Genomic DNA, 52,563 nt, shown 5'->3' with positions numbered 1-52,563 from the left:
CCTCAGGAAATTTGAACAATAACGCGTGGAAAACCCGAACACCAATCCCGATTGACAGCGGGAGTCATATCAGCCGTACAGCAGGTGTTCGACGAGCTGGACCCAGTGCACGACCGGGATCTGCGTGCCGCTTTGCAGATGCGCGATGCAGCCGACGTTGCCGGACACGATCATCTGCGGCTCGATCGCCTGCAGCTTCAGCAGCTTCTGCTTGCGCAGCCGGTACGACAGCGACGGCTGCGTCAGCGAATAGGTGCCGGCCGACCCGCAGCACAGATGACTGTCGCCCGGCAGCCGCACGTCGATGCCGAGCGTTTCGAGCAGGCGCTCGACCTTGCCGCGCGACTGCTGGCCGTGCTGCAGCGTGCACGGCGGGTGGTATGCGACGGTGTGGACCGCGCGGCGCCGCGCGAGCGTCGCGAGTTCGGCCTCGAACGCGAGCAGCACGTCGGAGATGTCGCGCGTCAGCGCGACGATGCGCTGCGCCTTCTCCGCATAGGCCGGATCGTCGCGCAGCAGATGCGCGTATTCGAGCACCGTCGCGCCGCAGCCCGACGCGTTCATCACGATCGCCTCCGCGCCCTGTTCGACGTGCGGCCACCACGCGTCGATGTTGCGGCGCGCGTCGTCGAGCGCTTCGTCGTGATAGTTCAGATGCAGACGGATCGCGCCGCAGCAGCCGGCGTCGGGCGCGACGACGGTCTCGATGCCGAGTGCGTCGAGCACGCGCGCGGTCGCGATGTTGATGTTCGGCAGCATCGACGGCTGCACGCAGCCGCCGAGCATCAGCATCTTGCGCGGATGCGTGCGGTGCGGCCATTCGAGCAGCCGCGTGCGCGGCGGCACCTTGTCGCGCAGCCGTTTCGGCAGCAGCGGCCGCACGTGCTGGCCGAGCCGCATCAACGGCGAGAACAGCGCTGCATTGGGCACGACGCTCGCGAGCACACGCCGCATCAGCCGCTGCTGCGCGGGACGCTGCACGCGCGCCTCGACGTGCTTGCGGCCGATCTCGACGAGCCGGCCGTACTGGACGCCCGACGGACACGTCGTCTCGCAGCTGCGGCACGTGAGGCAGCGGTCGAGGTGCTGCTGCGTGCTGCGCGTGACGCTCGCGCCTTCGACCATCTGCTTGATCAGGTAGATGCGCCCGCGCGGACCGTCGAGTTCGTCGCCGAGCAGCTGGTAGGTCGGGCACGTCGCGGTGCAGAACCCGCAATGCACGCACTTGCGCAGGATCGCGTCGGCTTCGTCGCCGTCGGGCGTGTTGCGGATGAAATCGGCGAGGTTCGTTTGCATCGAGCTCGAGGCCTGTTTACATGTGGAACGCGCACGCGTTGCTGCCACGAGAACGGCCGCACGTGACGCTCGTGACGCCGCGAATACTGACGTATTCGCAAGGAGCGCGACGCGGCGAGCGGCCGTTCTCCTGGCAACCCCAAATTAAAAAAACCATGTCACCGAAATGCCCGAAATCGCCCGCAAGGCGGCGTCGCTCGTCGCCCGTTCGGCGTGGCCAAACGGCGCTCCTCGCTTCTCGCGCTACGAGCGGTTTCGGGCATTCGCATGTGCGTTCCATATGTAGCAGGCCCTAAAGATCGGGGTAGAGCCGGCCGCGGTTGAAGATCCGCGCCGGATCGAATGCGCTCTTCAGCCCGCGGTGGATTTTCATCAGCGGCGCGGGAAGCGGCGTGAATACGCCCGCGCTGCGATCGTACGAATCGCCGGCGCGGAACAGCGTCGCGTGGCCGCCGGCCTGCTTCGCGCTCATTCGCACGGTTTGCGCGTCGGCGTCGGTGATCCACCAGCGCTGTGCGCCGCCCCATTCCATCAACTGCGTGCCGGCCAGATGCATCGGTTCGGTGATCGACGGCAGCGACAGGCGCCACAGCGCGTAGCCGGGCGGGATGCCGTTGAAGAACGGGTCGGTGTGCTCGCGCAGCCCGGCCCAGAAGCGTTCGGCTTCGACTGCGTCGACGACTTCGCCGCCGAGCAGCGTCTTCGCCGATTTCACCGCGGCTTCGGCGCCGGACAGGCGCAGCACGAGCGTGCCGTTGCGCCACGCGCTGCCGCTGATCGGCAGCGGATGGCCGCCCCATTCGTTGAGCTTGCGCACGGCGTCGGTCGCGCTCATCTCGAACTTCAGCGTGACTTCGGCGACCGGCACCGGCAGCACCTTGATCGACAGCTCCAGCATCAGCCCGAGCGTGCCGAGCGCGCCGGCCATCAGGCGCGACACGTCGTAGCCGGCGACGTTCTTCACGACCTGGCCGCCGAAGCGCAGCGTTTCGCCGCGGCCGTTCATCAGCGTGACGCCCAGTACGAAGTCGCGCGGTGCACCGCAGGTCGCGCGGCGCGGGCCGGCGAGGCCGGCCGCGATGCAGCCGCCGACCGTGGCCGAGCGGCCGAAGTGCGGCGGCTCGAACGGCAGCATCTGGCCGCACTCGGCCAGCGCGGCCTCCAGCTGCGCGAGCGGCGTGCCCGCCCGCACCGTGACGACGAGCTCGGCCGGATCGTACGATACGACGCCCTGAAACGCGCGCGTGTCGAGTATCTCGCCGTCGAGCGCCTGGCCGTACCAGTCCTTGGTGCCGCCGCCGCGAATCCGCAGCGGCCGGCCGTCGGCGCTGGCCGCGCGGATGCGCTCGGCCCAGCCGGCGACGATGTCGTCCTCTTCCATGTTCCGTTGCTGCCTCGTCTTGTTGTTCGACCGATTGTACCGGCGTGACGCCAATCCACATCGCGACTATCCCTAAGCCGCATGGCGGCCGGTCGGCGGCGTGCGTGCCGTGGCGCGCGGACGGCCGTGCCGCGCGACGCGCGAGCGCCGCCGGCCGAACGGTTCGCGCGTGCGGCGCGGCGCTAGAACCGCGGCAAATCGGGGTGCGGCAGCAGCCCGCCGCGCACGTGCTGACGGCCGTATTCGGCACAGCGCGCGCGAGTCGGAATCCCCTTGTCGGGGTTCAGCAGCCCCGGCGGATCGAACGCGCGCTTGACCGCGAAGAACGTGTCGCGCTCCTGCGGCGAGAACTGCACGCACATCGCGTTCAGCTTTTCGATGCCGACACCGTGCTCGCCCGTCACGCTGCCGCCGAATTCGACGCAGCATTCGAGGATTTCGGCGCCGAACTGCTCGGCGCGGTGCAGCTCGTCCGGGTCGTTCGCGTTGTAGAGGATCAGCGGATGCATGTTGCCGTCGCCGGCGTGGAACACGTTGATGCAGCGCAGCCCGTAGCGCGTCTCGAGCTGCTCGATGCGCGCGAGCAGCGGGCCGATCGCGCGGCGCGGCACGGTGCCGTCCATGCAGTAATAGTCCGGCGAAATGCGTCCGGCGGCCGGGAACGCGTTCTTGCGGCCTGACCAGAAGCGCAGCCGCTCGCTCTCGTTGCGCGACACCTGGATGCGCGTCGCGCCGTGCTCGCGCAGCACCGCGGTCATCCGCACGATCTCCTCGGCCACTTCTTCCGGCGTGCCGTCCGATTCGCACAGCAGGATCGCCTTCGCGTCGAGGTCGTAGCCCGCGTGCGTGAACGCTTCGACCGCCTGCGTGGCCGGCTTGTCCATCATTTCGAGCCCGGCCGGGATGATGCCCGACGCGATGATCGCCGCGACCGCCTCGCCGCCCTTCACGACGTCGTCGAAGCTCGCCATCACGAGCTGGGCCGTCTGCGGCTTCGGGATCAGCTTCACCGTGACTTCGGTGACGATCGCGAACATCCCTTCGCTGCCGATCAGCACCGCGAGCAGGTCGAGGCCCGGCGCGTCGAGCCCGAGCGAGCCGAACTCGACGATCTCGCCTTCGATCGTCACCGCGCGCACGCGCATCACGTTGTGCACGGTCAGCCCGTATTTCAGGCAGTGGACGCCGCCGGAATTCTCCGCGACGTTGCCGCCGATCGTGCACGCGATCTGCGACGACGGGTCGGGCGCGTAGTACAGACCGTACGGCGCGGCGGCTTCCGAGATCGCGAGATTGCGCACGCCCGGCTGCACGGTCGCCGTGCGCGCGTACGGGTCGACTTCGACGACGCGCGTGAAGCGCGCGAGCGACAGCACGACGCCGAGCGCGATCGGCAGCGCGCCGCCCGACAGGCTCGTGCCCGCGCCGCGCGGCACGATCGGCACTTCCATGCGGCGGCAGATCTGCACGATGCGCTGGACCTGCGATTCGGTTTCGGGCAGCGCGACCGCGAGCGGCAGGCGCCGATATGCGGACAGGCCGTCGCACTCGTACGGCGCCGTGTCTTCGTCGCGGTACAGCAGGCAGTGCGTCGGCAGCACGGCCATCAGCGCCTGCACGACCTCGCGCTGGCGCTGCGCGCGCGCCGCATCGGACAATTCGACTTCGACGGGAGCGTTCATGGGGTCTCCTGCGGGACGCGCGTGTCGCGCCGTCGTGTCAGCACGTGAAAATCTTGCCGGGATTCATCAGGTTGCGCGGATCCAGCGCGAGCTTGATCGCACGCATCGTGTCGATCGCGTTGTCGCCGTGCTCCTTCGGCAAGAAGCGCATCTTGTGCAGTCCGACGCCGTGTTCGCCGGTGCACGTGCCGCCGAGGCGCAGCGCGCGCTCGACGATCCGGTCGTTGATGCGCTCGGCCTCGTCGATCTCGTCGGGCTTGTCGGGGTCGATCAGGATCGCGACGTGGAAATTGCCGTCGCCGACGTGGCCGACGACCGGGCACGGCAGCGACGACGCGCGCAGGTCGGCCTCGGTCTCCTCGACGCACGCGGCGAGCTGCGAAATCGGCACGCAGACGTCGGTCGTCACCGCGCGGCAGCCGGGCTTGAGCTGCAGCATCGCGAAGTACGCGTTGTGGCGGGCCGCCCACAGCCGGCTGCGATCCTCGGGGCGCGTCGCCCATTCGAAGCCCTGGCCGCGGTTCTGGCCCGCGAGCGCCTGCACGAGCTCCGCCTGTTCCTTTACGCCCGCTTCGGTGCCGTGGAATTCGAAGAACAGCGTCGGCGCTTCGGCGAGCGTCAGGTTCGAGTGGCGGTTGATCGACCGCACGGCAAGCGAGTCGACGAATTCGACGCGCGCGATCGGCACGCCGATCTGGATCGTTTCGATCACGGTGCGCACCGCGTCGCTCATCGTCGGGAACGTGCAGATCGCGGCCGACACGGCTTCCGGCAGCGGGTGCAGGCGCAGCGTGATCTCGGTGATCACGCCGAGCGTGCCTTCGGAGCCGACGAACAGGCGCGTGAGATCGTAGCCGGCCGACGACTTGCGGGCGCGCGAGCCGGTCTTCACGACGCGGCCGTCGGCGAGCACGGCGGTCAGCCCGAGCACGTTCTCGCGCATCGTGCCGTAGCGCACCGCGTTGGTGCCCGACGCGCGGGTCGCGGTCATCCCGCCGATGCTCGCGTCGGCGCCCGGATCGATCGGGAAGAACAGGCCGGTGTCGCGCAGCGCGTCGTTGAGCGCCTTGCGCGTGATGCCGGGTTCGACCGTGACGGTGAGGTCTTCCGCGTTGATCGACAGCACGCGGTTCATTTCGGACAGGTCGAGCGACACGCCGCCGCGCACCGCGAGCAGGTGGCCTTCGAGCGACGATCCGGCGCCGTACGGAATCAGCGGCACGCTGTAGAGCGCGCACAGCGACACGACTTCGCGCACGTCGTCCGCGCTGCGGGCGAACACGACGGCGTCGGGCAGTTGCGGATCGAACGGCGATTCGTCCCGGCCGTGATGGGCGCGAACGGCGTCGGCGGTGGACACGCGCTCGCCGAACCTGGCGCGCAGCGCGTCGAGCATTGCGGGGGGAAGAGGGCGGCGCGTGGCGGCCGGTTGGGCGGGGTGATTCAATTGTGTCTCCTTTGTCGACCGCAGTTAGCGCTTCAGCGCTTACTGCGGTCCCATGCAAAGCGGTCGATCGCAGTTGGCGCTTTGGCGGTTGCTGCGGTCCCATGCAAAGCGGTCGATCGCAGTTGGTGCTTCAGCGGTTGCTGCGGTCCCATGCAAAGCGGTCGACCGCAGTTGGTGCTTTGGCGGTTGCTGCGATCCTGTGCAAAGCGGTCGCCCGCAGTTGGTGCTTTGGCGCTTCTGCGGCCCGCGCAACGTGATCCGCTGCAGCGGGCGCTTTTACGCCGACTGCGACCCGACGCAAAGCGTTCGTTTGCAGTTATCGCTTCTGCGCATGCGGCGCGACCTGCGCACGACTCTCGATTCCTCGGCTCGCACGTTCGCGCCCGCTTCGGCGCTGTGCGCCGCGGCGGGCCGCAATCGTCGGCGCGCGGCGTTCGTCGAGGTGGCCGCAACACGACCGCCGGAAGCGCGCGTACCGCCTGCGCGGCGTCGGCTCATTCTACGCTGGAACGCCCGCCGGGGCCCTTGCCGCCGGGTGCGATAATCGCGATCGGACATCACCGCGCCGCAGCGAGCGCGCACCAAAGGACATTCGCATGGGCAACCGCTTGAGCAAGATCGCCACTCGCACCGGCGACGACGGCACCACCGGCCTCGGCGACGGACGGCGCGTCGGCAAGGACGACGCGCGGATCGCCGCGATCGGCGACGTCGACGAGCTGAATTCCAACCTCGGCGTGCTGCTCGCCGAGACGCTGCCCGACGACGTCCGCACGGCGCTCGTCACGATCCAGCACGACCTGTTCGATCTCGGCGGCGAGCTGTGCATTCCCGGCCACACGGTGCTCGACGATACGCATCTCGCACGCCTCGACCGATGGCTGGCCGACTACAACGCGACGCTGCCGCCGCTGAAGGAATTCATCCTGCCTGCCGGGTCGCGCGCCGCGTCGCTCGCGCACGTCTGCCGGACGGTATGCCGCCGCGCGGAGCGCTCGATCGTTGCGCTGGGCCGGCACGACGCGCTCAACGACGCACCGCGGCGGTACGTGAACCGGCTGTCGGATCTGCTGTTCGTGCTCGCTCGCGTGCTCAACCGCGCCGGCGGCGGCGCGGACGTTCTCTGGGAGCGTGGCCGCGTGCGGTAAGCGGCGCGCGTGTCGCTTTTCCGCGCTGCGACAATTTGTCCGAGAGGCCGCTCGCGCAAAGATGTATCTTATGAGCATGTTTAACGGAGAACGAACATGACCGAGATGACTGCTGACCAGATGGCCCGTGTAAAGGCTACCGCGCCCGTGCTTGCCGAGCACGGCGCGACGATCACGAAGCACTTCTATCAGCGCATGTTCGCGCGCCATCCGGAACTGAAGAATCTGTTCAACCAGACGCATCAGAAGACCGGCAGCCAGCCCGAAACGCTCGCGAAGGCCGTCTACGCGTATGCGGCGAACATCGACAATCTCGGCGCGCTCGGCGGTGCGGTGTCGCGGATCTCGCACAAGCACGCGAGCCTGAACATCCGCCCGGAGCACTATCCGATCGTCGGCGAGAACCTGCTCGCGTCGATCGTCGAGGTGCTCGGCGACGCGGTCGACGCGCAGACGCTCGAAGCGTGGCGGGTCGCATACGGCCAGCTCGCGCAGATTCTGATCGGCGCGGAAGCGAACCTGTACGCCGGCGCGGCATGGAGCGGCTTCCGTCCGTTCAAGGTCGCCCGCAAGGTGCGCGAAAGCGACGAGATCACGTCGTTCTATCTGACGCCTGCCGACGGCGGCGCCGCGCCGATGTTCGAACCCGGCCAGTACATCTCGGTGAAGCGTTTCGTCGGCGAACTGGGCGTCGATCAGCCGCGCCAGTACAGCTTGTCCGATGCGCCGAACGGCAAGTGGCTGCGTATCTCGGTCAAGCGCGAGGCCGGCAGGCCGGAGCACATCCCGGCCGGCAAGGTGTCGACGCTGATGCACGACGGCGTCGAAGAGGGCGCGATCGTCGAGGTGACCGCGCCGATGGGCGTCTTCACGCTGAAGCGCCATGCCGATACGCCGGTCGTGCTGATCTCGGGCGGCGTCGGCATCACGCCGATGATGTCGATGGCGTCGACGCTGGTCGCCGAACGCAGCGGGCGCGATGTGCGGTTCATCCACGCGTGCCGTTCGGGCGCGGTGCACGCATTCCGCGACTGGCTGAACGACACGGTGCGCGAGCATGCGAACGTGAAGCGCACGGTGCTGTATGAACTCGTCGGCGCGAACGATCGCGTCGGCGTCGATCATGACCTGGAAGGCCGCCTGACGCCCGAGCGCGTGCAGCAATACGCGCTGGTGCCGGACGCCGATTACTACATCTGCGGCCCGATCGCGTTCATGAACGCGCAACGCGATGCGCTCGTCGCGCTCGGCGTCGCGCCGGAGCGCGTGAATACCGAGATCTTCGGTTCGGGCGCACTCGACTGACGCGCGGCCGCACGGTCTTGTTCGGCCGATCAAGCAAAAAGCCCGGCGCAAGCCGGGCTTTTTGCTGCGTGCGATCGTGCGCGGCGGCGTTCGATCGCTGTCGCTGCCGCCGGCGCGGATTCAGTTCCCGCTGCCGCGCGCGACGCGCCGTGCCTTCACCGATTCCGCGAGGCCTTCGAGCACCTTCACGCTGTCGTCCCAGTTGATGCACGCGTCGGTGATGCTCTGTCCGTACGTCAGCGCGCAGCCTTCCTTCAGGTCCTGGCGGCCCTCGACGAGGTGCGACTCGATCATCACGCCGACGATGCGCTCGTCGCCGGCCGCGATCTGCGCGCCGATGTCCGCGCACACCGGAATCTGGTTCTCGTGCTTTTTCGAGCTGTTCGCGTGGCTCGCATCGATCATCAGACGCGCGGCGAGGCCGGCCTTGCCGATGTCCGCGCACGCGGCATTCACGCTGTCGGCGTCGTAGTTCGGCGTCTTGCCGCCGCGCAGGATCACGTGGCAGTCCTCGTTGCCGGCCGTCGATACGATCGCCGAATGACCGCCCTTCGTCACCGACAGGAAATGGTGCGGCTGCGACGCGGCCTTGATCGCATCGACCGCGATCTTCACGTTGCCGTCGGTGCCGTTCTTGAACCCGACCGGGCACGACAGCCCGGACGCGAGCTCGCGATGCACCTGCGACTCGGTCGTGCGCGCGCCGATCGCGCCCCACGAGATCAGGTCCGCGATGTACTGCGGGCTGATCATGTCGAGGTACTCGGTCGCGGCCGGCAGCCCCATCTCGTTGATCTGCAGCAGCAGTTCGCGCGCGGTACGCAGCCCTTCGTTGATCTTGAAGCTGTTGTCGAGATGAGGGTCGTTGATCAGGCCCTTCCAGCCGACCGTCGTGCGCGGCTTCTCGAAGTACACGCGCATCACGATTTCCAGCTCGCCGTTGAAGCGCTCGCGCTCCTTCACGAGCCGGCCCGCGTATTCGAGCGCCGCCTTCGTGTCATGGATCGAGCACGGCCCGATCACGACGATCAGCCGGTCGTCCATTCCGTGCAGGATCCGGTGCATCGCCTGCCGCGCGTTGTAGATCAGTTCCGACGCCGCTTCCGAGCACGCGAATTCGCGGATCAGGTGGGCGGGCGGCGTCAGCTCCTTCAGCTCGCGGATGCGGACATCGTCGGTATTGTGCGGGGGCATGCTTTTTCTCCTGGTTGTTCCGTGCGCCGTTCGGTCGATGCGTGCGGCAGATTCATCAATTCAAGCGATTCAGTGCTTCGGTCGTGTGCCGCGGAGCGGCTGCGGCGACGACCGGCAGGCGAAGGGCGAAAAAAAACCGCCGGGTTCGCCGGCGGTTTTTTCGGGAATTTCGGTTGCGCTTTGCGCGCCATCAACCCTCTCGATCCGCCAGCGGTCTGAGATACCAAAAAAAGTAAAAGTAAAACTTGGCGGACATGACGGAGATTCGGTTCGTCGAAAAAGTCGATTCGGAGTTTATACCGCGTCGCCGCACGGCTGACAACCGGGGGCGCTCGAAAATGCGGACAATCCGCGCGCTTTTGCCAAAATGCGCGGATTGTCTGCGCGGCGATGCGGTTATGCCGTACCGCCGACCGTCATCTTGTCGATGCGCAGCGTCGGCTGGCCGACGCCGACCGGCACGCTCTGGCCTTCCTTGCCGCACACGCCGACGCCGGTGTCGAGCGACATGTCGTTGCCGATCATGCTCACGTACTTCAGCGATTCCGGGCCGCTGCCGATCAGCGTCGCGCCCTTCACCGGGTAGGTGACCTTGCCGTTCTCGATCATGTACGCCTCGGACGCTGAGAACACGAACTTGCCGTTCGTGATGTCGACCTGGCCGCCGCCGAAGTTCACCGCGTAAAGGCCGTTCTTCACCGACGCGATGATTTCCTGCGGGTCCTTGTCGCCGTTCAGCATGTACGTGTTCGTCATGCGCGGCATCGGCAGCGCCGCGTACGACTCGCGGCGCGCGTTGCCGGTGACCGGCATCTTCATCAGCCGCGCGTTCAGCGTGTCCTGGATGTAGCCCTTCAGGATGCCGTCCTCGATCAGCGTCGTGCACTGCGTCGGGTTGCCTTCGTCGTCGATGTTCAGCGAACCGCGGCGGTTCGGCAGCGTGCCGTCGTCGACGACGGTCACGCCCTTCGCCGCGACCTGCTCGCCGATCCGGCCGGCGAATGCCGACGAGCCCTTGCGGTTGAAATCGCCCTCGAGGCCGTGGCCGATCGCCTCGTGCAGCAGCACGCCCGGCCAGCCCGGCCCAAGCACGACGGTCATCGCGCCGGCCGGCGCGGGACGGGCGTCGAGGTTCACGAGCGCCGCATGCACCGCATCGTCGACGTAGCGCGACAGCACGTCGTCGGTGAAGTAGCCGTAGTCGAAGCGGCCGCCGCCGCCGCCGGAGCCGATCTCGCGACGGCCGTTCTGCTCGGCGATCACGGTGACCGACACGCGCACGAGCGGGCGGATGTCGGCGGCGAGCGCGCCGTCGCTGCGCGCGACCAGCACGACGTCGTATTCGCCGGCGAGCCCCGCCATCACCTGCGTGATGCGCGGGTCGCGGCTGCGCGCCATCTGCTCGATGCGCTCGAGCAGCTTGACCTTGGCGGTCGCGTCGAGCGACGCGAGCGGATCGGACGGCAGATACAGATCGCGGCCCGCGATCCCCTTCAGCGACGTCGCCGCCTTCACCTTCTGCCGGCCGCCGCCGGCCGCCGCGATCGCCTTCGTCGCCGCGGCCGCCTGCGCGATCGCCTCCGGCGACAGGTCGTCCGAGTAGGCGAACGCGGTGCGGTCGCCCGCGACCGCGCGCACGCCGACGCCCTGGTCGATGCTGAAGCTGCCCGACTTCACGATGCCTTCCTCGAGGCTCCACGCTTCGCTGCGGGTCGCCTGGAAGTACAGGTCCGCGTAATCGACGCGATGCGTGAAGATGTCGGCGATCGTGCGCGTGAGCAGGCTTTCGTCGAGGCCGTACGGCGTGAGCAGGATGTCCTTCGCCAGCGCGAGGTTGCGGATGCCGGGTTCGATGATGTTCATGCGGTTATCGGGGTTCTCAAAAAGTTGTCGGGGCTTGTTCGCAGATGGGTCGGCCGCGCGTCGGTTCAAGCGGCGCGGCCGGTTCAGGTCAGCACACGGTGCCGCCACGCGGGCAGGCTCTGGCGCACGTCGGCGATGCGCTGCGAATCGATCGCGCCGAGCACGACGCTCGCGCCGACGTCGCGCACGGCGACGATCTCGCCCCACGGATCGATCAGCATGCTGTGGCCCCACGTGCGCCGGCCGTTCTCGTGCTTGCCGCCCTGTGCGGCCGCCAGCACGTAGCACTGGTTCTCGACGGCCCGCGCGCGCAGCAGCGTTTCCCAGTGCGCGCGGCCCGTCGTATGCGTAAACGCCGACGGCACGACGATCAGCGCGCAATCGCCCATCCTGCGATACAGCTCCGGAAAGCGCAGATCGTAACAGACCGACAGGCCGACCCGGCCGAACGGCGCGTCGAACGCGACGACCGTGTCGCCGGCGCGGATCGTGCGCGCCTCGTCGAACGATTCGTCGCCTTTCTCGAAGTTGAACAGGTGAATCTTGTCGTAGCGGGCCGCCTCGTTGCCGGACGGGTCGAACACGAGCGTCGTGTTCAGTACGCGGTCGGGCTCGGGCGCCTTCAGCGGCAGCGTGCCGCCGATCACCCACACGCCGTGGCGGCGCGCGGCATCCGCGAGGAAGCGCTGGATCGGTCCGTCCTGATAGGGCTCGGCCAGCGCGAGCTTGTCGGTGTCGCGGTGGCCCATGAAGCAGAAGTATTCGGGCAGCAGCACGAGCTGCGCGCCTTCGCCGGCCGCTTCCGCGATCAGGCGGCGCGCGTCGGCCAGGTTGCGCGCGACGTCCGGCGTGCTCACCATCTGCAGCGCGGCGACCCGAAACGGCGTGGCGGAAAGGGGGTGGTCGGTCATCGCAGGATCGGTTGCTTCATAAGTGGGGTGCGGCCCGGCGGCGCGGATCAATGGCTTGCCGCGTCGGCCGGACCGTGGTTCATCTTACCCTGATCGCCCCGCACCCGCTCGATGTGCGGATGCGCCCACGAGCCGGTGATTGCGTAGTCCAGCGCGAACGTGCGCTGGAGCGTCTGCGACAGCGCGAAGTCGGCCGCGAGCACGCCGATCCCGAGCAGCGGATTGACGACGGCCGCCGCGATCGCCGCCGCGCCCGCGCCGACCTTCGGCGCGACGTGCGCGTGCAGATCCTGCGTCTCGGCGCCCAGATCGATCGCGCCGCGCACCGTGACGTTCGCCGGCGCGGTCGTCATCTGGAAGTCGTCGGTGCGCACGATTCCGTTGGAAATCCGGCCGGTGCCGGTGATCTTGTCGAACGGCAGCCCCTTGCCGACCACGTCGCGGAAATTCAGCGTCAGGAAGCGCGCGAGGCTTTGCAGGCTCAGCACGCCGAGCAGTTTTGCGGCACCCGGATCGACCTTCAGGATCTGGCCGTGCTCCAGATCGAGCGCGACTTGCCCGCCGAGCGACGGGAAGTGCAGCGCGGTCGGCCCGCCGCGCCAGCCGACCTTGCCGGTCACCGTGCCGTGCCCGTTCGCGAGCGTGCGCGGCAGGCCGACGCGATCGAGCAGCGCGCCCGCATCGTCGATGTCGAGCTTGAAGTCGAACACGCTGCGGCGCGGCGCGTCGTTTTCGTCGACGCCGCGGGCAAGCGCGCGGCGCGACGTGCGCCAGTTGCCGGTCGCCGTCAGCTTCGCGGCCGGGTTCGACAGCTCGAGCTTGTCGAGCTGCCAGACGGGCGTGCCGTCTTCGTCGATGTTGCGTGCATTCACGGTGAGGCGGCCGATGTCGTGATTGCGCGCGACGACCTGATCGACGATCACGTCGACCGACGGCATCGGGCGGTCGGTCGGCGTCGGCAGGTTCATCGCGCGACCGACGAGATCGTGCTGCGCGCTTTGCGGAATCACCAGTTTCGCGAGCCGTGCGTTCAGCACGCTGGCGCCGTTGTGGCCGCCGCCCGGCGCCCACGACAGGTAGCCGGATACCTGGTTCGACGCGATGTTGGCCTGCCACAGATCGTCGACGTGCGACGCGCCGACGATCACGTTTTCCCAGTTGCGCGTCAGCAGCTTCAGCGTGCCGAAATGGAGCGCGAAACGCTTCGGTGCAAAGCTTGCGACGTCGACGCGCGGCGTATCGGTCTGCGGCGCGCGCGGCGTGTCGGTCTGTAGCGTGCGGGCGAGCGCGAGCCACGCGTCGGCGTCGAGTTCGTCGACGTCGACCGCCGCGCTCACGCCTTCCTGCGGCATGTCGGGCATCCGGTGAATGCCCAGCGCGCCGCGCACCGCGCGCAACGGTTCGCCGCGCGTCGCGTCGAGCAGGTACGACGCGGACACCGGCCCGAGCGTCAGATCCGCGTGCTCGAGACGCTTGCCGCCCGCCTGCGGCGCCGGCTGCAGCGTGAAGCTGAACGGCATCGGCGTGCCGGCCGGTTTCGCGAACGGCGCCGGGAAGTTCAGCGCGACGTCCGTCAGGTCGGCGTGCGCGGTGACGTCCGGCAGCCGGCCCGGCGCGCCGCGCACCGCGACTTTGTACGGCGCGTCGCCGACCACGTGTTCGAGCAGCGCCGCAGCGGCGCCGCGCAGGTTCAGGCCGCGCGCGGCGTCGAGCGCGAGCCGGCCGTCGACGTCGACCGCGTACGGGCCGTGCGACCGGAAGCTGCCGTTCGCATGCACCGGCCCGCCGAGAAAGCGCGCGGACAGGTCGTGCAGCGACGCGCCCGACTCGGTGAACCGGACGCTGCCGCGCAGCGCGGACAACGGCGGCACGCCGTCGGCCGACAGCGTGTTGCCGCCGAACGCGAGCGCGCCTTCGATCGCGGTGTGCTTGTGCGCGATGCGCTGCGGAATCGTCAGCTTCAGCGACAGCGATGCGGGGCCGGCGGCGTCGATTCGCTGCGCGACGTGGTCGCTCATCGTGCCGAGCGCGCTGTTGTCCGCGTAGTCGAGCAGATCCGCGAGCGGGCCGTTCGCGCGACCTTCGATCACGAGCGGCGAATCGATCGGGTGGCCGAGATCGTCGATCCGGCCGACGACGTTCGTCAGCGCAACGCGCTTGTAGTGCGCGCGCGCGATGTCGAAGCGCAGCTTGTTCTGCGCGAGCTCGAACACGCCGTCGATGCCGTCGAACGCCGGCCATACGCTCGGCGTGCCGTTCGCGAGCTTGCGCGGCGGATACGGCGTCGGCTCGAAACGGCCGCCGGTAAACGGCGCGACGATATGGAACACGCCGGCGTCCGGCTCGTGTTCGAACGGGAACTTGTCGAGCGGGCCGCGCGCGACGATCGACGCGCCCTTCGTCACGTTGCCGCCCTGCAGCGCATGGTCGAGATACTGCCGCAGGCGTTCGGGCATCCCGGTCGGCAGGTAGCGCGGAATGCGCGCGACCGATGCGCGCGCGAAGTCGGCGCGCAGGTCGAGCGAGCCGCGCCCGTGGCCGGGGTTCGTATAGGTGCCCGATACCGCGATCTCGGCGTCGGCGTTCGCGACCAGCAGATCGGGCACCGTCACGTCGATGCGCGCGTGCTTGTCGCCGGGCGCGGGCGTGATCGTCCATTTCGCATTGCCGCGCAGCCGGTCGAACGTCAGCCGCGGCTCGTCGAATTCGCCCGGTACGGTGACGGCCGCGTCGACCGTGTCGAACTGCGCGGTGCCGCCGGTCTCGGTCGCGTCGACTCGCCCCCACAGATTCTCGATGCCGGGCCAGCCTGCGCGCGGGTGGCCGCGCGGCGACAGCCCCGGCGGCGGCTCCTGCGCGGCGAAGCTGATGCCCTGCAGGTCGCCGAGGAACCGGTAGCGCACGATCGGCGCGGTGCCCGTGCGTCGCTCCTCGTCGGCGAGATCGGCGCGTGCCGGCTTCGCGCGTTCGACCTCGATGTGATAGTTCGACACCATCCCGCGCGGGTCGATCTTGAGCAGCTCGTTGCGCAGGCGCGCCGGCAGCGGCAGACCGCGGATGAATTCGCTGAGGATCCCGAGATCGACGCGGTCGCCGACGACGCTCAGCAACTGCCCCTGATCGGCGGTCGGCACGCGGTAGCGGGCGGTCAGCGTCGACAGCGCGAGCGAGCGCGCGACCGGCGTGCCGTCCGGCAGCGGCGGCTGGCCGAGTTCCGCGTTGAAGCGCGTCAGATGCAGCGTGTAGTCGCGACCGGCATTCAGCGCCATGTCCCAGCCGAAGCCGACGGTCGGCACGTCGAGCTGCGGCTGCGTCGGCCGCACGCGCAGCGCGACGTCCGCGCCCTGCAGGTCGCCGCCCGCCGAGCGCAGATGGCCGTCATGAAAGGTCGCCCAGATCGCGTTGTCGATCCGGCCCGCGTGGATCGTGAGCGGCATGTCGATGTAGCGCGACAGCGTCTGCAGGTCGACCGGGCCGGTCGACAGATACGCGTCGCCGGTCCAGTTCGACGGCTTGCCGATCGGCGCGAGCGGGCGGTGCGTGAAGCGTGCGCGGAAGTCGAGCGGGCCGAGCAGCAGCGTGCCGTTCGCGGGCGCCTGCAGTGCGGCCTTGTGCGTACGGCCGTCGTTGAGCACGGCGAGCCGGATGCCGGACAGCGCGAGTTCGGGCGCGTCGTGCTGCGCATCGCGCCAGCGCAGCGTGCCGCTGCGCAGCACGATCGCTTCCTGCTTGAGCAGCCACGTGCTGAACGTGTCGTTGCCGCCGCGGGTGGTCGGCACGCCGACGCCCGCGATGCTGAGCGAGCCGTCCGCCGCGCGCGCGACGACGAGGTCGGGCCGATCGACGATCAGGCTCGACAGCGCGGGCGACAGCCGCAGCAGCGAGATCCACGACAGCGCGGCCGTCGCGTGCGGCACCGACAGCGCGATTTGGCCGTCGCGGCCGCGAATCGTCAGGTTCTCGACTTCGACGCCCGGCTGCATGCCGGACCAGTGCGGAGACAGCTTGCCGATCGAGAGCTGCGCGTGCAGCTTGTCGGACACGGTCCGCTCGATGCGCGGCCGGAATTCGTCGATGCGCGGCAGCAACACGTAGCGCAGCCCGAGGAACGCGCCGGATGCGACGAAGTACGCGCCGATTCCGACCGCCAGCGTCACCTTGAACACGCGACGCAGGACCGGATGATCGTGCTTCGGAGGTCCCGCTTCGGGCGCAGCTACGGCGGATTCCTGACGGTCGGACATGCGGCGGACGGGCGGCGATATGGTAGTTTTGCAGACTGACGTTGAAATGTATCACACGGGTCCGTGCCGACGGCCGTTGCGGCAGACGGCACGGGCTTCCCGGCGCGGAGCGCCGCGGTGCGTCCGGCACATCCGGTGCACTGCGGCGCCCCGCGAAGTTCACGGCGCCGGCCGGCAGCGGGGCGCGCATGCGTGCCGGTGTCGGCCGCGCCTTATCGCCAGGCCCGCTTCTCGATGACCGACGCTTCCGCCCTGCTCAGCACGTCCTATTCCCGCTACATCGCTCGCGCGGCTGCCGCGCGCCCGGCGCTCGCCGAACGGATCGCCGCGTGGGCCGCCGCGCCGCTGTCGCGTGCGCAGCTCGACGCGCGCCTGACCGAACTGCTCGCGATGCCGGACGCCGCGGCCGCGCCGTCCGACGAGCAACTGAAGCGTGCGCTGCGGCAGTTGCGCGTCGAGGTGTTCGGCGCGGTCGCCGAGCGCGATCTGCGCGGGCTCGCAAGCGTCGCCGAGGTGACGGGCGCGATGACCGATCTCGCCGAGGTCGCCGTGCAGCGTTCGCTCGCGCTGCTGTCGGCCGAGCTCGAAGCGATGTACGGCGAGCCGCGCGGCGCCGACGGCCAGCGCGTCGTGCTCGGTGTGGTCGGCATGGGCAAGCTCGGCGGCCGCGAGCTGAACGTGTCGTCGGACATCGATCTGATCTTCGTGTACGAGGACGACGGCGAGACGACCGGCGGCACGCGCTCGCCGCTGTCCACGCAGGAATACTTCACGCGGCTCGGCCGGCGGCTGATCGGCGTGCTGTCCGAAGTGACGGCCGACGGCTACGTGTTTCGCGTCGACATGCGGCTGCGCCCGAACGGCGATTCGGGGCCGCTCGTATGCAGCCTCGGGATGCTCGAGGAATATTTCTATGTGCAGGGGCGCGAGTGGGAGCGCTATGCATGGATCAAGGGGCGGCTCGTGTCCGAAGGCGACAGCGACGCGGCGCGGCGGCTCGCCGCGCAGCTCGAATCGATCGTCAAGCCGTTCGTCTATCGCCGCTATCTGGACTTCGGCGTGATCGGCGCGATCCGTTCGCTGCACCAGCAGATCCGGCAGGAGGCCGCGCGCCGCGCGTCGATGCGGCCCGACAAGGCCGACGACATCAAGCTCGGCCGCGGCGGGATTCGCGAGATCGAATTCAGCGCGCAGGTGTTCCAGCTGATCCGCGGCGGCCAGGATGCGGGGTTCCGCGTGCGGCCGACGCTCGCGGTGCTGCGTCATGCGCACGCGCGCGGGCTGATCGGCGACGACGTGCGCGCGCGTCTGACCGACGCTTACCAGTTCCTGCGCACGCTCGAGCATCGGCTCCAGTACCGCGACGATGCGCAGACGCACGCGATGCCGGTCGAGCCCGCCGAGCGCGCGGCGCTTGCCGCGTCGCTCGGCTTTGCCGACTATGCGGCGCTGATGACGGTGCTCGACGGCCACCGGACCTTCGTCGAGGCGCAGTTCGACCAGATCTTCGCCGACAAGGCGAACGGCGGCCCGTGCGCGACGAGCGACGATACGGCGGCCGCGTGGATCTGGAGCGGCGCGCTCGCCGACGACGGCGAGGACGACGCGCTCGCCGCGCGTCTCGATGCGCTCGGCTTCGCCGATCCGGCGGCCGTGCTCGCGCGGCTGCGCGCGGTCTGGCAGTCGACGCGCTACACGGGATTGCCGGAAAAGAGCCGGCAGCGCTTCGACAGCGTCGCGCAGCGCGCGCTCGAGGCCGCGCCGCGCATCGATGCCGCGCGCCGCGACGACACGATCGTACGGCTGTTCGATCTGCTCGAGACGGTCAGCCGGCGCGGCGTCTATCTCGCGCTGCTCACCGAATATCCGGCCGCGCTCGACCGCGTGCTGTCGGTGCTCGGCGCGACGCGCTGGGGCGGCGGCTATCTGATCCGCCATCCGCAGCTGCTCGACGAACTGCTCGACGACGAGGCGATCGCGAGCCCGTTCGACTGGCCCGCGTTCAAGGACGCGCTGCGCGCGCGCCTCGCGGCCGCCGACGGGCCGGAGCAGCAGATGGACCTGCTGCGGCACGCGCAGCACGCCGAGGTGTTCCGCATCCTGCTGATCGACCTTGCGGGACAGCTGTCGGTCGAGCACGTGAGCGACCGGCTGTCCGAACTCGCCGACGCGGTGCTCGACGTGACGATCGAGGTCGTGTGGTCGCAGCTGGGGAAGCGCCATCGCGACGTGCCGAAATTCGCGGTGATCGCGTACGGCAAGCTCGGCGGCAAGGAGCTCGGCTACGCGTCGGACCTGGATCTGATCTTCCTGTACGACGATCCGGACGAGCGCTCGGCGGACGTCTACACGACGTTCACGCGGCGGCTCATCACGTGGCTGACGACCGCGACCGGCGCGGGCACGCTGTTCGACATCGACCTGCGGCTGCGGCCGAATGGCGAGGCCGGCCTGCTCGTCACCGATCTCGATGCGTTCCGCCGCTATCAGCTGCGCGAGGGCGACGCGGCAAATACCGCGTGGGTGTGGGAGCACCAGGCGCTGACGCGTGCGCGCTACAGCGCGGGCGATCCGCAGATCGGCGCCGAATTCGAGGCGATCCGGCGACAGGTGCTGACGACGCCGCGCGATGCCGCGGTGCTTGCGAAGGAGATCGTCGACATGCGCGGCAAGGTGTTTGCCGGCCATCCGAATCATACGGAGCTGTTCGACCTGAAGCACGACCGCGGCGGAATGGTCGACATCGAGTTCATCGTCCAGTACTGGGTGCTGCTGCACGCGTCGAGCGATCCCGAACTGATCCGCAATACCGGCAACATCGCGCTGCTGCGCGAAGTCGCGCGCTTCGGGCTGATGGGCGCGGACGAAGCCGAGCGCGTCGGCGCCGCGTACCGCACGTACCGCAAGTTGCAGCACAAGCTGCGGCTCGACGGGATGGAGAAGGCGCGCGTCGATCCGGCCGTGGTCGCCGACGAGCGCGCAGCCGTCATCGCGCTGTGGACGCGGGTGTTCGGCGCGGTCGAAACGGACGCCTGAGCGACGAGCGAGCGGGGGCGCCGGATATCGGCCGGACCGGCGCGGTCCGCAGCGGCGGGCGGCGCTCGCATCGCGCCGCGGCTGACGTGGCGCGCGGCGTTACGCCGCCAGCATCTCCTTCGCGTGCTTGCGCGTCGTCGCGGTGATCTCGAGCCCGCCGAGCATCCGCGCGACTTCCTCGATCCGGCTTGCCTTGTCCAGCGAAACGACGGTGGATACCGTGCCGCCCTGATCGTCGGTGCCCTTGGCGACCTGGAAATGATGATCGCCGCGCGCGGCGACCTGCGGCAGGTGCGTCACGCACAGCACCTGGCGGTCGCGCCCGAGCTGGTGCAGCAGGCGGCCGACCACCTCGGCGACGCCGCCGCCGATCCCCGTGTCGACTTCGTCGAAAATCAGCGTCGGCGTCGGGCTCGCCGCGCTCGCGATCACCGCGAGCGCGAGGCTGATTCGCGCCAGTTCGCCGCCCGACGCGACCTTCGCGAGCGGCCGCAGCGGCACGCCGGCGTGGCCGGCGACGCGGAACTCGACCTGCTCGAGCCCGTGCGGGCCGCCGTCGGGCAGCGGCACGAGCGCAACCTCGAAGCTTCCGCCCGCCATCGACAGTTCCTGCATGCCGGCGGTGACCGCCGTACCCAGCGCCTTGGCCGCCTGCGCGCGGGCCTTCGACAGCCGCTTCGCGTCGGCCAGATACGCTTCCCATGCCTTCGCTTGCGCGGCCTCGAGCGCGCCGAGATCCGCGGCGGCATCGAGAGCGGCGAGCTGCGCGCGGCGTGCCGCGTGCTCCTCGTGCAGCGTGTCGGGCGGCAGCCGGAACTTGCGGGCGGTGGAATGCAGCGCGTCCAGACGCATTTCGACCTGGGCGAGCCGGTCGGGGTCGAGATCGAGGCGCTGCGCGTAGTGCGACAGCGAGTAGACGGCTTCCTGCAACTGGATCTCGGCCGGTTCGAGCGACGCGAGCGCATCGCCGAGCGCGGCGTCGTAGTCGGCGAGGCTGCGCAGCTTCGATACGATCGCGCCGAGCTGCGTGAGCATCGCGTCGTCGGCCTCGGACAATGCATTGAGCGCGCCCTGCACGCCGTCGATCAGATTCGCCGAATGCGACAGGCGCTTGTGCTCGGCGCTCACTTCTTCCCACTCGCCCGGCTGCGGCGCGAGCTTGTCGAGTTCGGCGAGCTGCCATGCGAGCTTTTCGCGTTCGAGCTGCAGTTCCCGCTCGTGCGCCTTCGCGGCGTCGATCGCCTGCGTCGCATCGCGCCACACGCGCCATGCGCGCGCGACGTTTGCCGCGTCCGCGACGAGCCCCGCGTGCGTATCGAACAGCTCGCGTTGCGCGTCGGGCCGCATCAGCAGCTGGTGCGCGTGCTGGCCGTGGATGTCGACGAGCATTTCGCCGAGCTCGCGCAGCTGCGCGAGCGTCGCGCTGGTGCCGTTGATGAACGCGCGCGAGCGGCCGTTCGCGTCGATCACGCGGCGCAGCATCACGGTGTCTTCGGCGTCGAACGCGTGCTCGTCGAGCCAGCGCGCGACGCGGTCGTACGGCGTGAACTCGGCCGTGATGTCGGCGCGGCTGCAGCCGGTGCGCACGACGCTCGCGTCCGCGCGCTCGCCGAGCGCCAGCGCGAGTGCGTCGATCAGGATCGATTTGCCGGCGCCGGTTTCGCCGGAAAAGACGGTAAAGCCGCTGTCGAATTCGAGATCGAGTGCGGCGACGATGACGAAGTCGCGGATCGAGAGGTGGCGGAGCATGGTGTCGGGCGGCGGTGCGTCAGGACGCCTTGTCGTCTTCGGTCGATGCGTGTTCGTTCCAGTGCAGCTTGTTGCGCAGCGTCGCGTAATAGCTGTAGCCGACCGGATGCAGGAACGGCACCGTATGCTTCGAGCGGCGCACTTCGATCGTGTCGTTCAGCTCAAGCGCGGTGAACGACTGCATGTCGAAGTTCACGTTCACGTCGCGGCCGCCGACGATCTGGATCGCGATCTTCGAATCGTCGGGCAGCACGATCGGGCGGTTCGACAGCGCGTGCGGCGCGATCGGCACGAGCACGATGCCCTGCAGCTGCGGATGCAGAATCGGGCCGGACGACGACAGCGCGTATGCGGTCGAGCCGGTCGGCGTCGCGACGATCAGGCCGTCCGACCGCTGGTTGTACATATAGCGGCCGTCGACCGACGCGCGCAGCTCGACCATGCCGGAGAAGCCGCTGCGGTTGACGACGACGTCGTTGAACGCGAGCGCATGGTAAATCGGCTCGCCGTCGCGCACGATCCGGGCCTCGAGCAGCGAGCGCTCCTCGCGCTCGAACTTGCCCGACAGGATCACCGGGACGAGCGCCTGCATGTCGGCTGCCGCGATGTCGGTGATGAAGCCGAGCCGCCCGTGGTTGATCCCGATCAGCGGCGTCTTGTACGGCGCGAGCTGGCGGCCGATGCCGAGCATCGTGCCGTCGCCGCCGAGCACGACCGCCACGTCGGCGCGCGCGCCGATTTCGGCTGGCGTCAGCGCGGGATAGCCGGCGATGCCGATTTCGCGAGCGGTATCGGCTTCGAAGACGACCTCGAAGCCCAGCTTCGCGATGCAGCCGGCCAGCGTGGCGAGCGGCTCGGCGATGCCGGGCGTGTTGCTGCGGCCGACGAGCGCGACGGTGTTGAACTGATTACCGGTTTTCATGCCGGCATTACACCATAGCTCGTTGACGAAAAGAACCGGCGGTACGCCGGCGGGGCCGGATCGGCAGCCCCGCGCGTTCGCGCCCGCGGCCTCTCGCCGTGTTCGCGCGGTTGCGCTAGAATTTTCCACCATGCTAGATCCTCGCGCACGAACCCTCCTCAAAACCCTGATCGAACGGTATATCGCCGACGGTCAGCCGGTCGGATCGCGCACGTTGTCCCGTTACTCCGGGCTGGAGTTGAGCCCGGCGACGATCCGCAACGTGATGTCCGACCTGGAGGAGCTCGGCCTCGTGTCGAGCCCGCACACGTCGGCCGGGCGCGTGCCGACGCCGCGCGGCTACCGGCTGTTCGTCGACACGATGCTGACGGTCGAGACGCCGATCGACGCGAAGGCGGTCGAGCGGCAGGTGCAGAACACGCTGCAGCCGGGCGAGCCGCCGCAGCGCGTGGTCGCGGCCGCCGCGAGCGTGCTGTCGAACCTGTCGCAGTTCGCGGGCGTCGTGCTGACGCCGCGCCGCAGCCACGTGTTCAAGCAGATCGAGTTCATGCGCCTGTCCGAGAAGCGCATTCTGCTGATCATCGTCACGCCCGAAGGCGACGTGCAGAACCGGATGCTGGCGACACCGCGCGACTACTCGCCGTCGCAGCTCACCGAGGCGTCCAACTACATCAACGCGCATTTCGCCGGCCTGTCGTTCGACGAGGTGCGCCGCCGGCTGCGCGACGAGATCGACCAGCTGCGCGGCGACATGACCGCGCTGATGCATGCGGCCGTGACGGCCAGCACCGAAGTGCCGGACACCGAGGACACGGTGCTCATTTCGGGCGAGCGCAACCTGCTCGAAGTGGCGGATCTTTCTTCCGACATGGCGCGGCTGCGCAAGCTGTTCGACGTTTTCGACCAAAAGACGGGCCTCCTGCAACTGCTCGACGTGTCGAGCCACGCGCAAGGCGTGCAGATCTTCATCGGCGGCGAATCGACGCTCGTGCCGATCGAGGAAATGAGCGTCGTCACCGCGCCTTACGAGGTGAACGGGAAGATCGTCGGCACGCTCGGCGTGATCGGCCCGACCCGCATGGCGTACAACCGCGTGATCCCGATCGTCGACATCACCGCGCGCCTGCTGTCGCTCACGCTGAGCCAGCAGTAGCGGCGCGGGCACGGTTCCGCCATCGTGCCGCGTCGCGATGCGCGCGGCCACTCGGCCGAACGGCCGGCCGACCCGGTCGGGACGGCCCGCTATAATTGAGAGCCGTCCGGTTCCGTGCCCCCGAGCACGTTCTTGCCCATGCGTTTCGATCTCGAGCCGCCTTCGAGCGTCGCGGCCGCCCACCGTATCGGCGTGCTGCTGATCAACCTCGGCACGCCCGACGCGCCGACGCCTCGCGCGGTGCGGCGCTATCTGGCCGAATTCCTGTCGGATCCGCGCGTCGTCGAAATCCCGCAGGCCGTCTGGCAGGTGCTGCTGCGCACCGTGATCCTGCCGCTGCGCGGCCGCGCGTCGGCGAAGAAGTACGCAGCCGTCTGGATGCCCGAGGGCTCGCCGCTGCGCGTGTATACGGAGCGTCAGACCGACGGCGTGCGGCACCTGCTCGCGTCGAACGGCTATCACGTGCTCGTCGATTACGCGATGCGCTACGGAAGCCCGAACATCGCGCAGGCGCTTGCGCAGTTCAAACGGGCCGGTGTCGAGCGCGTGCTGCTGATGCCGATGTATCCGCAATACTCGGCATCGACCACCGCCACCGCGTTCGACGCGGCGTTCGCCGCGCTCGCGCGGATGCGCAATCAGCCCGAAGTGCGTACGGTGCGGCAGTACGCCGATCATCCGGCATATATCCACGCGCTTGCCGAACAGGTGCGTCACTACTGGGCGCAGCACGGCCGTCCCGATTTCGCCGCCGGCGACAAGCTGGTGCTGAGCTTTCACGGCGTGCCGAAGCGCACGCTCGATCTCGGCGACCCGTACCACGACCAGTGCCAGCAGACCGGCGCGCTGCTGATGGCCGCGCTCGGGTTGTCGACGATCGAATGTCGCGTCACGTTCCAGTCGCGCTTCGGCAAGGCCGAGTGGCTGCAGCCGTATACCGCGCCGACGCTGCGCGAGCTCGGCGAGGCGGGCGTTCGGCGCGCCGACGTGTTCTGCCCCGGCTTCACGGCAGACTGCCTGGAGACGATCGAGGAAATCGGGATGGAAGTGCGCGACGAATTCATCGCGGGCGGCGGCAAGGTGTTTCACCGCATTCCGTGCGTGAACGGGGCGCCGGCATGGATCGCGGCGCTCGGCGAGATCGTCGCCGAGAATCTGCAGGGCTGGCCCGTCAAGGCGACGCAGCCCGAAACGGTGAGCTGACGCAATGAATGACAGGATTTCCACGGAACCGGGCGCGAAGCTGCGCATCGACAAGTGGCTATGGGCGGCCCGCTTCTTCAAGACGCGTTCGCTCGCAGCCGATGCGGTCGACAAGGGGCGTGTGAAGATCGGCGGCGCGGCGGTCAAGCCGGCAAAGGAGGTGCGCGTCGGCGACGACGTCGAGATTGCGATCGACGGGATCGTCTGGCACATTGCCGTGCTCGGCGTGTGCGACGTGCGCGGCCCCGCGAGCGTCGCGCAGATGCTTTACGAAGAGACGGCGTCCGGCCGCGCCGCGCGGCTCGCCGAACTCGAGCGGCGCCGCACGTACCGCGAGCCGGCGGCCGAATTCCACGGCCGGCCGACGAAGCGCGATAGGCGCATCATCGACAAATTTTCTGGTGGGAGCTGAATATCTGCTCGAACGTCGCGCGTGCGCTTCCGTATTCGGTCGTGCGGTCGGTGACGGCCCCCGACAGGCAGATGGTAGTCGTGCCGGCGATCAGTACCAGCGCGACCACCGATATGGCAAAGGTCAGTTTCACGGTACTCCCCTCGACAGGACGGGTGAAAACGGCGCCAGGCGGATGTCAGGCGGCGGGCAGCTAGGGTAAACACGCTTTTCCGACGCTTGAGCTGGAGTGTAGTGCAGCCCCCTGTGCCCGGCTAGTACTTGCCCGGTAAGCGTTGTTACAGGCCGTTTCGGCCTGTCCGGCAGGAATGCGCGCAATTCGCGCGCAACCGGTGCGGTTGTTTCGCGGCATTGGCGAATGCCGGCGAATACCCCTCTTGAAACCGTAGTTTTCGCCCTTATTTGCACCGACAATGTGCGGCGCCGTCGGTATTCGATCCGGCGGCGGCCGGTTTGGCTTCAACCTCTAATCGACTTTCAGCGACATGGAAAACACGCAAGAGAACCCGGCTACCCCCTCGGCCGAAGACATCGGCAGCGACAAGCAAGCGGAGCAGGGCGCCGCTCCCGCCGCCGAAGCAGCCGACGCGGCGCTCGCGGAGGCTCAAGCCAAGGTCGCCGAGCTGCAGGAGAGCTATCTGCGGGCGAAGGCCGAGACCGAGAACGTCCGCCGCCGCGCGCAAGAGGACGTCGCAAAGGCGCACAAGTTCGCGATCGAGAGTTTCGCCGAACATCTGCTGCCGGTGCTCGACAGCCTGGAAGCGGCCGTCGGCGACACGTCCGGCGACATCGCGAAGGTCCGCGAAGGCGTCGAGCTGACGCTGCGTCAGCTGACGAGCGCGCTCGAGAAGGGCCGCGTCGTCGCGATCAATCCGGTCGGCGAGAAGTTCGACCCGCACCAGCACCAGGCGATTTCGATGGTGCCGGCCGAGCAGGAGCCGAACACCGTCGTCACGGTGCTGCAAAAGGGCTACATGATCGCCGACCGCGTGCTGCGTCCGGCGCTCGTCACGGTCGCGCAACCCAAGTAAGGCGGCCGCGATGATTCCCGCCGGCGTCGATCCCGCCGCATTCGACGCGTTCGACATGCAGGCGCTGAGCGCCGACACGTTCGACGCGGGCGTCGAAAGCGCCGGCGACGCGCTCGCCGTGGTGTTCTTCTGGGGCGTCGACTGCTTCAACTGCGAGATCGCGAAGAAGGCGATGCTCGCGCAGCCCGACGCGATCCGCGCGTTGGGCCTGAAGTGGTTCCATTGCAACGTGTACGAGCATCACGAGCTGGGGCGCCGCTTCGGTCTGCACGGCGTGCCGACGTGGTTCTTCTTTCACCGCGGCAAGCGCCTCGGGCGCGCGACCGGCTGGCACGGGCTCGCGCAGTTCGAGGCGGCGGTCGCGGCTGCGCGCGCGAAGATCGCGGCGGCCGGCGCGCCGCCGGCGAGCGCCGATCCGCGCGTGGGCGGCGATTGAAAAAAATTAATATCCGCATCGCTTGTCCGGTCTTGAAAACGCACGGGCCGGACGCATGTCGGGAGCAGAGTTGAATTCTGGCGCGCGAAACCGCCCAAAAAAGCCCGGTTTCGCGCAGCAAACAGGTATTTCTGGAGATTAGGAAAAAATGGGAAAGATCATCGGTATTGACCTCGGCACCACGAACTCGTGCGTGGCCGTGATGGAAGGCAACCAGGTCAAGGTCATCGAGAACTCGGAAGGTGCGCGCACCACGCCGTCGATCATTGCGTACATGGACGACAACGAGGTGCTGGTCGGCGCGCCGGCCAAGCGTCAGTCCGTGACCAACCCGAAGAACACGCTGTTCGCGGTGAAGCGCCTGATCGGCCGCCGCTTCGAAGAGAAGGAAGTGCAGAAGGACATCGGCCTGATGCCGTACACGATCATCAAGGCCGACAACGGCGACGCATGGGTCGAGGCGCACGGGCAGAAGCTCGCGCCGCCGCAGGTGTCGGCCGAAGTGCTGCGCAAGATGAAGAAGACGGCCGAAGACTACCTCGGCGAACCGGTCACGGAAGCCGTGATCACGGTGCCGGCGTACTTCAACGACAGCCAGCGTCAGGCGACCAAGGACGCCGGCCGCATCGCGGGCCTCGAAGTCAAGCGGATCATCAACGAGCCGACCGCGGCCGCGCTCGCGTTCGGCCTCGACAAGGCCGAGAAGGGCGACCGCAAGATCGCCGTGTATGACCTCGGCGGCGGCACGTTCGACGTGTCGATCATCGAGATCGCGGACGTCGACGGCGAAAAGCAGTTCGAAGTGCTGTCGACCAACGGCGACACGTTCCTCGGCGGCGAGGACTTCGACCAGCGCATCATCGACTACATCATCGGCGAGTTCAAGAAGGAGCAGGGCGTCGATCTGTCGAAGGACGTGCTCGCGCTGCAGCGCCTGAAGGAAGCGGCCGAAAAGGCGAAGATCGAGCTGTCGTCGAGCCAGCAGACCGAAATCAACCTGCCGTACATCACGGCCGACGCGTCGGGTCCGAAGCACCTGAACCTGAAGATCACGCGCGCGAAGCTCGAAGCGCTGGTCGAGGATCTCGTCGAGCGCACGATCGAGCCGTGCCGGATCGCGATCAAGGACGCAGGCGTCAAGGTGTCGGACATCGACGACGTGATCCTGGTCGGGGGCCAGACGCGCATGCCGAAGGTGCAGGAGAAGGTGAAGGAGTTCTTCGGCAAGGAGCCGCGTCGTGACGTGAACCCGGACGAAGCCGTCGCGGTCGGTGCGGCGATCCAGGGCCAGGTGCTGTCGGGTGACCGCAAGGACGTGCTGCTGCTCGACGTGACCCCGCTGTCGCTCGGCATCGAGACGCTCGGCGGCGTGATGACGAAGATGATCAGCAAGAACACGACGATCCCGACGAAGCACTCGCAGGTGTATTCGACGGCGGACGACAACCAGTCGGCCGTGACGATCAAGGTGTATCAGGGTGAACGCGAAATGGCGGCCGGCAACAAGCTGCTCGGCGAGTTCAACCTCGAAGGCATCCCGCCCGCACCGCGCGGCGTGCCGCAGATCGAAGTGACCTTCGACATCGACGCGAACGGCATCCTGCACGTCGGCGCGAAGGACAAGGCGACCGGCAAGGAAAACAAGATCACGATCAAGGCGAACTCGGGTCTGTCCGAAGCCGAGATCGACCAGATGATCAAGGACGCGGAAGCGAACGCAGCGGAAGACCACAAGCTGCGCGAGCTGGCCGATTCGCGCAACCAGGGCGACGCGCTCGTCCACAGCACGAAGAAGGCGCTCTCCGAGTACGGCGACAAGCTGGACGCGGGCGAGAAGGAAAAGATCGAAGCGGCGCTGAAGTCGCTCGAGGACGTGCTGAAAGACACGTCGGCCGACAAGGCGGCGATCGACGCGAAGGTCGAGGAACTCGGCAAGGTCTCGCAGAAGCTCGGCGAGAAGATGTATGCCGACATGCAGGCTCAGGCAGGTGCGGCCGGCGCGGCGGGCGCAGCGGAAGGCGCGGCGCACGCGGGCAATGCGCAGCAGGCTGCGGACGACGTCGTCGACGCCGAGTTCAAGGAAGTGAAGAAGGACTGAAGCCGGGTTGCAATGGCACCGTACGCCGCGCGCGATTCGCGCGCGGCGCGGCTGACAAGCGGTCTGTCTTTCCGTTCCGGATGGCCGGATCGACTCCACGCCTGGCGGGCTTCGCGGCCCTCCGGGCACATTTGTTTTTTGGCGGGTGCTGCGCGAGCCGTCCGGCGGACGGCTCGCGCAGCACCAGACGAGTCGAGAGACTTTACTGCAGGCGAAAGGAGCCGCCGCGTGCGCGATGCGCGGCGGCACAGTGAATCGATATGGCGAAACGGGATTACTACGAGGTTCTGGGCGTCGCAAAGAACGCGAGCGACGACGAAATCAAGAAGGCATATCGCAAGCTTGCGATGAAGTATCACCCTGACCGCAATCCGGACAACAAGGATGCGGAAGAGCATTTCAAGGAGGCGAAGGAAGCCTATGAAATGCTGTCGGACAGCCAGAAGCGGGCCGCGTACGACCAGTACGGCCACGCGGGCGTCGATCCGAACATGGGCGGTGCAGGCGCACAGGGCTTCGGCGGCTTCGCGGACGCGTTCGGCGACATCTTCGGCGACATCTTCGGTCAGGCCGCGGGCGGCCGCGGCGGCCGAGGCGGCCCGCAGGTGTACCGCGGCGCGGACCTGCGCTACAGCATGGAGATCACACTCGAGCAGGCCGCGCACGGCTACGACACGCAGATCCGCGTGCCGAGCTGGGTGTCGTGCGAGGTTTGCCACGGCTCCGGCGCGAAGCCCGGCACGAAACCGGAAACCTGCCCGACCTGTCACGGTCAGGGCACGGTGCGCATGTCGCAAGGGTTCTTCAGCATCCAGCAGACGTGCCCGAAGTGTCACGGCACCGGCACCTACATCCCCGAGCCGTGCGCGCACTGCCACGGGTCCGGCAAGGTGAAGGAAACCAAGACGCTCGAAGTGAAGATTCCGGCCGGCATCGACGACGGGATGCGGATCCGTTCGGCCGGCAACGGCGAGCCGGGCATCAACGGCGGGCCGCCGGGCGACCTGTACGTCGAGATCCACATCAAGCCGCACGCGGTGTTCGAGCGCGACGGCGACGATCTGCACTGCCAGATGCCGATTCCGTTCACGACCGCCGCGCTCGGCGGCGAGATCGAGGTGCCGACGCTGGCCGGCCGCGCGTCGTTCCCGGTGCCGGAAGGCACGCAGTCGGGCAAGACGTTCCGGCTGCGCGGCAAGGGCATCAAGGGGCTGCGCTCGAGCATCGCGGGCGATCTGTACGTGCACGTGCAGGTCGAGACGCCGGTGAAGCTCACCGAGCAGCAGCGCGACCTGCTCAAGCAGTTCGAGAAATCGCTGGCCGAAGGCGGTGCGCGTCACAGCCCGCAGAGCAAGAGCTGGTTCGACCGCGTGAAGAGCTTCTTCGAGTAACGGCATGACTGACGGCAACGAGAGCGCGTCGTTCGCGCTCTTGGACGATTGCGACTCGACCGCGTCCGCGCGGTCGAGTCGTTTGTATTCGGGTTTCGTGCGCGAACGCGTGTGTACGGACCCGGCGCGACTCGACGACGTCGACGCGGCGCTCGCGCAGGACTTGCGCGACGGGCTGCATGCGGTGGTCGTCGGCGATTACGAATTCGGACGCAACCTGCAACGAGCGCAGCCGGGCGACGCCCCGCTGCGCTTTTTGCTGTATGCGCGCTGCGAGCGGATGTCGCGCGACGAGGTCGATGCGTGGCTCGCACAGCGCGACGGCGGCGGCGCACCGTCGATCGCCGGCGTCGCGCATGTTCGCAAGAGCGTCACGCGGCCCGCGTTCGATGCGGCGATCGCGGCCGTGCACGATGCGCTGCGCGCCGGCGACTCGTACCAGGTCAATTACACGTACCGGCTGGATTTCGACGTGTTCGGCACGCCGCTCGCGCTGTATCGGCGGCTGCGGGCGCGGCAGCCGGTTCGTTACGGTGCGCTGATCGCGCTGCCGGACGGTGCGTGGGTCGTGTCGTGCTCGCCCGAGCTGTTCGTCGAGAAGCGCGGCCACGTGCTGCGCGCGCGGCCGATGAAAGGTACCGCGCCGCGCTCGGCCGATCCGGCTGAAGATGCGGCGGCCGCCGCGTTTCTCGCGAACGATCCGAAGAACCGTGCGGAAAACGTGATGATCGTCGACCTGCTGCGCAACGACGTGTCGCGGGTCGCGCGCACGGGCACGGTGAAGGTGCCCGCGCTGTTCTCGATCGAGCCGTACGCGTCCGTATGGCAGATGACGTCGACGGTCGAGGCCGGCTGGCGCGACGGCACGACGTTCGCGCAGATGCTGCGCGCGCTGTTTCCGTGCGGCTCGATCACGGGTGCGCCGAAACACAAGACGATGCAGTTGATCGATACGATCGAGTCGACGCCGCGCGGGCTTTATACGGGCGCGATCGGGTGGCTCGACGCGTGCGCGCACGGCGACGCGGCCGGCTGCGGCGACTTCTGCCTGTCGGTCGCGATTCGCACGCTTATGCTGCACGCGCCTGATCACATCGACGCCTGCGGCGTCGTGACGGCCGATATCGACGAAACGTCGGCGATGGCGGCGCGCGGCCGGCGCCGCGGCACGATGGGCGTCGGCGCGGGAATCGTGCTCGACAGCGTTGCCGCCGACGAATATGCGGAGTGCGAGTTGAAAGCCCGATTCCTGACGGACGCCGACCCCGGCTTTCAGTTGTTCGAAACCACGTGCGCGACGCGTGACGGCGGCATCCGCCATCTCGATCGCCATCTTGCGCGGTTGCAGCGCAGCGCCGACACGTTCGGTTTTCGCTTCGACGTCGACGCGCTGCGCGGTGCGATCGACGCGCGGTGTGCGGCGCTCGACGGCGACGGCTCGTACCGGATGAAGCTGTCGCTCGCGAAGGACGGCACGCTCGACGTAGCGGCCGCACCGTTGAAGCCGCTGCCTGCAGGGCCGGTTCGCGTGCTGCTTGCTTGCGATCACGGTTTCGCGCCGACCCGCGCGAGCGATGCGCTGCTGTTGCACAAGACGACGCGCCGCGCCGAATACGACCGCGCGTGGCAGGCAGCCGAAGCGCTCGGCTGTTTCGACATGCTGTTCGTCAACGAGCGCGGTGAGGTGACCGAAGGCGGGCGCTCGAACCTGTTCGTGAAGCTCGATGGACAGTGGGTGACGCCGCCGCTCGCGTGCGGCGTATTGCCGGGCGTGATGCGCGGCGTGCTGCTCGACGATCGGGCCTTCGGTGCGGCGCAGCGGGTGCTGACACTCGACGACTTGCTGAACGCCGACGAGTTGATGATCTGCAATGCGCTGCGCGGGGCGGTGCCGGCACGACTGATCCGCGACTCTGCCGCGTCTCGATCGTAGCCGCCGTTACGTTGCCGGCGTGCATCGCCAGCCTCGTATGACGGCGGGCCTGCGGCTGTAGCGCGCGATGCACGTCTGCGCGTGTTTTCCGAGCGGGCGTGCAATCATGACGCTCGTGTTGCCGTAGTCGCACGAGATCCAATAGTCGTCGTCGCTCTCTGCCAGCGACCATATTTCGACGTCGTGCTTTCCTTCGGATCGCGAGCCGTTCGGCATCAGCGTCGCCATTCGATCGGGTGATCCGGACCAGAACCTCACGCCGGCGAGCGGATATGTGCGCTTCGTGTCGTAATTTTTCCAGCCGTCCGGCGAAGGACCGTCGAGTCGCTGGATAACGGCGAGCCGTGCCGGGCATTGCTGCGCGTCGGGCGCCGCCGCGCATGTGCCGCACGCGAGCGAAGCGGTCGCCGTCAGCGCCGCGGCTATCAGGCGGAGCGTCGTCATCATTTCACCACCGAGAATGCATCGGCGTTATTGCTCGGGTCGATGTAACGACCGTGCCGATCCTTGCCTTTGTATGGAATGCGCCGTGTCTGAATGGTCGCCAGTTTGCGCCATTGTTCGACGACATAGACGCCGCTCGCATCTTGGCCGAGATAGAAAGCGGCATGGTTGTCGTGTGCGCGATTGGCGTAGCGGCCGTTCTCGAACGTGGCGATGACCGTGCCGCTGCGAATGGTGGCGTCGCCCTTGACGGTCTTTTCCGGCCGCCACGTGGCGGTGACGCCTACGCGCGTATACGCCTGGACCAGCGCGACACATTCGCCGTTTCCCGCCAATTTCAGATCGACCAGCTCCGCCGCCTTCTCATATACATGCGCCACTTTCACCTCCTTCGAACGATGAAGGTGAAAGGGTGTCGCCGATGACTGCGCGCAGATATAGGACGTGTATGGAATTGAGCGCCGTCCTATCGCCTTCCGGTTTTGTCGACAGCGCGTCGATCGCCGTCTTCGCGTGCCGATGCCGATCCCTGTTCGTCCCGCGGCGAATCAGAACGAATGTTCGGCGCCCGGGAACGTGCCGTCCTTCACCGCGCGCACGTACGCTTCGACGGCCGCCTGGATGCTCGGCTGGCCCTGCATGAAATCCTTCACGAAACGCGGCCGCTTGCCGGGGAAGATTCCGAGCATGTCGTGCAGCACGAGCACCTGCCCCGAGCAATCGGCGCCCGCGCCGATGCCGATCGTCGGAATCTTGAGCATGTGCGTGACTTCGGATGCGACGAGCGTCGGCACCGCCTCGAGCACGACGAGCTGCGCACCGGCGTCCTCGACCGCGCGCGCATCGCGCAGCAGCTGCGCGGCGCCGGCTTCGGTCTTGCCCTGGACCTTGAAGCCGCCGAACGCATGCACCGACTGCGGCGTGAGGCCGACGTGCGCGCACACGGGCACCGAGCGCTCGACGAGGAAGCGGATCGTATCGGCCAGCCATTCGCCGCCTTCGAGCTTCACCATCTGCGCGCCGGTGCGCATCAGCCTGACCGCGTTCGCGAACGCGTCGACCGGCGTGCCGTACGTGCCGAACGGCAGATCGGCGACGACCAGCGCGCGCGGCTGCGCACGCGCGACGCATGCGGTGTGGTACGCGATGTCGTCGAGCGACACGGGCAGCGTCGTCGTGTGGCCCTGCAGCACGTTGCCGAGCGAATCGCCGATCAGCAGCACGTCGGTGCCCGCGCGGTCGAGCAGCGCGGAAAAGCTCGCGTCGTAGCAGGTGAGCATCGCGATCTTCTCGCCGGCGTCGCGCATCGCCTGCAGCTTCGGCACCGTCACGGCAGGCCGGCTCGATTCCTGGAGATAGGTCATGGGAAATCCGGTTCGAGGGTGAAGTACGACGGACGACGACGCGTCAGCGCGTCGTCTCGCCCTTGACGAAGAATTCCTTGCGGCCGCGCATCGTTTCGATGCGCTCGACCAGCAGCGCGAGGTCTTCGGGGGAATCCAGCGGGTTCAGGTGTTCCGCGGCGACCGTCAGCACCGGCGTGCGGTCGTAGTGATAGAAGAATTCGTTGTAGGCGTCGACGAGCGAGCGCAGGTACGCGTCGCTGATCTGCAGCTCCATCGGCAGCCCGCGCTTTTGAATGCGCGAGAACAGCACTTCGGGGCTCGCCTGCAGATAGACGACGAGATCGGGCGCGGGCGCGTGCGGCACGTCCAGATGCGCGGCGACCGCGCGATAAAGCTGCCACTCGTCGTCCGGCAGGTTCAGCCGCGCGAAGATGTCGTTCTTCTGCGGCATGAAGTCGGCGACGACGGGGCGGCCCGTGTCGAGTGCGGCGGCGAGCTCCGCGGCCTGCTGCGCACGCTGCAGCGCGAACGACAGCTGCGTCGGCAGCGCATAGCGCGCAGTGTCGCGATAGAAGCGCTCGAGAAACGGATTGTCCTGCGGGCGCTCGAGCAGCGCATGCATCGACCAGCGCTCGCCGAGCAGCCGCGCGAGCGTCGTCTTGCCGACGCCGATCGGCCCTTCGATCACGAGATAGCGATGCGGCGCACGCAGGTCGGGCGCGGTGACGGTCAGCGGAGTGGAATTCATCGGCAGCGGTTCTTGTCGGCGTCGCCGCCGGCAGCGAGCGCCTTCATCAGGCACTGGCAGGTCTGCACCTTTTCGATGCGCTGGTGCGCGACCGCGGCGAGAAACGCGTCGGCGCGGCCGCACGCGGGAATGTCGAGCAGCGGTTCGATCTCGACGAGCGGCACGAGCGCGAACGCGCGCTTGGTCAGACGCGGATGCGGGACGATCAGGTCGGGCTCGTCGATCGAATCGGCGCCGAACAGCAGGATGTCGATGTCGAGCGTGCGCGGCGCGTTGCGGTACGGGCGCTCGCGTCCGAAGTGATGTTCGATCTTCTGGCAGAGCGCGAGCAGTTCGCGGGCGGCGAGCGCCGTGTCGACCTTGACGACGCAGTTGTAGTAGTCGTCGCCGCCCGCATCGACCGGGGCCGTGCGGTACAGGCTCGACTTGCCGAGAATCGAGATGGTGCGCTGCTGCGCGAGACACACCACCGCGTCCTTCAGCGTCTGGCGCGCGTCGCCGAGATTTGCGCCCAGCCCGAGATATGCAACCGTCATGGCATCACTTCCTACGTCGTTCGCCGGCGCGCGTCACTCGTCGGAATGGCTCGCCGAACGGCTCGCCGAATGGCTCGCCGAGTCGGGCGCCGGCTCGGCGGCGCCTTCACCCGCCTTGCGGTTTCGCGCACCGCCGCGGCGGCGCCGCTTGCGGGGCGATTTTTCCTTCGAGCCGCCCTGCGTCAGCAATGCTTCGCGAGCGGCGGCGTCGCCTTCGATGAAATCCGTCCACCACTGTCCGACGGCCGGATCGAGCTCGCCGGATTCGCAGCGTAACAGGAGGAAATCATACCCCGCTCTAAATCTTTGGTGTTCCAGCAGCCGCATCGCGCTGCGGCCCGAGCGCTTCTCGAGGCGCAGCTGCAGGCCCCAGATCTCGCGCATGTCGGCCGAGTAGCGCTTGTGGATCGCGAGCTTCTCGGTTTGCATGTCGAGCACGTCGTCCATTGCGCGGTGCAGCGCCGGCACCGGGAATTCGCCTTCGGCCGTGTACTGCTCGAAGCGCTGACGCATGTCGTGCCACAGCAGCGTCGCGAACAGGAAACCCGGCGACACCGGCTTGCCGGCGCGCACGCGCGCATCGGTATTGTTCAGTGCGAGCGTAATGAACTTCTCGCCCTGTGGCTGTTCGAGCACGACGTCGAGCAGCGGCAGCAGCCCGTGGTGCAGACCTTCCTTGCGCAGCCGTTGCAGGCACGCGAGCGCGTGGCCCGACAGCAGCAGCTTCAGCATCTCGTCGAACAGGCGCGCGGCCGGCACGTTGTTGATCAGGTCCGCGAGCGCGTGGATCGGCTCGCGCGTATGCGGCTCGATCTCGAAGCCGAGCTTCGCCGCGAAGCGCACCACGCGCAGCATCCGCACCGGATCCTCGCGGAAGCGCGTGGCGGGATCGCCGATCATCCGCAGCAGGCGCGCGCGCACGTCGGCCATCCCGTCGTGATAGTCGAGCACCGTCTGCGTCGACGGATCGTAGTACATCGCGTTGATCGTGAAGTCGCGGCGCGCGGCGTCTTCGTGCTGTTCGCCCCACACGTTGTCGCGCAGCACGCGGCCGCTCGCGTCGACCGCGTGCGTGCGCCGGTCGAGCTCGTCGCGCTTCAGGCGCCGCGGCGGCTCCGCGTCGGCCGCCGCGGGCGGCGCGTCGACCAGCGCGCGGAACGTCGATACTTCGATCAGCTCCTGGCCGAACTGGACGTGGACGATCTGGAAGCGGCGGCCGATCAGCCGCGCGCGGCGGAACAGCCGCTGCACTTCGGTCGGCGTCGCATCGGTCGCGACGTCGAAGTCCTTCGGCGCGATGCCGAGCAGCAGGTCGCGCACCGCGCCGCCGACGATGAACGCACGAAAGCCGGCCTGTTGCAGCGTGTCGGTCACGCGCACGGCGTTTTTCGAGATCAGCGACGGGTCGATGCGGTGCACGCTCGCCGGCACGACGGTCGGCTCGTGGTTGCTGCGCGGCTTTTTCGCGGCGCCGCCGCGATTGCCCTTCGCGGCGCGCGCGGGAGCCGCGTCGTCGGCGATCGCGGCGGGAGGCGTTTGTTCGGCGTCGTCCTGGCCGAGCAGCTTGCGGATGAGTTTCTTGATCACGACGTTCAGAAAAGGTCGAGGATGCGCCAGCCGCGATCGCGTGCATGCGCGCGCAGCGTGTCGTCGGGGTTGGTCGCGATCGGGTCGGTGACTTTCTCGAGCAACGGGATGTCGTTGTGCGAATCGCTGTAGAAATAGCTGTGCTCGAAATCGTCCCAGCGCTTGCCGAGCGATGCGAGCCATGCTTCGGTACGCACGATCTTGCCTTCGCGATAGCTCGGCGTGCCGGTCGGCCGACCGGTGAACGGCGAGTCGGGATGTCCGTCGGTCGTCTCGACCTCGCACGCGATCAGCGTGTCGACGCCGAACGCGGTCGCGATCGGCCGCGTGATGAATTCGTTCGTGGCGGTCACGACGCAGCACAGGTCGCCCGCGTCGATGTGCGTGCGCACGAGCTCGAGCGCGGCCGGCGTCATCGCCGGGCGGATCACTTCATGCATGTACTGCTCGTGCCATTCGGCCAGCTGCCCGCGCGAGTATTTCGCGAGCGGCGTCAGCATCGCGCACAGGTACGCGTGGATGTCGAGCTTGCCGGCCTTGTAGTCGGCGAAGAACTGGTCGTTCTGACGCGAGAAGCTTTCCGCGTCGACGATGCCGAGCTTCACCATGAAGCGGCCCCATTCGTGGTCGCTATCGGTCGGGATCAGCGTGTGATCGAGGTCAAAGAGTGCCAGATTAGTCATGGGAGCGCATTTTACTCGAAGCGGTTCGGGCCCGTGCCCGGCGGCGCGAGGTCGTCGCCCGGACGCGCGAGCATCCGGCGCAGCAGCGGCAGCGTGACCGCGCGCTTCTGTTCGAGCGAGAAGCGGTCGAGCGCGTCGAGCAGCGCCATCAGGCTCGGCATGTCGCGGCGGAAATGGGTCAGCAGATACGCGGCGATGTCGTCGGTGAGCGCGATGCCGCGCTCTTTCGCCGCGAGCTTCAGCACGTCGATCTTGCCCGCGTCGGACGGCGGCGACAGATGGAACACGAGCCCCCAGCCGAGCCGCGTGCGCAGGTCTTCGCGCACGTCGAGCGCGAGCGGCGCGGCGGGGCCGGCGGCGACGAACGCGCTCGACGGATGCGCACGGACCTCGTTGAACAGGTTGAACAGCGCGACCTGCTGCGCGTCGCTCATCCGGTCGCAGTCATCGATCGCGTAGATGCCGATGCGCGGATCGAACGTAAACGCGCCGAGCGGGCTCTGCGGCGTGAGATAGCGCGCGTAGCCGTACGATGCGTCGCTCACGAGCGCCTGCAGCAGGTGGCTGCGGCCGCTGCCCGGCTCGCCCCAGATGTAGAACGACCGGTCCGGCACGGGCCCGGCCGCGAGCGCGAGGTCGAGCTTCTGCAGCCGCGTGACGAGTTCGCCGTTCTCGCCCGTGATGAAGTTCTCGAACGTGGCGGGGGGCGGCGTGCCGAGATCGAGCGTCAGTTGCCGGGACACAGTCACAATGCGGGTCGGTTGATGGAACGCGTGCCGCGCGCCGGGCACGCGCGCGGGAATGCGGGCTCGATGGCAGCACGTGCGACCGCACGCACGGCGGCGCGCGCGTGTCGGCGCGGCTCGCTCGGCGATGAAAACGGGGACGTGTTGACCAAGATGCAATCCCTGACGATTCGGTGCTGGAATTCCGGCCAACCGGCCGGCTTCGGGTAAAATCGCATTTTACCGACCTTCTCGCATTCCCCCATGAATCCTCCGAAATCCGCTCCCGACGCTCAGGGTCTGTCCTATCGCGACGCGGGCGTCGACATCGACGCCGGCGACGCACTGATCGACAAGATCAAGCCTTTTGCGAAGAAAACCTTGCGCGACGGCGTGCTCGGCGGCATCGGCGGGTTCGGCGCGCTGTTCGAAGTGCCGAAGAAGTATCGCGAGCCGGTGCTCGTGTCCGGCACCGACGGCGTGGGCACCAAGCTCAAGCTCGCGTTTCACCTGAACAAGCACGACACGGTCGGCCAGGATCTCGTCGCGATGAGCGTGAACGACATCCTCGTGCAAGGCGCCGAGCCGCTGTTCTTCCTCGACTACTTCGCGTGCGGCAAGCTCGACGTCGACACGGCGGCCACCGTCGTCAAGGGCATCGCGCACGGCTGCGAGCTGTCCGGCTGCGCGCTGATCGGCGGCGAAACGGCCGAGATGCCGGGCATGTACCCGGACGGCGAGTACGATCTCGCGGGCTTCGCGGTCGGCGCGGTCGAGAAGAGCAAGATCATCGACGGCAGCACGATCGCCGCGGGCGACGTCGTGCTCGGCCTCGCATCGAGCGGCATTCATTCGAACGGCTTCTCGCTCGTGCGCAAGATCATCGAGCGTGCGAATCCCGATCTGTCGGCCGATTTCCACGGCCGCTCGCTCGCCGATACGCTGATGGCGCCGACGCGCATCTACGTGAAGCCGCTGCTCGCGCTGATGCAGAAGATCACGGTGAAGGGGATGGCGCACATCACCGGCGGCGGCCTCGTCGAGAACATCCCGCGCGTGCTGCGCGAAGGGCTGACCGCCGAGCTCGACCGGAGCGCGTGGCCGCTGCCGCCGCTGTTCAAGTGGCTGCAGGAGCACGGCGGCGTCGCCGATGCGGAAATGCACCGCGTGTTCAACTGCGGGATCGGGATGGCCGTGATCGTCGCGGCCGCCGATGCCGACGCAGCGGTCGCCGATCTGACGGCCGCCGGCGAGCAGGTGTGGAAGATCGGCACCGTGCGCGCGAGCCGCGAAGGCGAGGCGCAGACGGTCGTGGTCTGACGCGCCGTCGCACGAAGATGCAGTACGGAAGCCGCCCGGAGTCGATCCGGGCGGTTTTTTTTTCGGCCGCCGCCGGCCCGCGACGGTTCGGCGCCGACGCAGGAGGGACGACGATGAGCGAAGACGAACGTGCGATCCGCGAGCTGGTGGAAATCTGGTTCGTGTCGAGCCGGCGCGGCGATCTGGCGACCGTGCTCGACCTGATAGCCGACGACGCGATCTTCATGGTGGCCGGCCAGCCGCCGTTCGACAAGGCCGCGTTCGCCGCGGCGTCGCGCGGCGCGAATGCGGCGGCGCCGAACGCACCGAAGATCGATGGCCGTTATCGGATCGACGAACTGCGCGTGCTGGGCGACTGGGCGTATCTGCGCAATTTCATCGAGATCGACGCGACGCTGCCCGACGGAGCCGCCGTTCGGCGCGCCGGCCATACGCTGACGATTCTGCGCAAGGCCGACGGCCGCTGGCAGCTCGTGCGCGACGCGAATCTCGTGATGCTCGTGCAGTGAACGCGCGTGCGAGCGAGGCGGTGGTGCCGTCGCCGGTTCGTCACGCGGGCGACTGCGGTGCGCGTGCGCGGCTCGACGCGCGCTCGAGTTCGCGCGATTGATCGGGCGCCGACATGCACCGACGAACCGCGTGCGCGTCAGATCGGCGTGCGCGCGTCGAGGATGCGTTCGAGCGCATCGACCGCTTGCGCGGTCGAATCCGGCGCGATGCAGTCGACGACGATCCGCTCCGGCATCGCACGCAGCCACGTGATTTGCCGCTTGCATAGCTGGCGCGTCGCGAAGATGCCCTTGTCGCGCATCGTCCGATAGTCGGTGTCGCCGTCGAGGAATTCCCACACTTGCCGGTAGCCGACGCAGCGCATCGAAGGCAGGCCCGGATGGAGATCGTCGCGGCGGCGCAGCCGCTCGACTTCGTCGATGAAGCCGGCGTCGAGCATCGCGTCGAAGCGCTGCGCGATGCGCGCATGCAGCACCGCACGATCCGACGGCTCGAGCGCGACCGGCACGAAACGATATGCGGCGGCCGCATCGTCGGCGCGCGGCGGCGCGGCGAGCAGCGCCGACATCGGCTGCCCGCTCAGCATGAACACTTCGAGCGCGCGCTGGATCCGCTGCGAATCGTTCGGCGCTAGCCTGGCGGCCGTTTGCGGATCCACCTGCGCGAGCCGTGCGTGGAGCGCCGGCCAGCCGTCTCGCGCGGCATCGGCGTCCAGCGCCGCGCGCACGGCCGGATCGGCGGTCGGCAGATCGTTGAGCCCTTGCGTCAGCGCCTTGTAGTACAGCATCGTGCCGCCCGCGAGCAGCGGCGTGCGGCCGCGCGCGGCGATCTCGCCGATCGTGCGCAGCGCATCGGCGCGGAACTCGGCCGCCGAATACGCGTCGGCCGGGTCGAGGATGTCGATCAGGTGATGCGGCACGCTCGCGCGCTCGTCGCGCGTCGGCTTCGCGGTGCCGATGTCCATGTCGCGATAGACGAGCGCCGAATCGACGCTGACGATCTCGATCGGGCGGCGGGCGGCGAGGGCGAGCGCCGCCGCGGTCTTGCCCGACGCGGTCGGGCCGAGCAGACAGGCGATCGTGATCGGACGGGACTGCGGCGAAGCGCTCATTGGCCGCGCATGAACAGGCGATCGAGGTCGTTCAGCGTCAGCTGGTACCACGTCGGGCGGCCGTGATTGCATTGATCCGCGCGCTCGGTCGCTTCCATCTGGCGCAGCAGCGCGTTCATCTCGTCGAGCGTCAGCCGGCGGTTCGCGCGCACCGCGTGGTGGCACGCGAGCGTGCCGAGCAGTTCGTGCTGACGCTCGGTCAGCACGCGCGAGCCGCCGAACGCGTGCAGGTCGGCGAGCACCGCGCGCGCGAGCGATTGCAGATCGGCATCCTTCAGCAGCGCGGGCACCGCGCGGATCGCGAGCGTCGTCGGCGACAGCACCGCGAGATCGAAGCCGAGCGATTCGAGCGTTTCGCGCTCCTCCTCGACCGTGCCGATCTCGACCGGCGTCGCCGTCATCGACACCGGCAGCAGCAGCGGCTGCACGGCGACCGAGCGATCGGCGAGCGCGTTCTTGAACTGCTCGTACAGGATTCGTTCATGCGCCGCGTGCATGTCGACGATCACGAGGCCGTGCGCGTTCTGCGCGAGTACGTAGATGCCGTGGATCTGGCCGAGCGCGAAGCCGAGCGGCTGCTCGTCGTGCGCATCGGCCGCCGTCGACGCCGCGGCAAAGCCGGGCAACGGTGCGCCGGCTGCGCGTTGAGCGCCGGCCGAACCGTTCGCGGCGCTCGCGACGGTCGTCGTGCCGTCCGGCGTGCCCGCGCCCGTGTCCTTGCGGCCGAACAGCGCGTCGTAGAGCGCGAGCGGCTGCGCGACCGGCAGCGTGCCCTGCGTCATCCGCGCCTGACGCATCCACGTGCTGCCGGGCGACGGCGAGGGCGAAGACGTCGATCCGCTGCCGCCCGCGCCCGCGTGCTGGCCGAGCGGCGTGCTGCGGAACGATTCGGGGCTGGCGGCCGCCGGTTGCAGATGCGCGGCGTGCCCGCCCGCGGTGGTCTGCGGCGACGCGCCCGCGTGGCGCGCGAGCGCGCGCTGCACCGCATGGAACACGTACTGGTGAATCGAGCGCGAATCGCGGAACCGCACCTCGATCTTCGACGGGTGCACGTTCACGTCGACGGCCTCGGGCGGCAGGTCGAGGAACAGCACGTACGACGGATAGCGGTCGCCGTGCAGCACGTCCTCGTATGCGGCGCGCACGGCGTGCGTGAGCAGCTTGTCGCGCACGAAACGGCCGTTGACGAAGAAATACTGCTGATCGGCGCGGCCGCGGCTTGCGGTCGGCAGGCCCGCGCAGCCATAGACGGCGAGCGGCCCGGCCCGCTCGTCGAGCGGCAGGTGCGCGGTCGCGAACCCGTCGCCGAGAATCTTCGCGACGCGCTGCGCGGGCTCGGTCGCGTTCCAGTGCTCGACCGCCTTGCCGTTGTGCAGCACCGAGATCGCGACGTCCGGCCGCGCGAGCGCCGCGCGGCGGATCATTTCGAGGCAGTGGCCGAACTCGGTCTGCTCGCTCTTCAGGAATTTGCGGCGCGCGGGCGTGTTGAAGTACAGCTCGCGCACCTCGATCGTCGTGCCGACCGCGCCGGCCGCCGGCGACAGCGCGCCGGTCTGCGCGTCGATCTTCGTCGCGTGCGGGACGTCGGCGGTGCGGCTCGTGATCGACATCTCGGCGACCGACGCGATCGACGCGAGCGCTTCGCCGCGAAACCCGAGCGTCGCGACCGCTTCGAGCTCCTCGAGCGAGCGGATCTTGCTCGTCGCGTGGCGCATCAACGCGAGCGGCAATTCGTCGGGCGGAATCCCGCAGCCGTCGTCGGTGATCGAGATGCGCTTGACGCCGCCTTCCTCGAGCACGATGCGCAGCGTCGTCGCGCCGGCGTCCATCGCGTTCTCGAGCAGCTCCTTGACGACCGATGCCGGACGTTCGACGACCTCGCCCGCGGCGATCTGGCTGATCAGCTGGTCGGGCAGCGGCTGGATCGCGCGCAGCGGGCGCGGAGCGGGGGCGGGCGCGGCGCCCGCGGCCGGTTCGGTGATTTCGGACATGGCCGAATTATAGCGAGGCCGCGCGCCGGTGCCGGGCGTCGCGAGCGGTTACGTTTTTTCACGGAGCGCGCAGGCAGTTTCGGTATGATGGCTGCGTTGCGCGCGCCCGGCCCGGCCGCACGCGCACCGTCGCCTTCCATGGCCGTTCCGGCCCCCTTCGCGTAGAGGAAATCGCATTTGGAAACGCTGCTTCATTTCGTGAACCTGGTCCTGCATATCGACGCATTCCTCGGCGATTTCATCCGGCAATACGGCGCGTGGGTCTACCTCGTGCTGTTCCTGATCGTGTTCTGCGAAACGGGGCTCGTCGTGTTTCCGTTCCTGCCCGGCGATTCGCTGCTGTTCATCGGCGGCGCGTTTGCGGCGACGGGCGAAATGAACGTCGGTGCGCTGATCGTGCTGCTGCTGGTCGCGGCGATTTCCGGCAACACCGTGAATTATCTGATCGGCCGCTGGATCGGCCCGAAGGTGTTCAATACCCGCATTCCGCTGCTCGAGCGCTTCCTCGATCGCGCGGCGCTGCAGAAGACGCATACGTTCTACGACCGCCACGGCGGCAAGACGATCGTGCTCGCACGCTTCATTCCGGTCGTACGCACGTTCGCGCCGTTCGTCGCGGGCGCGTCGTCGATGAGCGTCGCGCGCTTTCAGCTCTTCAACGTGGTCGGCGCGCTCGTGTGGGTGTTGCTGCTCGTGCTGCTCGGCTACTTCTTCGGCAACATCCCGTTCATCCGGCAGTACCTGAACGTGATCGTGCTGGTCGGCATCGGCGCGGCGGTCGTGCCGGTCGCGCTCGGCGCGCTGTGGAAGCTCGTGCGCGGGCGGCACGCCGACGCGACGCAGAAGTCCGGCGGCCGCTGAGCGCCTCGTTCCGTTCGTCGAACCCTGAAAAAGCGTGGCCGCGGCCACGCTTTTTTTGTGCGACGTATCGTCGACGCGGTTACAGGGTTCGATGCGCGACCGGCGTTTCGGGCGTCGGATATTGCGCTTCGCGGAACGTCTCGAGGATCACGCGGTTGGTATCGCAGTACACCTGCCAGTAGTTCGCCGGCTGCGTCGACGGACGCACGAACAGCAGCGGGCCTTCCGGCGTGAACTGCAGCACGCCGACGTCCGGCGCCGGATCGGCGAGCACGTTCGGGATCTGCGCGATCCGTTCCTTCAGGCGCTCGATCGCATCGACCGCGTCCACGGTGTTCGCGATCTTCGCGGTCAGATCGACGCGGCGATGCGGCGTCGCGCTGTAGTTCGCGATGTTGTCCGAGAAGATCTTGTTGTTGCCGACGATCGTCACGATGTTGTCCGCGGTGACGATCGTCGTGCCGAACAGGCCGAGCTCCTTCACCGTGCCGGTCACGCCGCCCGCGCTGATCACGTCGCCGACCTTGAACGGCCGCAGCACCTGCATGAACACGCCGGCGGCGAAGTGCGCGAGCAGGCCGCCCCACGCGGTGCCGATCGCGAGGCCGAGGCCCGCGAGCAGCGCGGCGAACGACGTCGTCTGGACGCCGAACAGCTGCAGGATCGCGAGGATCAGCAGGATCGTCAGCAGCACGCTGACGACGGAGCTCAGATAGTCGGCGAGCGTCGGGTCGACCTTGCCGCTGCGGCGCACGACGTTGCCGAGCAGCCGCGTGCCGATGCGGATCGCCCAGCGGCCGACGAACCACAATGCGATCGCGGCGAGCAGGTTCAGGCCGAAGTCGAGGCCTCGGGTCATCAGGAATTGTTGGGCGGCGGCGAGATCGGGCATTCGTTCTCCTGGCGGACGGACATGATCGGGCGGACGGCGACGAAAGGCCGAGACCTTTCGCGCGGACCGGGCCGGGTTTTTATAACCGAGCCGCGGCAGCGAGGCAACCGCCGGCGATGCGGGCGCGCGCTGGCGTCAGGGTGTGCGCAACGACGCTCGCGGCCGTTGCGGCCGGCGAAACGAAACTTACATGTGCGTCCGCTACGATCGGGCGACTTGCCATCTTCAACGTCTCTTTCGCCGGAGTCCTTCATGTCCGATCGTATCGTTGCGTCCCGCCGCCGGATGCTCAAGCGCCTCGTGTCCGGATCGGGCGCGGTCTTGCTCGGTTCGCGCATGGCCGACGTGCTCGCGCAGCAGGCCGCGCCCGCGATCGTCACGTCCGAACGGTTGCGCCCGCAATTGCCGGGCGGCGTGATGAGCGGCGACGTCACCGACTCGCGTGCGATCGTCTGGAGTCGCACCGACCGGCCTGCGCGCATGATCGTCGACTACGCGACCGACGCGACGTTTCGCACGTTCGAGCGACGCATCGGGCCCGCCGCGCTCGAGTCGTCCGGGTTCGCCGCGCGCGTCGATCTGACCGGCCTGCCGCCCGGCGCCGACGTGTTCTATCGCGTGCGCTTTCAGGATCTCGCGAACGAACGCGTGTTCAGCGAGCCCGTGACGGGGCGTCTGCATACGCCTTCGGCGCGCGCCGATCGTCCGATCTGCTTCGTGTTTTCCGGCGACGAAGCCGGGCAGGGCTGGGGCATCAACGAGCGCTTCGGCGGCTATCGGATCTACGAGGCGATGCGGCGCGAGTCGCCCGACTTCTTTATCCATTCGGGCGATCAGATCTATGCGGACGGCCCGATTCAGCCCGAAGTGAAGCTGCCCGACGGCACGCTGTGGACGAATATCGTCACCGAAGCGAAGGCGCACGTCGCGCAGACGCTCGACGATTATCGCGGTGCGTTCGCGTACAACCAGCTCGACCGCAACAAGCGGCGCTTCATGGCCGAGGTGCCGTTCCTCGTGCAATGGGACGATCACGAAGTGCGCAACAACTGGTATCCGGGCCAGCAGATCGGACCCGAGGAGACGCGCTATCAGACCCGCAGCGCGTCGCTGCTGTCCGCATACGCGCGTCAGGCGATGTTCGAGTACAACCCGATCCGGATCGACGCGCACGACCCGGAGCAGATCTATCGGCGCTTCGCGTTCGGGCCGCTGCTCGACGTGTTCATGCTCGACGAGCGCAGCTACCGCGGTCGCAACTCGCCGAACCGGCAGACGAAGCTCGACGCCGATTCGGCGTTTCTCGGCACGCGGCAGAGCGCGTGGCTGAAGGCTGCGCTGAAGCAGTCGAAAGCGACGTGGAAAGTGATCGCGAGCGACATGCCGCTGTCGCTCGTCGTGCCCGATCTGAACCCGGACGTGCCGAAGGGCACGTACGAAGCGTGGGCGAACGGCGACGACGGCGCGCCGTCGGGCCGCGAGCTCGAGATCGCCGACATCCTGTCGTTCATCAAGCGCGAGGACATCCGCAACGTCGTGTGGGTAACGGCCGACGTGCATTACGCGCAGGCCGCGTACTACCATCCGTCGCGCGCGAAGTTCACCGATTTCAAGCCGTTCTGGGAGTTCGTCGGCGGCCCGATCAACGCGGGCACGTTCGGCCCGAATGACACCGACATGACGTTCGGGCCCGAGCTGCGCTACGTGAGCGTGCCGAAGGACAATCCGCAGAACCGGTCGCCCGCCGCCGGCCAGCAGTATTACGGCCGCGCGAAGATCGACCCGGCGACCCGCACGATGGCCGTGTCGCTGCACGATCTCGACGGGCGGCAGCTGTTCGCGGTGACGCTCGATCCGGAGGCGTAGGCGCTACTTGTGCCGCGGGCTGAACGGCTGCTGCCGCACGTCGCCGCCGTGCGCAACGATCGCCATGCTTTCCGGCACTTCTTCCCATGCGCCGCGCAGATCGACGAGCGGTTCGGATACGACCATGAACGCGTCGTCGCCCGCTTCCGCGATGCGCGGATTGTGCGGATACAGCGCGTGCAGATGCTTGAACGACGTGCTGTGGAACAGCGAGCGCGATCGACGCTCGCTCGAATAGCGCACCGCGACGATCCGCTCGCCGTCGGTCGCGCAGATCGTCATGTTCAACGGTTCGGCGACGCGATGCCGCGCACCGGTCTCCTCGACGACGCCGACCATCCGCTCGAGCGCCGGCAACGGCGACTGCTCGAGGCCGTAAGTGAGCGCGAGACGGAACATCAGCTCGGAATCCGTCGAACCTTCGAGCGTCGGGAACAACGCGGGATCGATCTTCATCGTCAGGTCGCGGCGCAGCTTGTGGAAGTCGCGGATCAGTCCGTTGTGCGCGAACAGCCAGCGGCCGTGGCGGAACGGATGGCAGTTGGTTTCCTGCACCGGCGTGTCGGTCGCCGCGCGGATGTGCGCGACGAACATCCGCGAGCGGATCGCGCGCGCCGCTTCGCGCAGATTGCGGTCGTTCCACGCCGGATGCACGGACCGGTAGCGGAACGGCAGTTCGTCCGGATGCCCGTACCAGCCGATGCCGAAGCCGTCGCCGTTGGTCGTCGTCGCGCCGAGTTCGGCGTGCAGGCTCTGGTCGATCAGCGAATGCTTCGCGCGAAACAGCACGGTCTCGAGATGGATCGGATTGCCCGTATAAGCCAGCCAGCGGCACATGAAGCGCTCCTTCGCGATCAATCGTTCGCGCATGGTAGCCGACTTCGCCGCGCGGCCGCATGTATGCGCGGCGGTCGGGCGTGCGGGCCTCGACCGCCGCTCGATCGCCGTGTATGGCGTTGCGTGTGCTGCAGCGGGCCGCGACCGTCAGTCGCCGAGCGCGTCCATCACGCGCGCCGAATAGACGAGCGCGGCACCGGCGTTCAGCGCGATCGCGACGCCGAGCGCTTCGGCCACTTCCTCCCGGGTTGCGCCATGCTTCGCGGCTTCGGCGGTGTGCACCGCGATACAGCCGTCGCAACGCGTGGTGACGGCGACGGCGAGCGCGATCAGTTCGCGCGTCTTCGCGTCGAGATGGCCGGTCTTCTCGCCGGCGCCCGACAGCGCCTTGTAGCCGGCCAGCGTATCGGGCGACAGCTTCGCGATTTCGCCGATACGCGTCGAGAGTTCGTTCCGGTATTCGTTCCAGTTCAACATGATGTGTCCTTTCGACAAGAGATAACGGAAGCGGCGGATGCCGCGTTCTCGGGCGATGCAGGCCTATTGTGATCGCTTGCGCTGCGGGTTTCGATACGCTGGCGTATCGATTTTCGGCGCGGTCGTCATGGTTGCATCGCGCCAAAGGCCGGCGTTGAGCCGCAGCTACGTCGAAGTCGACGTGCGCTGGCTGCTCGATGGTCGCTTCGCGGTGCAGCATGGTCGGTTACCACCCGGCGTGGCGATGTTCCATCTGCCGCCTGCGAGCACGTGCCAGCTGCGTACTGCCGGCGGACCACGCTGGAGCCCCGGCCGGCGTTTCGTGCTGCTGCCCGCGGGCGACGCGCACGTTTGGCGTTTGGTGCGCCACGGCGGCTTCACGACCGGCGGGATGAACTTCGACGCGAAGGTGCGGCGCCGGAGCGTCGATCCGGAAGACTGTTCTACGGCCATGTCGCACGCGAGCGTCGCGCGGTCGGGTTCGGCTGTGCCGCAGCGCGAACGTGATGGTGACGGTGGTGGTAGCGGTGACGGTAGCGGTCGCGGTGATGGTGACCGCGCGGAAGGCATTCCCGGCACGGGCATTTACTACGGTCTCGGCTGGATCGCGCTGCTGCTGGCGGTCGCATTGCTGATCGTCGGACTTTTCAACGCGATGTTGCAGCTGAGCGAGGAAGGCTTTTACGCGATGTCGTTCGTGCTCGCGCTGTTCGGCGCGGTGACGGTGCAGAAGAATACGCGCGACATGCAGCGCGCAAAGCCGCGCTTTGTCGACGCGGATTCCGCGCCATCGATCGCGGAGCGACGGACGGCGGGGGCGGGCGGCTTCGGCCGCTGCCGTTCGCGGGGAAGGGCGGCGAGATGGCGGCGGGCTTCGGTGTCGCGACAGGGAGGAAGCCGGAGCGATCTTCGCCCGATCTTTCAGAACGGCGGATGTCGTTGCCCAAAACCCCGCGCCGCGCCGGAAATAAAAAAGGACTTACACGTCGAAACGATGTAAGTCCTTGAATTCTTTGGTAGGCCGTGCAGGATTCGAACCTGCGACCAACGGATTAAAAGTCCGCTGCTCTACCAACTGAGCTAACGACCCAAAGAGCAAAAGATTATAGCGGCGGATCGAATGACCGTCAATAATCCGCCGCCACAATTATTTGATCGTCTCGAGCTTGCCCTGCGCGGTCTGCGCCGCGTTGGACCCCGCGTACTGCGACACGACCTGCTCGAACGTCTTTTTCGCGGCCGCCTTCTGGCCTTGCTCGAGCTGGTTCGTGCCGATCGCGACGAGTGCGTCCGCTGCCCGCGGATGCTGCGGATACTTGCTGACGATCGCTTGCCACGTCGCGGTCGAGCCGCGGTAGTCGCGCAGCGCGTACTGCGCGTTGCCGAGCCAGTACTGCGCGGTCGGCTGATAAGGGCTCTGCGGATACTTCGCGATGAAGCTGCGGAACGACGCCGCAGCCGCCTTGAAGTTGCCGTTACGGAACTGCTGCTGCGCCGCACTGAGCGCATCGGTTTCACCCGGCTGCACCGTGCCCTCGACCCCGTCGATCGTCGCCTGCTGCGGCTCGAACTTCTTGAGCCGCGTGTCGAGATCCTGGTAGTACTCCTTCTGCTGCCGCTCGAGCGTCGTCAGCCGGTTCGTCAGGTCCTCGTTCTCGCCGCGCAGCGTCGCGACCTGCTGGTTCAGCTGGTCGAGACGCGCGGATTGATCGAGGATCGTACGCTGGGCGGCGGACAACTGGCTCGCCAGGTTGTCGGTCTTGCTGCGCAGGTCGAGCACGGCGCGGCGTGCCTCGTTGTCGTCGAACATGCCGGCGTGCGCCGGCGTGGCCGACCACGCCGCGCCGACGACACACAACGCTGCGGCCACGCGCAGCACGGATACACGATGCGTCATACGGCGATTCTTCCGTGGCTTACTGTTGGTAGACGAGGTCGGCGCGGCGGTTCTGCGCCCACGACGCTTCGTCGTGACCCGTCGCCAGCGGCTTTTCCTTGCCGAGGCTGACGGCTTCCATCTGCGAGTCGGCGACGCCGAGCAGCGCCAGCGCGCGACGGACGGCTTCGGCACGCTTCTGGCCCAGCGCCAGGTTGTACTCGCTCGTACCGCGTTCGTCGGTGTTGCCCTGGATCAGCACGTGACGCTGCGGGTGGCTCTTCAGATACTGCGCGTGTTGCTGCAGCAGCGGCTGGTACTCGTCCTTCACCGAATAGCTGTCGAAGTCGAAGTAGATGCTGCGCTTCGCGAGCGGGCTGTTCGGGTCGTTCAGCGGATCGACGTTCACTTGAGCGACGTTGTCGGCGCTCGGTTGCGTGCTCACCGCGCCGGCGTTCGCCTTGTCGTCGAGCTTGACGCCCGACTTACATGCTGCGAGCGCACCGATCATCATCACGGCCAGGGCCAGACGAACCTTATTCGACATCATGTTTACTCTCCTTGTGGTCATTGCATGAAGGGCCCCCACGACGGCTCGCGAACGGAGCCGCCCTGGACGGACAGAATCTGCGGCGGCGCACTGCCGTCGGAAGGCACGGCGGCCAGCACGTTGCGGCCACCCGACTGCGTAGCGTACAGAATGTATTGGCCGTTTGCCGCGAAGCTCGGCGATTCGTCGTGATTCGTATTGGTGATCGCGTTCGCCGCGCCGGTTTGCAGATCCTGAACGTACAGCTTGAAGCCCCCGCCCGTGCGGGAGATGTAAGCGAGCAGCTTGCCGTCCGGGCTCACGCGCGGACTGGTGTTGTAGCTGCCGGTGAAGGTCACGCGCTGCGCCGCGCCCGCGCTTTCGCCTTGCGCGGGCATCCGATAGATTTGCGGCGCGCCGCCGCGGTCGCTCGTGAAGTAGATCCAGCGGCCGTCCGGCGAGTAGAACGGCTCGGTGTCGATCGAGTTGCTCTGCGTGAGCCGGCGCAGCCCGCCGCCGTTCGCATTGACCGAATAGATTTGCGTGTTGCCCGTCAGCGACAGCGCGACCGCGAGCGTGTTGCCGTCCGGCGACCACGCCGGCGCACTGTTGTTGCCCTTCTGGTCCGAGACCATGTAGCGGCGGCCCGTCGGCAGATCGTGGATGTAGACGATCGGCTTCTTGCGCTCGAACGACACGTACGCGACCTTCGTTCCGCTCGGCGACCACGCCGGCGAGATGATCGGCTCGGTGCTCGACAGCGCGATGCGCGCGTTCTGGCCGTCGGAATCGGAGATCTGCAGCTGATAGCGGTTGCCGGTCTTGATCACGTACGACAGGCGCGTCGCGAACACGCCACGTACGCCGAGCAGCTTCTGGTAGATGTAGTCCGCGATCTTGTGGCCGGCCGTGCGCAGCGTGTTGTCGTTCGCCGTCAGCGACAGCCCGCCGAGGCTTTGCTGCTTCACGGTGTCGTACAGGATGAAGTTGACCTTGTACTGGCCGTTCGCCTCGCGATTCACGCTGCCGGCGACGAACGCGTTCGCGCCTTTCGCCTTCCACGCGCCGAGATCGACCGACGCGGTCTCGGGCACCGGCGTGCTGCCTGCGTCGATGTTGGTGAACTTGCCGCTGCGCGCGAGGTCGGCGCGCACGATCGACGTGATCTGCTGCGGCAGGCCGGCTTCGTTCGCGAAATTCGCGGTGGCGATGGGGAACTGGGTCGAACCGACGCCGGTGATCAGCACGTTGACCTGCGCGTTAGCGGCGCCGCCGCTTGCGGCGATCAGACACGAGGCCACGAGTGCCCTGAAACCTAGCTTCGTCATCAAACTCATGCTTGTTGCTTCCCGTATGACTTGAATCGCTGCGCAACCGCAGAGACTGTAAAAATACCCGATTCGTTCCCGTCCGACAGTGACGCGCGGAGTGTAAGCGCATTTCGCTCACTCCGCTGCCTTGAAGGTAATCGTAATGTCCGACGGAGTGCGACCGTTAGAATCGGGCGGCAACGGGACCGATGCCTGGATCGCGTTGACCACGGCTTGATCCCACCCCGAATTTCCGCTCGAACGGCGGATCGATACGCTGAGCACGTCGCCCGTCGGCGTGCAGCGGATCGCGACGACGGTCGTCAGCCCGGCGCGCTCGCCACCCCAGACGATATTCGGCTTCACGCGGCGGCGCACCTTGTCCGGATAGCCGGGTGACGCGGCATTGCCGCCGGCGCCCGTGCCGGTGCCGCTCTTTGCCAGGCCTTCGCCGCCACCTTCGCCGGCTCCGGCCTGACCGAGCATCTGCGCGAGGCGCGCGTTACGTTCCCGGTCGAGCTTGGCCTTTGCCGCCGCGTCCGCTTTTGCGCGTGCGGCCGCTTCGGCCTTGGCCTTCGCCTGGACCTCGGCTTTCGCCTTCGCGGCTGCGTCGGCCTTCGCCTTGGCCGCCTGCTGAGCCTCGAGCTGCGCCTGCTTCTGCTGCTGGAGCTTCTGTTCTTCGCGCTTCTGCTGCTCGGCGAGCTGCTGTTGCTTGAGCTTGTCGGCCTGCTTCTGCTTTTCGCGCTCGGCGGCCTTCTGAGCGGCGAGGGCGGCCGCCTGCTGGGCCGCGAGCTGCGCACGCCGGGCTTCCTCTTCCTGCTGCGCCTTCAGTTGCTGCGCGCGCCGCTGCTGTTCGAGCAGCGCTTCGCGCGCGGCCGCTTCCTGCTGGCGCTTTTTCTGCTGCAGCGCGATGTCCGCCTGCTCGTCGCGAACCGGCGGGGCAGGCGGCGCGACGCGCGCGGGCGGCGTGACGACCGGGCGCGGCGCCGCGACGTCGGGCACTTCGGTCCAAAGCTCCGCCTCGGCACCGGCCGGCGTACTGTTCTGCCACTGCACGCCGTGATAGAGGAACAGCGCGA

Annotated in this window: 43 protein-coding genes, 1 tRNA gene and 1 pseudogene (1 of these 45 only partly in view); 16 read left to right on the top strand and 29 right to left on the bottom strand. The window is 67.9% G+C overall.

Annotation, left to right across the window (positions count from 1 at the left end; genetic code table 11):
* Positions 1–69: 69 nt before the first annotated feature.
* The 4 genes from glcF to BUB20358_RS03705 all read right to left on the bottom strand — a co-directional run bounded on the left by glcF (position 70) and on the right by BUB20358_RS03705 (position 5,806).
* Positions 70–1,296: a glycolate oxidase subunit GlcF gene (glcF, locus tag BUB20358_RS03720; protein WP_035973017.1), complete on the bottom strand. Its 1,227-nt coding sequence runs from the start codon at positions 1,294–1,296 to the stop codon at positions 70–72.
* A gap of 292 nt (positions 1,297–1,588) precedes the next feature.
* Positions 1,589–2,677, bottom strand: coding sequence for a glycolate oxidase subunit GlcE (glcE, locus tag BUB20358_RS03715; protein WP_006765116.1), 1,089 nt, complete (start codon positions 2,675–2,677; stop codon positions 1,589–1,591).
* 182 nt (positions 2,678–2,859) lie between these two features.
* On the bottom strand, positions 2,860–4,359 hold the full coding sequence (locus tag BUB20358_RS03710; protein ID WP_035973015.1) for an FAD-linked oxidase C-terminal domain-containing protein: 1,500 nt from the start codon (positions 4,357–4,359) through the stop codon (positions 2,860–2,862).
* Between the two features lie 37 nt (positions 4,360–4,396).
* On the bottom strand, positions 4,397–5,806 hold the full coding sequence (locus BUB20358_RS03705; RefSeq protein WP_035973013.1) for an FAD-binding oxidoreductase: 1,410 nt from the start codon (positions 5,804–5,806) through the stop codon (positions 4,397–4,399).
* Between the two features lie 596 nt (positions 5,807–6,402).
* On the opposite strand from BUB20358_RS03705, the gene BUB20358_RS03700 reads away from it, so the two are divergent.
* A complete protein-coding gene (locus tag BUB20358_RS03700; protein ID WP_006765114.1) occupies positions 6,403–6,954 on the top strand; it encodes a cob(I)yrinic acid a,c-diamide adenosyltransferase in 552 nt (183 codons plus the stop codon).
* Between the two features lie 96 nt (positions 6,955–7,050).
* Positions 7,051–8,259 carry an NO-inducible flavohemoprotein gene (gene hmpA, locus BUB20358_RS03695; RefSeq protein WP_006765113.1) on the top strand — a complete coding sequence of 403 codons (1,209 nt, stop codon included), beginning with the start codon at positions 7,051–7,053 and terminating at the stop codon, positions 8,257–8,259.
* A 120-nt stretch (positions 8,260–8,379) separates the two neighbouring features.
* Here hmpA and aroG read toward each other — a convergent pair whose 3' ends face one another.
* From aroG to BUB20358_RS03675, 4 genes are all read right to left on the bottom strand, one after another.
* Positions 8,380–9,453: a 3-deoxy-7-phosphoheptulonate synthase AroG gene (aroG, locus tag BUB20358_RS03690; protein ID WP_006765112.1), complete on the bottom strand. Its 1,074-nt coding sequence runs from the start codon at positions 9,451–9,453 to the stop codon at positions 8,380–8,382.
* 396 nt (positions 9,454–9,849) lie between these two features.
* Positions 9,850–11,316, bottom strand: coding sequence for a metalloprotease TldD (gene tldD, locus BUB20358_RS03685; RefSeq protein ID WP_035973011.1), 1,467 nt, complete (start codon positions 11,314–11,316; stop codon positions 9,850–9,852).
* An 83-nt stretch (positions 11,317–11,399) separates the two neighbouring features.
* Entirely contained in the window at positions 11,400–12,227 is an 828-nt protein-coding gene (locus BUB20358_RS03680; RefSeq protein WP_006765109.1) for a carbon-nitrogen hydrolase family protein, read from the bottom strand.
* 47 nt (positions 12,228–12,274) lie between these two features.
* The gene (locus tag BUB20358_RS03675) at positions 12,275–16,471 is read right to left on the bottom strand and encodes a YhdP family phospholipid transporter (protein ID WP_006765108.1); all 4,197 of its coding nucleotides are present in this window, start codon (positions 16,469–16,471) and stop codon (positions 12,275–12,277) included.
* 234 nt (positions 16,472–16,705) lie between these two features.
* Between BUB20358_RS03675 and glnE the strand changes: the two genes are divergently transcribed.
* On the top strand, positions 16,706–19,507 hold the full coding sequence (glnE, locus tag BUB20358_RS03670) for a bifunctional [glutamate--ammonia ligase]-adenylyl-L-tyrosine phosphorylase/[glutamate--ammonia-ligase] adenylyltransferase (protein ID WP_035973009.1): 2,802 nt from the start codon (positions 16,706–16,708) through the stop codon (positions 19,505–19,507).
* Between the two features lie 99 nt (positions 19,508–19,606).
* Here the strand turns inward: glnE and recN are convergent, their stop codons facing one another.
* Complete coding sequence (gene recN / locus BUB20358_RS03665) at positions 19,607–21,256, bottom strand: DNA repair protein RecN (RefSeq protein ID WP_006765106.1); 1,650 nt, start codon at positions 21,254–21,256, stop codon at positions 19,607–19,609.
* A gap of 19 nt (positions 21,257–21,275) precedes the next feature.
* Positions 21,276–22,178, bottom strand: coding sequence for an NAD kinase (locus BUB20358_RS03660; protein WP_035973007.1), 903 nt, complete (start codon positions 22,176–22,178; stop codon positions 21,276–21,278).
* A 130-nt stretch (positions 22,179–22,308) separates the two neighbouring features.
* On the opposite strand from BUB20358_RS03660, the gene hrcA reads away from it, so the two are divergent.
* From hrcA to BUB20358_RS03645, 3 genes are all read left to right on the top strand, one after another.
* Complete coding sequence (hrcA, locus tag BUB20358_RS03655) at positions 22,309–23,331, top strand: heat-inducible transcriptional repressor HrcA (protein ID WP_035973006.1); 1,023 nt, start codon at positions 22,309–22,311, stop codon at positions 23,329–23,331.
* A gap of 138 nt (positions 23,332–23,469) precedes the next feature.
* On the top strand, positions 23,470–24,534 hold the full coding sequence (gene hemH / locus BUB20358_RS03650; protein WP_006765103.1) for a ferrochelatase: 1,065 nt from the start codon (positions 23,470–23,472) through the stop codon (positions 24,532–24,534).
* A gap of 4 nt (positions 24,535–24,538) precedes the next feature.
* Positions 24,539–24,946: an RNA-binding S4 domain-containing protein gene (locus tag BUB20358_RS03645; RefSeq protein ID WP_006765102.1), complete on the top strand. Its 408-nt coding sequence runs from the start codon at positions 24,539–24,541 to the stop codon at positions 24,944–24,946.
* Here BUB20358_RS03645 and BUB20358_RS03640 read toward each other — a convergent pair.
* Positions 24,918–25,079, bottom strand: coding sequence for a hypothetical protein (locus BUB20358_RS03640; RefSeq protein ID WP_165802976.1), 162 nt, complete (start codon positions 25,077–25,079; stop codon positions 24,918–24,920). The two genes, BUB20358_RS03645 and BUB20358_RS03640, sit on opposite strands and share 29 nt — an antisense overlap.
* A gap of 352 nt (positions 25,080–25,431) precedes the next feature.
* Between BUB20358_RS03640 and grpE the strand changes: the two genes are divergently transcribed.
* The 5 genes from grpE (at position 25,432) to BUB20358_RS03615 (ending at position 31,835) form a co-directional block, all read left to right on the top strand.
* Positions 25,432–25,977: a nucleotide exchange factor GrpE gene (grpE, locus tag BUB20358_RS03635; RefSeq protein ID WP_006765100.1), complete on the top strand. Its 546-nt coding sequence runs from the start codon at positions 25,432–25,434 to the stop codon at positions 25,975–25,977.
* A 10-nt stretch (positions 25,978–25,987) separates the two neighbouring features.
* The gene (locus BUB20358_RS03630) at positions 25,988–26,413 is read left to right on the top strand and encodes a thioredoxin family protein (protein ID WP_006765099.1); all 426 of its coding nucleotides are present in this window, start codon (positions 25,988–25,990) and stop codon (positions 26,411–26,413) included.
* A 148-nt stretch (positions 26,414–26,561) separates the two neighbouring features.
* Complete coding sequence (gene dnaK / locus BUB20358_RS03625; protein WP_006765098.1) at positions 26,562–28,511, top strand: molecular chaperone DnaK; 1,950 nt, start codon at positions 26,562–26,564, stop codon at positions 28,509–28,511.
* Between the two features lie 260 nt (positions 28,512–28,771).
* Complete coding sequence (gene dnaJ / locus BUB20358_RS03620) at positions 28,772–29,902, top strand: molecular chaperone DnaJ (protein WP_006765097.1); 1,131 nt, start codon at positions 28,772–28,774, stop codon at positions 29,900–29,902.
* Between the two features lie 4 nt (positions 29,903–29,906).
* The gene (locus BUB20358_RS03615; RefSeq protein WP_006765096.1) at positions 29,907–31,835 is read left to right on the top strand and encodes an aminodeoxychorismate synthase component I; all 1,929 of its coding nucleotides are present in this window, start codon (positions 29,907–29,909) and stop codon (positions 31,833–31,835) included.
* Positions 31,836–31,841: 6 nt separating this feature from the next.
* Here BUB20358_RS03615 and BUB20358_RS28645 read toward each other — a convergent pair whose 3' ends face one another.
* From BUB20358_RS28645 to hda, 8 genes are all read right to left on the bottom strand, one after another.
* A complete protein-coding gene (locus BUB20358_RS28645; protein ID WP_046377168.1) occupies positions 31,842–32,279 on the bottom strand; it encodes an STY0301 family protein in 438 nt (145 codons plus the stop codon).
* Positions 32,279–32,659 (bottom strand): BPSL0067 family protein, encoded by a 381-nt coding sequence (locus tag BUB20358_RS03605; protein ID WP_035973001.1) that lies wholly within the window; start codon positions 32,657–32,659, stop codon positions 32,279–32,281. The genes BUB20358_RS28645 and BUB20358_RS03605 overlap by 1 nt, the downstream gene beginning before the upstream one ends.
* 168 nt (positions 32,660–32,827) lie before the next feature.
* A complete protein-coding gene (panB, locus tag BUB20358_RS03600; protein ID WP_006765095.1) occupies positions 32,828–33,643 on the bottom strand; it encodes a 3-methyl-2-oxobutanoate hydroxymethyltransferase in 816 nt (271 codons plus the stop codon).
* 43 nt (positions 33,644–33,686) lie between these two features.
* Complete coding sequence (locus tag BUB20358_RS03595) at positions 33,687–34,373, bottom strand: deoxynucleoside kinase (protein WP_006765094.1); 687 nt, start codon at positions 34,371–34,373, stop codon at positions 33,687–33,689.
* Positions 34,370–34,909, bottom strand: a complete 540-nt coding sequence (gene folK, locus BUB20358_RS03590; RefSeq protein WP_006765093.1) for a 2-amino-4-hydroxy-6-hydroxymethyldihydropteridine diphosphokinase — start codon at positions 34,907–34,909, stop codon at positions 34,370–34,372. Before folK ends, BUB20358_RS03595 begins: the two co-directional genes overlap by 4 nt.
* 33 nt (positions 34,910–34,942) lie before the next feature.
* Positions 34,943–36,496 carry a polynucleotide adenylyltransferase PcnB gene (pcnB, locus tag BUB20358_RS03585; protein ID WP_035972999.1) on the bottom strand — a complete coding sequence of 518 codons (1,554 nt, stop codon included), beginning with the start codon at positions 36,494–36,496 and terminating at the stop codon, positions 34,943–34,945.
* A gap of 5 nt (positions 36,497–36,501) precedes the next feature.
* Positions 36,502–37,179: a histidinol-phosphatase gene (locus BUB20358_RS03580; RefSeq protein ID WP_006765091.1), complete on the bottom strand. Its 678-nt coding sequence runs from the start codon at positions 37,177–37,179 to the stop codon at positions 36,502–36,504.
* 11 nt (positions 37,180–37,190) lie between these two features.
* Complete coding sequence (hda, locus tag BUB20358_RS03575; RefSeq protein ID WP_279325298.1) at positions 37,191–37,928, bottom strand: DnaA regulatory inactivator Hda; 738 nt, start codon at positions 37,926–37,928, stop codon at positions 37,191–37,193.
* 240 nt (positions 37,929–38,168) lie between these two features.
* Here hda and purM point away from each other — a divergent pair, with 240 nt between their 5' ends.
* On the top strand, positions 38,169–39,224 hold the full coding sequence (gene purM / locus BUB20358_RS03570) for a phosphoribosylformylglycinamidine cyclo-ligase (protein ID WP_006765089.1): 1,056 nt from the start codon (positions 38,169–38,171) through the stop codon (positions 39,222–39,224).
* Positions 39,225–39,337: 113 nt separating this feature from the next.
* Positions 39,338–39,733 (top strand): YybH family protein, encoded by a 396-nt coding sequence (locus BUB20358_RS03565; protein ID WP_035972994.1) that lies wholly within the window; start codon positions 39,338–39,340, stop codon positions 39,731–39,733.
* A 137-nt stretch (positions 39,734–39,870) separates the two neighbouring features.
* On the opposite strand, the gene miaA is transcribed toward BUB20358_RS03565, so the two are convergent.
* Positions 39,871–40,845 (bottom strand): tRNA (adenosine(37)-N6)-dimethylallyltransferase MiaA, encoded by a 975-nt coding sequence (miaA, locus tag BUB20358_RS03560; RefSeq protein WP_035972992.1) that lies wholly within the window; start codon positions 40,843–40,845, stop codon positions 39,871–39,873.
* Positions 40,842–42,836, bottom strand: a complete 1,995-nt coding sequence (gene mutL, locus BUB20358_RS03555; RefSeq protein ID WP_035972990.1) for a DNA mismatch repair endonuclease MutL — start codon at positions 42,834–42,836, stop codon at positions 40,842–40,844. The genes miaA and mutL overlap by 4 nt, the downstream gene beginning before the upstream one ends.
* A gap of 177 nt (positions 42,837–43,013) precedes the next feature.
* Here mutL and BUB20358_RS03550 point away from each other — a divergent pair, with 177 nt between their 5' ends.
* Positions 43,014–43,697: a DedA family protein gene (locus BUB20358_RS03550; RefSeq protein WP_035972989.1), complete on the top strand. Its 684-nt coding sequence runs from the start codon at positions 43,014–43,016 to the stop codon at positions 43,695–43,697.
* A 79-nt stretch (positions 43,698–43,776) separates the two neighbouring features.
* On the opposite strand, the gene BUB20358_RS03545 is transcribed toward BUB20358_RS03550, so the two are convergent.
* Positions 43,777–44,589, bottom strand: a complete 813-nt coding sequence (locus tag BUB20358_RS03545) for a mechanosensitive ion channel family protein (protein WP_006765083.1) — start codon at positions 44,587–44,589, stop codon at positions 43,777–43,779.
* A 252-nt stretch (positions 44,590–44,841) separates the two neighbouring features.
* Here BUB20358_RS03545 and BUB20358_RS03540 point away from each other — a divergent pair, with 252 nt between their 5' ends.
* Positions 44,842–46,455 carry an alkaline phosphatase D family protein gene (locus BUB20358_RS03540; protein WP_035972988.1) on the top strand — a complete coding sequence of 538 codons (1,614 nt, stop codon included), beginning with the start codon at positions 44,842–44,844 and terminating at the stop codon, positions 46,453–46,455.
* A gap of 3 nt (positions 46,456–46,458) precedes the next feature.
* Here BUB20358_RS03540 and BUB20358_RS03535 read toward each other — a convergent pair whose 3' ends face one another.
* Both BUB20358_RS03535 and BUB20358_RS03530 read right to left on the bottom strand, forming a co-directional pair.
* Positions 46,459–47,292, bottom strand: coding sequence for a class II glutamine amidotransferase (locus BUB20358_RS03535; protein WP_035973419.1), 834 nt, complete (start codon positions 47,290–47,292; stop codon positions 46,459–46,461).
* Positions 47,293–47,439: 147 nt separating this feature from the next.
* Complete coding sequence (locus tag BUB20358_RS03530; protein ID WP_006765080.1) at positions 47,440–47,769, bottom strand: carboxymuconolactone decarboxylase family protein; 330 nt, start codon at positions 47,767–47,769, stop codon at positions 47,440–47,442.
* Between the two features lie 553 nt (positions 47,770–48,322).
* Here BUB20358_RS03530 and BUB20358_RS28745 point away from each other — a divergent pair.
* Positions 48,323–48,571: pseudogene (locus BUB20358_RS28745) on the top strand (YiaA/YiaB family inner membrane protein); the annotation flags it as partial.
* A 212-nt stretch (positions 48,572–48,783) separates the two neighbouring features.
* On the opposite strand, the gene BUB20358_RS03520 reads toward BUB20358_RS28745, so the two are convergent.
* From BUB20358_RS03520 to tolA, 5 genes are all read right to left on the bottom strand, one after another.
* Positions 48,784–48,859: transfer RNA gene (locus tag BUB20358_RS03520), tRNA-Lys, on the bottom strand.
* Between the two features lie 57 nt (positions 48,860–48,916).
* Positions 48,917–49,666 carry a tol-pal system protein YbgF gene (gene ybgF, locus BUB20358_RS03515; protein ID WP_035972987.1) on the bottom strand — a complete coding sequence of 250 codons (750 nt, stop codon included), beginning with the start codon at positions 49,664–49,666 and terminating at the stop codon, positions 48,917–48,919.
* 19 nt (positions 49,667–49,685) lie between these two features.
* On the bottom strand, positions 49,686–50,195 hold the full coding sequence (gene pal / locus BUB20358_RS03510) for a peptidoglycan-associated lipoprotein Pal (protein WP_035972985.1): 510 nt from the start codon (positions 50,193–50,195) through the stop codon (positions 49,686–49,688).
* 17 nt (positions 50,196–50,212) lie between these two features.
* The gene (tolB, locus tag BUB20358_RS03505; RefSeq protein WP_006765077.1) at positions 50,213–51,511 is read right to left on the bottom strand and encodes a Tol-Pal system beta propeller repeat protein TolB; all 1,299 of its coding nucleotides are present in this window, start codon (positions 51,509–51,511) and stop codon (positions 50,213–50,215) included.
* Positions 51,512–51,619: 108 nt separating this feature from the next.
* Positions 51,620–52,563 carry the 3' portion of a cell envelope integrity protein TolA gene (tolA, locus tag BUB20358_RS03500; protein ID WP_035972983.1) on the bottom strand. 103 nt of this gene lie beyond the right edge of the window, so the window shows 944 of its 1,047 coding nt (coding positions 104–1,047); its start codon lies off the right edge, out of view; its stop codon occupies positions 51,620–51,622.

Source organism: Burkholderia dolosa, assembly GCF_902499135.1.
In the GTDB taxonomy this organism is placed as follows: domain Bacteria; phylum Pseudomonadota; class Gammaproteobacteria; order Burkholderiales; family Burkholderiaceae; genus Burkholderia; species Burkholderia dolosa.
Note: the sequence above shows the minus strand (reverse complement) of the source record. Positions and strands in the feature narration are given on the sequence as shown.

Coding starts and splice junctions, on each gene's coding strand:
- BUB20358_RS03595 (WP_006765094.1), bottom strand. CDS start 34,373: ATGAATTCCACTCCGCTGACCGTCACCGCGCCCGACCTGCGTGCGCCG.
- grpE (WP_006765100.1), top strand. CDS start 25,432: ATGGAAAACACGCAAGAGAACCCGGCTACCCCCTCGGCCGAAGACATC.
- recN (WP_006765106.1), bottom strand. CDS start 21,256: ATGCTCCGCCACCTCTCGATCCGCGACTTCGTCATCGTCGCCGCACTC.
- ybgF (WP_035972987.1), bottom strand. CDS start 49,666: ATGACGCATCGTGTATCCGTGCTGCGCGTGGCCGCAGCGTTGTGTGTC.
- glcE (WP_006765116.1), bottom strand. CDS start 2,677: ATGGAAGAGGACGACATCGTCGCCGGCTGGGCCGAGCGCATCCGCGCG.
- BUB20358_RS03615 (WP_006765096.1), top strand. CDS start 29,907: ATGACTGACGGCAACGAGAGCGCGTCGTTCGCGCTCTTGGACGATTGC.
- panB (WP_006765095.1), bottom strand. CDS start 33,643: ATGACCTATCTCCAGGAATCGAGCCGGCCTGCCGTGACGGTGCCGAAG.
- mutL (WP_035972990.1), bottom strand. CDS start 42,836: ATGTCCGAAATCACCGAACCGGCCGCGGGCGCCGCGCCCGCCCCCGCT.
- tldD (WP_035973011.1), bottom strand. CDS start 11,316: ATGAACATCATCGAACCCGGCATCCGCAACCTCGCGCTGGCGAAGGAC.
- BUB20358_RS03660 (WP_035973007.1), bottom strand. CDS start 22,178: ATGAAAACCGGTAATCAGTTCAACACCGTCGCGCTCGTCGGCCGCAGC.
- BUB20358_RS03545 (WP_006765083.1), bottom strand. CDS start 44,589: ATGCCCGATCTCGCCGCCGCCCAACAATTCCTGATGACCCGAGGCCTC.
- folK (WP_006765093.1), bottom strand. CDS start 34,909: ATGACGGTTGCATATCTCGGGCTGGGCGCAAATCTCGGCGACGCGCGC.
- BUB20358_RS03535 (WP_035973419.1), bottom strand. CDS start 47,292: ATGTGCCGCTGGCTGGCTTATACGGGCAATCCGATCCATCTCGAGACC.
- glcF (WP_035973017.1), bottom strand. CDS start 1,296: ATGCAAACGAACCTCGCCGATTTCATCCGCAACACGCCCGACGGCGAC.
- aroG (WP_006765112.1), bottom strand. CDS start 9,453: ATGCCCCCGCACAATACCGACGATGTCCGCATCCGCGAGCTGAAGGAG.
- dnaJ (WP_006765097.1), top strand. CDS start 28,772: ATGGCGAAACGGGATTACTACGAGGTTCTGGGCGTCGCAAAGAACGCG.
- BUB20358_RS03710 (WP_035973015.1), bottom strand. CDS start 4,359: ATGAACGCTCCCGTCGAAGTCGAATTGTCCGATGCGGCGCGCGCGCAG.
- hrcA (WP_035973006.1), top strand. CDS start 22,309: ATGCTAGATCCTCGCGCACGAACCCTCCTCAAAACCCTGATCGAACGG.
- BUB20358_RS03680 (WP_006765109.1), bottom strand. CDS start 12,227: ATGACCGACCACCCCCTTTCCGCCACGCCGTTTCGGGTCGCCGCGCTG.
- BUB20358_RS03675 (WP_006765108.1), bottom strand. CDS start 16,471: ATGTCCGACCGTCAGGAATCCGCCGTAGCTGCGCCCGAAGCGGGACCT.
- glnE (WP_035973009.1), top strand. CDS start 16,706: ATGACCGACGCTTCCGCCCTGCTCAGCACGTCCTATTCCCGCTACATC.
- BUB20358_RS03565 (WP_035972994.1), top strand. CDS start 39,338: ATGAGCGAAGACGAACGTGCGATCCGCGAGCTGGTGGAAATCTGGTTC.
- hmpA (WP_006765113.1), top strand. CDS start 7,051: ATGACCGAGATGACTGCTGACCAGATGGCCCGTGTAAAGGCTACCGCG.
- miaA (WP_035972992.1), bottom strand. CDS start 40,845: ATGAGCGCTTCGCCGCAGTCCCGTCCGATCACGATCGCCTGTCTGCTC.
- BUB20358_RS03645 (WP_006765102.1), top strand. CDS start 24,539: ATGAATGACAGGATTTCCACGGAACCGGGCGCGAAGCTGCGCATCGAC.
- pal (WP_035972985.1), bottom strand. CDS start 50,195: ATGATGTCGAATAAGGTTCGTCTGGCCCTGGCCGTGATGATGATCGGT.
- BUB20358_RS03630 (WP_006765099.1), top strand. CDS start 25,988: ATGATTCCCGCCGGCGTCGATCCCGCCGCATTCGACGCGTTCGACATG.
- hemH (WP_006765103.1), top strand. CDS start 23,470: ATGCGTTTCGATCTCGAGCCGCCTTCGAGCGTCGCGGCCGCCCACCGT.
- BUB20358_RS03580 (WP_006765091.1), bottom strand. CDS start 37,179: ATGACTAATCTGGCACTCTTTGACCTCGATCACACGCTGATCCCGACC.
- BUB20358_RS03540 (WP_035972988.1), top strand. CDS start 44,842: ATGTCCGATCGTATCGTTGCGTCCCGCCGCCGGATGCTCAAGCGCCTC.
- BUB20358_RS28645 (WP_046377168.1), bottom strand. CDS start 32,279: ATGACGACGCTCCGCCTGATAGCCGCGGCGCTGACGGCGACCGCTTCG.
- purM (WP_006765089.1), top strand. CDS start 38,169: ATGAATCCTCCGAAATCCGCTCCCGACGCTCAGGGTCTGTCCTATCGC.
- dnaK (WP_006765098.1), top strand. CDS start 26,562: ATGGGAAAGATCATCGGTATTGACCTCGGCACCACGAACTCGTGCGTG.
- BUB20358_RS03530 (WP_006765080.1), bottom strand. CDS start 47,769: ATGTTGAACTGGAACGAATACCGGAACGAACTCTCGACGCGTATCGGC.
- BUB20358_RS03700 (WP_006765114.1), top strand. CDS start 6,403: ATGGGCAACCGCTTGAGCAAGATCGCCACTCGCACCGGCGACGACGGC.
- tolB (WP_006765077.1), bottom strand. CDS start 51,511: ATGAGTTTGATGACGAAGCTAGGTTTCAGGGCACTCGTGGCCTCGTGT.